This window comes from Mucilaginibacter sp. P4_D1, assembly GCF_056401935.1.
The window spans coordinates 1-57671 of the sequence record NZ_JBFUIJ010000026.1; the positions used below are offsets into that span (position 1 = coordinate 1).

57 protein-coding genes and 1 riboswitch (1 of these 58 running past the window's edge) are annotated in these 57671 nt (G+C 43.5%); of the genes, 24 read left to right on the top strand and 33 right to left on the bottom strand.

Annotated elements, in window-relative coordinates:
• Positions 1-299: 299 nt before the first annotated feature.
• On the bottom strand, positions 300-1130 hold the full coding sequence (locus tag AC1DV1_RS19755; RefSeq protein ID WP_477362378.1) for a mechanosensitive ion channel family protein: 831 nt from the start codon (positions 1128-1130) through the stop codon (positions 300-302).
• Positions 1131-1614: 484 nt separating this feature from the next.
• On the opposite strand from AC1DV1_RS19755, the gene AC1DV1_RS19760 reads away from it, so the two are divergent.
• Positions 1615-3516, top strand: a complete 1902-nt coding sequence (locus tag AC1DV1_RS19760) for a beta-N-acetylhexosaminidase (RefSeq protein WP_477362380.1) — start codon at positions 1615-1617, stop codon at positions 3514-3516.
• A gap of 92 nt (positions 3517-3608) precedes the next feature.
• Here AC1DV1_RS19760 and AC1DV1_RS19765 read toward each other — a convergent pair whose 3' ends face one another.
• Positions 3609-4886: a 3-deoxy-D-manno-octulosonic acid transferase gene (locus AC1DV1_RS19765; protein WP_477362382.1), complete on the bottom strand. Its 1278-nt coding sequence runs from the start codon at positions 4884-4886 to the stop codon at positions 3609-3611.
• Between the two features lie 146 nt (positions 4887-5032).
• On the opposite strand from AC1DV1_RS19765, the gene AC1DV1_RS19770 reads away from it, so the two are divergent.
• The 5 genes from AC1DV1_RS19770 (at position 5033) to AC1DV1_RS19790 (ending at position 10300) form a co-directional block, all read left to right on the top strand.
• Positions 5033-6346 carry a UDP-glucose dehydrogenase family protein gene (locus AC1DV1_RS19770; protein WP_477362384.1) on the top strand — a complete coding sequence of 438 codons (1314 nt, stop codon included), beginning with the start codon at positions 5033-5035 and terminating at the stop codon, positions 6344-6346.
• Positions 6346-7329, top strand: a complete 984-nt coding sequence (locus AC1DV1_RS19775) for a UDP-glucuronic acid decarboxylase family protein (protein ID WP_477362386.1) — start codon at positions 6346-6348, stop codon at positions 7327-7329. Before AC1DV1_RS19770 ends, AC1DV1_RS19775 begins: the two co-directional genes overlap by 1 nt.
• Before the next feature lie 136 nt (positions 7330-7465).
• Positions 7466-8488, top strand: a complete 1023-nt coding sequence (gene galE / locus AC1DV1_RS19780) for a UDP-glucose 4-epimerase GalE (protein WP_477362388.1) — start codon at positions 7466-7468, stop codon at positions 8486-8488.
• A 16-nt stretch (positions 8489-8504) separates the two neighbouring features.
• On the top strand, positions 8505-9557 hold the full coding sequence (rfbB, locus tag AC1DV1_RS19785; protein ID WP_477362390.1) for a dTDP-glucose 4,6-dehydratase: 1053 nt from the start codon (positions 8505-8507) through the stop codon (positions 9555-9557).
• Between the two features lie 2 nt (positions 9558-9559).
• The gene (locus tag AC1DV1_RS19790; RefSeq protein WP_477362392.1) at positions 9560-10300 is read left to right on the top strand and encodes a tyrosine-protein phosphatase; all 741 of its coding nucleotides are present in this window, start codon (positions 9560-9562) and stop codon (positions 10298-10300) included.
• A gap of 213 nt (positions 10301-10513) precedes the next feature.
• Here AC1DV1_RS19790 and AC1DV1_RS19795 read toward each other — a convergent pair whose 3' ends face one another.
• The gene (locus tag AC1DV1_RS19795) at positions 10514-11899 is read right to left on the bottom strand and encodes a voltage-gated chloride channel family protein (RefSeq protein WP_477362394.1); all 1386 of its coding nucleotides are present in this window, start codon (positions 11897-11899) and stop codon (positions 10514-10516) included.
• Between the two features lie 217 nt (positions 11900-12116).
• A riboswitch (Fluoride riboswitch) is annotated at positions 12117-12181 on the bottom strand.
• Positions 12182-12317: 136 nt separating this feature from the next.
• Here AC1DV1_RS19795 and AC1DV1_RS19800 point away from each other — a divergent pair.
• Positions 12318-12797 carry a hypothetical protein gene (locus AC1DV1_RS19800; protein ID WP_477362396.1) on the top strand — a complete coding sequence of 160 codons (480 nt, stop codon included), beginning with the start codon at positions 12318-12320 and terminating at the stop codon, positions 12795-12797.
• A gap of 4 nt (positions 12798-12801) precedes the next feature.
• On the opposite strand, the gene AC1DV1_RS19805 is transcribed toward AC1DV1_RS19800, so the two are convergent.
• The 5 genes from AC1DV1_RS19805 to AC1DV1_RS19825 are packed head-to-tail and all read right to left on the bottom strand — an operon-like array spanning position 12802 to position 16291.
• Positions 12802-13470 carry a 4'-phosphopantetheinyl transferase family protein gene (locus AC1DV1_RS19805; protein ID WP_477362398.1) on the bottom strand — a complete coding sequence of 223 codons (669 nt, stop codon included), beginning with the start codon at positions 13468-13470 and terminating at the stop codon, positions 12802-12804.
• Complete coding sequence (locus AC1DV1_RS19810) at positions 13467-13724, bottom strand: acyl carrier protein (RefSeq protein WP_477362400.1); 258 nt, start codon at positions 13722-13724, stop codon at positions 13467-13469. Before AC1DV1_RS19810 ends, AC1DV1_RS19805 begins: the two co-directional genes overlap by 4 nt.
• Positions 13699-15000, bottom strand: a complete 1302-nt coding sequence (locus AC1DV1_RS19815) for a beta-ketoacyl-[acyl-carrier-protein] synthase family protein (RefSeq protein WP_477362402.1) — start codon at positions 14998-15000, stop codon at positions 13699-13701. Before AC1DV1_RS19815 ends, AC1DV1_RS19810 begins: the two co-directional genes overlap by 26 nt.
• Positions 14997-15455, bottom strand: a complete 459-nt coding sequence (locus AC1DV1_RS19820; RefSeq protein WP_477362404.1) for a 3-hydroxyacyl-ACP dehydratase FabZ family protein — start codon at positions 15453-15455, stop codon at positions 14997-14999. Before AC1DV1_RS19820 ends, AC1DV1_RS19815 begins: the two co-directional genes overlap by 4 nt.
• 20 nt (positions 15456-15475) lie before the next feature.
• The gene (locus AC1DV1_RS19825; RefSeq protein WP_477362406.1) at positions 15476-16291 is read right to left on the bottom strand and encodes an SDR family oxidoreductase; all 816 of its coding nucleotides are present in this window, start codon (positions 16289-16291) and stop codon (positions 15476-15478) included.
• A 311-nt stretch (positions 16292-16602) separates the two neighbouring features.
• On the opposite strand from AC1DV1_RS19825, the gene AC1DV1_RS19830 reads away from it, so the two are divergent.
• From AC1DV1_RS19830 to AC1DV1_RS19880, 11 genes are all read left to right on the top strand, one after another.
• On the top strand, positions 16603-17115 hold the full coding sequence (locus AC1DV1_RS19830) for a hypothetical protein (protein ID WP_477362408.1): 513 nt from the start codon (positions 16603-16605) through the stop codon (positions 17113-17115).
• Positions 17115-18017, top strand: coding sequence for a hypothetical protein (locus AC1DV1_RS19835; RefSeq protein ID WP_477362410.1), 903 nt, complete (start codon positions 17115-17117; stop codon positions 18015-18017). Before AC1DV1_RS19830 ends, AC1DV1_RS19835 begins: the two co-directional genes overlap by 1 nt.
• Positions 18018-18024: 7 nt before the next feature.
• Positions 18025-19173: a dialkylresorcinol biosynthesis protein DarB gene (darB, locus tag AC1DV1_RS19840; protein ID WP_477362412.1), complete on the top strand. Its 1149-nt coding sequence runs from the start codon at positions 18025-18027 to the stop codon at positions 19171-19173.
• 19 nt (positions 19174-19192) lie between these two features.
• Entirely contained in the window at positions 19193-19600 is a 408-nt protein-coding gene (gene DarG, locus AC1DV1_RS19845) for a flexirubin biosynthesis protein DarG (protein WP_477362414.1), read from the top strand.
• Entirely contained in the window at positions 19590-20600 is a 1011-nt protein-coding gene (darH, locus tag AC1DV1_RS19850; protein WP_090637999.1) for a BtrH-related acyltransferase DarH, read from the top strand. The genes DarG and darH overlap by 11 nt, the downstream gene beginning before the upstream one ends.
• Entirely contained in the window at positions 20594-21349 is a 756-nt protein-coding gene (locus tag AC1DV1_RS19855; protein ID WP_477362416.1) for an ABC transporter ATP-binding protein, read from the top strand. Before darH ends, AC1DV1_RS19855 begins: the two co-directional genes overlap by 7 nt.
• The gene (locus AC1DV1_RS19860; protein WP_477362418.1) at positions 21349-22632 is read left to right on the top strand and encodes an ABC transporter permease; all 1284 of its coding nucleotides are present in this window, start codon (positions 21349-21351) and stop codon (positions 22630-22632) included. Before AC1DV1_RS19855 ends, AC1DV1_RS19860 begins: the two co-directional genes overlap by 1 nt.
• Positions 22633-22639: 7 nt before the next feature.
• A complete protein-coding gene (locus AC1DV1_RS19865; RefSeq protein ID WP_477362420.1) occupies positions 22640-22897 on the top strand; it encodes a phosphopantetheine-binding protein in 258 nt (85 codons plus the stop codon).
• A gap of 20 nt (positions 22898-22917) precedes the next feature.
• Positions 22918-24108: a beta-ketoacyl-[acyl-carrier-protein] synthase family protein gene (locus AC1DV1_RS19870; protein WP_477362422.1), complete on the top strand. Its 1191-nt coding sequence runs from the start codon at positions 22918-22920 to the stop codon at positions 24106-24108.
• On the top strand, positions 24108-25166 hold the full coding sequence (locus AC1DV1_RS19875; protein WP_477362424.1) for a hypothetical protein: 1059 nt from the start codon (positions 24108-24110) through the stop codon (positions 25164-25166). Before AC1DV1_RS19870 ends, AC1DV1_RS19875 begins: the two co-directional genes overlap by 1 nt.
• 250 nt (positions 25167-25416) lie before the next feature.
• Entirely contained in the window at positions 25417-26457 is a 1041-nt protein-coding gene (locus tag AC1DV1_RS19880) for a serine hydrolase domain-containing protein (RefSeq protein WP_477362426.1), read from the top strand.
• Between the two features lie 23 nt (positions 26458-26480).
• On the opposite strand, the gene AC1DV1_RS19885 is transcribed toward AC1DV1_RS19880, so the two are convergent.
• The 11 genes from AC1DV1_RS19885 to AC1DV1_RS19935 all read right to left on the bottom strand — a co-directional run bounded on the left by AC1DV1_RS19885 (position 26481) and on the right by AC1DV1_RS19935 (position 38992).
• Positions 26481-27254, bottom strand: coding sequence for a polysaccharide deacetylase family protein (locus AC1DV1_RS19885; RefSeq protein ID WP_477362428.1), 774 nt, complete (start codon positions 27252-27254; stop codon positions 26481-26483).
• Positions 27248-28291, bottom strand: coding sequence for a beta-ketoacyl synthase N-terminal-like domain-containing protein (locus AC1DV1_RS19890; RefSeq protein WP_477362430.1), 1044 nt, complete (start codon positions 28289-28291; stop codon positions 27248-27250). The genes AC1DV1_RS19885 and AC1DV1_RS19890 overlap by 7 nt, the downstream gene beginning before the upstream one ends.
• Position 28292: 1 nt before the next feature.
• Positions 28293-29498 carry a beta-ketoacyl-[acyl-carrier-protein] synthase family protein gene (locus tag AC1DV1_RS19895; RefSeq protein ID WP_477362432.1) on the bottom strand — a complete coding sequence of 402 codons (1206 nt, stop codon included), beginning with the start codon at positions 29496-29498 and terminating at the stop codon, positions 28293-28295.
• Between the two features lie 18 nt (positions 29499-29516).
• Entirely contained in the window at positions 29517-30140 is a 624-nt protein-coding gene (locus AC1DV1_RS19900) for a beta-ketoacyl synthase N-terminal-like domain-containing protein (protein ID WP_477362434.1), read from the bottom strand.
• A 42-nt stretch (positions 30141-30182) separates the two neighbouring features.
• Positions 30183-31313, bottom strand: coding sequence for a beta-ketoacyl synthase N-terminal-like domain-containing protein (locus AC1DV1_RS19905; RefSeq protein WP_477362436.1), 1131 nt, complete (start codon positions 31311-31313; stop codon positions 30183-30185).
• A 32-nt stretch (positions 31314-31345) separates the two neighbouring features.
• Positions 31346-32224: an LpxL/LpxP family acyltransferase gene (locus AC1DV1_RS19910; protein ID WP_477362438.1), complete on the bottom strand. Its 879-nt coding sequence runs from the start codon at positions 32222-32224 to the stop codon at positions 31346-31348.
• Positions 32225-32482 (bottom strand): acyl carrier protein, encoded by a 258-nt coding sequence (locus tag AC1DV1_RS19915; RefSeq protein ID WP_147053885.1) that lies wholly within the window; start codon positions 32480-32482, stop codon positions 32225-32227.
• A 488-nt stretch (positions 32483-32970) separates the two neighbouring features.
• Positions 32971-33990: a metallophosphoesterase gene (locus AC1DV1_RS19920; protein WP_477362440.1), complete on the bottom strand. Its 1020-nt coding sequence runs from the start codon at positions 33988-33990 to the stop codon at positions 32971-32973.
• Between the two features lie 6 nt (positions 33991-33996).
• Entirely contained in the window at positions 33997-35004 is a 1008-nt protein-coding gene (locus tag AC1DV1_RS19925; RefSeq protein WP_477362442.1) for a YncE family protein, read from the bottom strand.
• Between the two features lie 62 nt (positions 35005-35066).
• Positions 35067-36251, bottom strand: coding sequence for a right-handed parallel beta-helix repeat-containing protein (locus AC1DV1_RS19930; protein ID WP_477362444.1), 1185 nt, complete (start codon positions 36249-36251; stop codon positions 35067-35069).
• Between the two features lie 17 nt (positions 36252-36268).
• Positions 36269-38992 carry a TonB-dependent receptor gene (locus AC1DV1_RS19935; RefSeq protein ID WP_477362447.1) on the bottom strand — a complete coding sequence of 908 codons (2724 nt, stop codon included), beginning with the start codon at positions 38990-38992 and terminating at the stop codon, positions 36269-36271.
• 336 nt (positions 38993-39328) lie between these two features.
• Between AC1DV1_RS19935 and acpS the strand changes: the two genes are divergently transcribed.
• Complete coding sequence (acpS, locus tag AC1DV1_RS19940) at positions 39329-39703, top strand: holo-ACP synthase (protein ID WP_477362449.1); 375 nt, start codon at positions 39329-39331, stop codon at positions 39701-39703.
• Complete coding sequence (gene flxY, locus AC1DV1_RS19945) at positions 39700-40989, top strand: flexirubin biosynthesis putative acyl-CoA ligase FlxY (RefSeq protein ID WP_477362451.1); 1290 nt, start codon at positions 39700-39702, stop codon at positions 40987-40989. Before acpS ends, flxY begins: the two co-directional genes overlap by 4 nt.
• On the opposite strand, the gene AC1DV1_RS19950 is transcribed toward flxY, so the two are convergent.
• The 13 genes from AC1DV1_RS19950 to flxA all read right to left on the bottom strand — a co-directional run bounded on the left by AC1DV1_RS19950 (position 40970) and on the right by flxA (position 51690).
• A complete protein-coding gene (locus AC1DV1_RS19950) occupies positions 40970-42430 on the bottom strand; it encodes a cation:proton antiporter domain-containing protein (RefSeq protein ID WP_477362453.1) in 1461 nt (486 codons plus the stop codon). The two genes, flxY and AC1DV1_RS19950, sit on opposite strands and share 20 nt — an antisense overlap.
• Complete coding sequence (locus tag AC1DV1_RS19955) at positions 42427-42792, bottom strand: ApeI family dehydratase (protein WP_477362455.1); 366 nt, start codon at positions 42790-42792, stop codon at positions 42427-42429. The genes AC1DV1_RS19950 and AC1DV1_RS19955 overlap by 4 nt, the downstream gene beginning before the upstream one ends.
• A 131-nt stretch (positions 42793-42923) precedes the next feature.
• Complete coding sequence (lolB2, locus tag AC1DV1_RS19960; RefSeq protein WP_477362457.1) at positions 42924-43556, bottom strand: flexirubin biosynthesis protein LolB2; 633 nt, start codon at positions 43554-43556, stop codon at positions 42924-42926.
• A complete protein-coding gene (gene lolA2 / locus AC1DV1_RS19965; protein ID WP_477362459.1) occupies positions 43519-44160 on the bottom strand; it encodes a flexirubin biosynthesis/transport protein LolA2 in 642 nt (213 codons plus the stop codon). The genes lolB2 and lolA2 overlap by 38 nt, the downstream gene beginning before the upstream one ends.
• A gap of 268 nt (positions 44161-44428) precedes the next feature.
• A complete protein-coding gene (locus tag AC1DV1_RS19970; protein WP_090638092.1) occupies positions 44429-44686 on the bottom strand; it encodes a phosphopantetheine-binding protein in 258 nt (85 codons plus the stop codon).
• Positions 44687-44693: 7 nt separating this feature from the next.
• Positions 44694-45944, bottom strand: coding sequence for an NAD(P)/FAD-dependent oxidoreductase (locus AC1DV1_RS19975; protein ID WP_477362461.1), 1251 nt, complete (start codon positions 45942-45944; stop codon positions 44694-44696).
• 102 nt (positions 45945-46046) lie between these two features.
• A complete protein-coding gene (locus AC1DV1_RS19980; protein WP_477362463.1) occupies positions 46047-46469 on the bottom strand; it encodes an acyl-CoA thioesterase in 423 nt (140 codons plus the stop codon).
• A gap of 101 nt (positions 46470-46570) precedes the next feature.
• Positions 46571-47233: a hypothetical protein gene (locus tag AC1DV1_RS19985; RefSeq protein WP_477362465.1), complete on the bottom strand. Its 663-nt coding sequence runs from the start codon at positions 47231-47233 to the stop codon at positions 46571-46573.
• Positions 47234-47251: 18 nt separating this feature from the next.
• Positions 47252-47674 carry a hotdog family protein gene (locus tag AC1DV1_RS19990; RefSeq protein ID WP_477362467.1) on the bottom strand — a complete coding sequence of 141 codons (423 nt, stop codon included), beginning with the start codon at positions 47672-47674 and terminating at the stop codon, positions 47252-47254.
• Positions 47675-47760: 86 nt separating this feature from the next.
• Complete coding sequence (locus AC1DV1_RS19995) at positions 47761-48018, bottom strand: phosphopantetheine-binding protein (RefSeq protein ID WP_477362469.1); 258 nt, start codon at positions 48016-48018, stop codon at positions 47761-47763.
• Between the two features lie 13 nt (positions 48019-48031).
• Entirely contained in the window at positions 48032-49249 is a 1218-nt protein-coding gene (locus AC1DV1_RS20000; RefSeq protein WP_477362471.1) for a beta-ketoacyl-[acyl-carrier-protein] synthase family protein, read from the bottom strand.
• 103 nt (positions 49250-49352) lie between these two features.
• On the bottom strand, positions 49353-50081 hold the full coding sequence (flxB, locus tag AC1DV1_RS20005; protein ID WP_477362473.1) for a flexirubin biosynthesis SDR family reductase FlxB: 729 nt from the start codon (positions 50079-50081) through the stop codon (positions 49353-49355).
• A gap of 40 nt (positions 50082-50121) precedes the next feature.
• A complete protein-coding gene (gene flxA / locus AC1DV1_RS20010; protein ID WP_477362475.1) occupies positions 50122-51690 on the bottom strand; it encodes a flexirubin biosynthesis tyrosine ammonia-lyase FlxA in 1569 nt (522 codons plus the stop codon).
• A 444-nt stretch (positions 51691-52134) separates the two neighbouring features.
• On the opposite strand from flxA, the gene AC1DV1_RS20015 reads away from it, so the two are divergent.
• Both AC1DV1_RS20015 and AC1DV1_RS20020 read left to right on the top strand, forming a co-directional pair.
• Positions 52135-53433 (top strand): BamA/TamA family outer membrane protein, encoded by a 1299-nt coding sequence (locus tag AC1DV1_RS20015; protein WP_477362477.1) that lies wholly within the window; start codon positions 52135-52137, stop codon positions 53431-53433.
• A 329-nt stretch (positions 53434-53762) separates the two neighbouring features.
• Positions 53763-54314, top strand: coding sequence for a VOC family protein (locus AC1DV1_RS20020; RefSeq protein WP_477362479.1), 552 nt, complete (start codon positions 53763-53765; stop codon positions 54312-54314).
• Between the two features lie 61 nt (positions 54315-54375).
• On the opposite strand, the gene AC1DV1_RS20025 is transcribed toward AC1DV1_RS20020, so the two are convergent.
• Positions 54376-55512 carry an acyltransferase family protein gene (locus tag AC1DV1_RS20025; RefSeq protein ID WP_477362481.1) on the bottom strand — a complete coding sequence of 379 codons (1137 nt, stop codon included), beginning with the start codon at positions 55510-55512 and terminating at the stop codon, positions 54376-54378.
• Between the two features lie 366 nt (positions 55513-55878).
• Here AC1DV1_RS20025 and AC1DV1_RS20030 point away from each other — a divergent pair, with 366 nt between their 5' ends.
• The gene (locus AC1DV1_RS20030) at positions 55879-56901 is read left to right on the top strand and encodes an SDR family NAD(P)-dependent oxidoreductase (protein ID WP_477362483.1); all 1023 of its coding nucleotides are present in this window, start codon (positions 55879-55881) and stop codon (positions 56899-56901) included.
• A 230-nt stretch (positions 56902-57131) separates the two neighbouring features.
• A protein-coding gene (locus AC1DV1_RS20035) for an LLM class flavin-dependent oxidoreductase (RefSeq protein WP_477362485.1) crosses the window boundary here: on the top strand, positions 57132-57671 show its 5' portion. The gene runs 468 nt beyond the window's last position; 540 of the gene's 1008 nt are visible here — the first part of the coding sequence; it begins with the start codon at positions 57132-57134; its stop codon lies off the right edge, out of view.

Sequence of the window (57671 nt, forward strand, 5' to 3'; positions counted from 1 at the left end):
ATTGACAACTCTAACCGGATGGGATTGCGGGATTAGCTCCTCCAGGGTTGGCGGAATAGCTAATATTTGCTGCTGATCATAGTGTTTGAAAACAGGTTGTCTGATTGCCATATCTCATATATCTATACTTTAAATATATGAAAATCAGATTGTTAAAACAAATAAAACCATAGATAACTAATTGATTTTATAGCAATAAACCATTAATAATAAAAAAGAGGCTGATCATGATTTATGATACAGCCTCTTGTTATGTAATACCTGATATAGCTGCTTAAACTTTAGTATTATAAATTAATTTACGCTTTAGTTGTAGCGCCCGGCACCTGGGTGATAAATAAATGTGGAGAGTGAATGCCTATTTTATGTTCATCAAAAGCCTTTTTGATAAGTTCCTGGGCGCCAAAAAGCACCGACCAATAATCCTGTGCTTTGGTAAAAGGGCAAACGCCAAGCCCGATTTTGCCTTCATTTATTTTGGATACATTTATAACCGGCGCTGGTTCTGATAAAACAAGCGGATGGCTCAGGCATGCTTCGGTGGCTATTTTACGCACAAAGTCCATATCATTTTGTGGGTCTATTTCAAGCGATATATCTACCCTAATGCTGCCGTGCCTGCTGTAATTAACAATCGTGTTGTTTGATACTGCCCCGTTTGCCAGTATAACCGTTTTGTTATCGGGGGTAAGCAATATGGTGTTGAAAATCTGGATTTCGATAACCGCGCCGTTTTGCCCCTGCGAATCAATAATGTCGCCTATTTTAAATGGTTTAAAAATCAGGATAAGCACACCTCCGGCAAAGTTGGCCAATGAGCCTTGTAGTGCCAGGCCTACAGCCAAACCTAAGGCGCCAATAATGGCTACAAACGATGTGGTTTGAATGCCCAGCATCCCGGCAACTGTTATCAACAGCAAAACCCTTAGGCCGGCCGTCATTACGCTGCGTAAAAACGATTGGAGCGATACATCAATTTTTCCTTTGGCCATTGATACCGTGAGTAATCGGCCTATCCAACTAATAATATAAAGGCCAATAATCAATACAAGCACGGCGCTCAATAAATTAATGCCAAAGGTGGTTAGCCACGCAAAAATTGCTGTGGAATAAAAAGAAACATTTTGCATAAAAAAGATTGTTTGGGGTGATTAATTTGGGTTGATGATTTTTATAGGGTTACCTGCAAGGTTATTTTACCTTGTTAAAGTACATAATAAAAATAAAAAATATGGAGTAAGCTAAAGATTAACAGAGACTTAATTTTAATTAAAAACGCTGAGGGAATTACGAGGAAGTTTTTTTACTTAATTATAAAATAGTTTTTTTATGATTTAAATTGATCGTTTTTTTTGGCGATGATCTTCGAGACACATGCTTGGGCAGAACGGAACATTGGTATCAGTTATACAGAATTAAAGTATGCCTTTTTGCTTTTCTCATCTGCAATGGCTTAAACGTTCTGTGGTAATCGTTCAATCATTTTTTTAATGTTGCAGATTTAATGCACCAAATACAAATTTTACACGCGCAACACTTTTTAATATTATTTAAAAAGTATAATTTGCGTAACGTTTCCAATTATAAACGCATTCAAAAAACTAAGTTTTCTTTATGAAAAAATTAATCATGTTACTCGGTTGCTGTGGCCTGCACGCCTTGTCGTTTGGCCAGGCGCCTAACAATGCCCTGTCAATTATCCCCGAGCCCGTTAAGGTTACCCAAAAGGCAGGTAAATTTGTATTGCCCAAAATTGTTGTGTTGGAAACAGGTAACCAGGCCGGGCTGGCACCGGTTATAGCGTATATGAAAAAGAAACTTGGCACTGCGGCCGGTACTGCAGTAGCGGTAAAAAACGTTGCACCAACGGCATCCATAAAATTTGTTATCAATAAAAAAAATGACCCGCTTATTGGTGCCGAAGGTTATAACCTATCGGTAACTGCAAAAAAAGTGGTGATTAAAGCAAATGCCCCCGCAGGCTTATTTTATGGTGTACAAACCTTTATGCAGTTATTACCAAAAGAAATTGAAAGTAAGGAGTTTGTTAAAGGAGTTAAATGGACAGCCCCCGCGGTTGATATTACCGACTACCCAAGGTTTGAATGGCGGGGCCTGATGTTTGATGTTGCCCGCCACTTTTTTACCAAAGCCGAGGTGGAGCAGTATATTGATAACATGGTGAAATACAAGCTTAACCTGCTGCACCTGCATTTAACCGACGATGAAGGCTGGCGGGTAGAAATTAAAAGCCTGCCCAGGCTAACTACGGTTGGCGCTTATAACGTAAAAAAAGTTGGGCAGTTTGGCACATTTACCCCGCCGACTGCTGATGAGCCACGCACTTATGGTGGTTTTTATACCCAGGAAGATATAAAGGAACTTGTACAGTACGCCAAGGACCGTTTTGTTAATATTTTGCCCGAGGTTGATGTTCCGGGCCATAGCCTTGCCGCAGTAGTGGCTTATCCCGAACTTTCATGTACTCCAGGTGCCGATAAATATGTAGTAAACTCCGGCGAGCCCTTTATGAACTGGAACGGGCCGCATAATACCGCCATTGTAGATAATACCCTTTGCCCGGCTAATGAGAGCGTATACGTTTTTTTGGATAAGGTGATGACCGAAATTGCCCAGCTTTTCCCCTTTGGCTATATTCACGTAGGTGGCGATGAGTGCGCTAAAAACTTTTGGGAACAAAGTGAGGCTATTAAGGCGCTGATGGTAAAAGAAAACTTGAAAACGCAGCAGGAGGTACAAAGCTATTTTGAAAAACGCCTTGAAAAAATAGTAGAATCAAAAGGGAAAAAATTTATGGGATGGGACGAGATACTGGAAGGCGGCCTTGGGCCCAACGCAGCTGTAATGAGCTGGCGGGGTGTTAAAGGCGGTATTGAAGCAGCTAAAATGGGTCACGATGTGGTGATGAGCCCAACAACATTTGCCTACCTGGATTATATGCAAAGCGACGTAAACGAAACCAAAGTTTATGCTAAACTACGCCTGAACAAAACCTACGAATATGAGCCTGTACCCGATAGCGTAGATGCCAAGCTGATAAAAGGCGCACAGGCCAACCTGTGGACAGAACAGGTATTCAACATACGCCAGGCAGAGTACATGACCTGGCCCCGTGGTATGGCCATTGCCGAACTGGTATGGTCGCCCAAAGAGAAAAAAAGCTGGCCATACTTTTTTGGCAAGGTTGAAAAACATTTTGAACGCTTTGACGAGGCCGAGACCAAATACGCGCCAAGTGTTTACGATCCTTCGTTCAGTGCTACCAAAAATCCGGATAATACACTTAAAATAACCCTTACCAGCGAAGCCCCTGGCCTGGATATTTATTACAGCTTTGATAACTCATTCCCTGATAATTTTTATCCAAAATACACGGCCCCTGTTGATGCACCCAAAGATGCAACGCAACTAAGGGTGATAACCTATCGCGGTAAAAAAGTAATTGGCCGCATGACAACTATGCCATTGGCTGATTTAGCTAAGAAAGCAAAGTGATTTTTTGAGCACCCGGAGTAAAAAAGAGACCTGACTTTGAAAAGAGCCGGGTCTCTTTTTTTGCGATGTGGCTGATAAAATGGCTTATCTTATCAGGCGAATGGCAGCGTGATAATATGGTCTAATATCATCTGGGTTGCCCCGATATGTTCCTTTACGTAATCGCCCGCTTTTTTTCCAGTAATGTTGTAAAAAGCTTCGTCATTAACCAACGTATCAACAATACCTTTGAGCTGGCTGCCATCACTGATGCTAAACCCGGCTTTTAAAGCGATAAGCTCCCTTGCCTCATTGAATTTTTGATAATTAGGGCCAAAGATGACGGGCAAGCCAAATGCGGCCGCCTCCAGCGTGTTATGTATCCCCACGCCAAACCCTCCCCCAATATAGGCAATGTTGCCATACTCATATAAAGACGAAAGCATGCCGATATTGTCAATTACCAGGACTGACGGTTTTGAGTTTTGAGTTTTGAGTGGTGAGTAGCGAGTTGTCGGCTCCTGATTTTGAATTTTGAATTTTGAATTTTGAATTAATTCGGAGTATTTAATTGCCGATCCTGCTGGTAATAAATTAATAAGGTTATTTATCCTGGTTTCGCCAATTTCATGGGGGGCAAAAATAAATTTCCAGCCTGGGTATAGCTCAGGCAGGGTGGCCAGCAATGCTTCATCCGGTGGCCAGGTGCTGCCGGCGATGAAAACTTTTTGACCGTTTATAAATTCGGCAATGCCGGGAATTTCTTTGGAATATTGGGCATTGGCCCATACCCTGTCAAAACGGGTATCGCCGCTAACTGTAGCGTTAGTTATACCAATAGATTGCAATAGTCGCTTTGATGCCTCGTCCTGTAAAAAAAAGTGGCTTACAAAGCTTAATATTTTGCGGTGCAGGCCGCCGTACCATTTAAAAAATACCTGTTTGGGCCTAAAAATTCCCGATATGATGTACAGGGGAACTTGTCTGGTATGCGCCTCTTTAAAAAAATGGTACCAATATTCATACTTGGTAAATATTGCCATGGCAGGCTGTATGGCATCAATAAATTGTGTGGCATTTTTTGCCGTGTCCAATGGTAAATAATACACAAAATCGGCAAGTGGCGTGCTTTTCCTGATCTCGTAACCCGACGGCGAAAAAAAGGAAATTACAATCTTTTCCTGCGGATATAAGGCCCTTATCGCCTCTAATATGGGCCTGCCCTGCTCAAATTCGCCTAATGATGCAAAATGAAACCAAATACTGCTGTCTATACGTATAAGTTTCTGGTTCTTCCGGCCGTTTATCCATTGGCTTGCTTTTTGATTAAACAGCGAGGCTATGTAAATGGTTATAAAATAGAGCCGTAATCCAATAGTATATAATATCATTTTAGCGCATGAATTGTATATTAGCAAAGGTTAAAATTAACAACAAAAACCTTATACTGTAATAAATAATAAGTCCGTGCCGTTAAGGGCTGCTTGTTTGCTATACCATAAACAAAATACTAAACACTAAAAAACAAAAATAAACTATGAAAATTGCTGTAATCGGAACTGGCTATGTTGGATTGGTAACCGGAACCTGCCTGGCCGAAACCGGAAACGAAGTTATATGTGTTGACATTGTAGAAGAAAAAGTGAACAAGATGCGGGCGGGTGAAATGCCGATTTATGAGCCTGGACTTGATTTGTTATTTAACAGGAACATAAAACAGGAAAGGTTAACCTTTACCACCAACCTTGCCGAAGCGATTGCTCCTGCAAAAGTTATATTTTTGGCCTTGCCTACTCCTCCGGGCGCCGATGGATCTGCCGATTTGAGCTATGTGCTTGGCGCCGCAAAAGATATTGCAAAGCTTATTACCGAGTATAAGGTTATCGTAACTAAATCAACTGTACCGGTAGGTACTGCCGATAAAGTAACCGCGGTGCTAAAAGCCAATACCGATGTGCCTTTCGCGGTGGTATCAAACCCCGAGTTTTTACGCGAAGGAGTGGCCGTTGAAGATTTTATGAAACCAGATAGGGTAGTTATAGGTACCATGGACGAGAAAGCCCGCCAGATTATGGGCGATTTATACGCGCCATACGTACGCCAGGGTAACCCTATTCTTTATATGGATGAACGCTCGTCTGAACTTACAAAATATGCGGCAAATTCATTCCTGGCCACCAAAATAACCTTCATGAACGAGATTGCCAACATGTGCGAACTGGTTGGCGCCGATGTGGATATGGTGCGTAAAGGCGTAGGTGCCGATGCCCGTATAGGCAAGCGCTTCTTGTTTCCTGGTGTTGGTTATGGCGGCAGCTGTTTCCCTAAAGATGTGCAGGCCCTTTCAAAAGCAGCCGAGGAAAATAAATATGAGTTCAAGATACTGAACTCGGTAATGGAAGTTAACGAAACACAAAAAAGACGCCTGGTAGTTAAGCTGCGCGAGCATTATGGAGCTGATGGGCTGAAAGGCAAACACTTTGCCCTTTGGGGATTGGCTTTTAAACCCGAGACCGATGATATCCGCGAAGCGCCGGCTTTATACATCATTGATGATCTTATTGCTGCGGGTGCTACGGTAACCGCATATGACCCTGAAGGAATGCCAAACGTTAAAAAATTACTTGGTGATAAAATCACCTATGCCAAAGACAGGTACTCGGCACTTGAAAACGCCGATGCTTTATTGATTGTTACCGAATGGCCGGTTTTTCGTACCCCGGATTTTGATTTCATGAAAGAAAAGTTAAACGCGCCTGTTATATTTGACGGACGTAATTTATATGACCTGGACAGGATGAAAGATTATGGTTTTTATTACAGCAGCATCGGACGTAAAGTAGTTAGTTAATGACAGAACGTAAAAGAATTTTAATTACCGGGGCGGCGGGCTTTTTAGGCTCGCACCTTTGCGACAGGTTTATTAAAGAAGATTACCATGTAATAGGCATGGATAATTTAATTACCGGCGATTTACGCAATATACAGCACCTGTTCAAACTCGAAAATTTTGAGTTTTACAACCATGATGTATCCAAGTTTGTATTTGTTCCGGGCGAATTGCATTATATCCTGCACTTTGCCTCACCCGCAAGCCCGATAGATTACCTGAAGATCCCAATACAAACTTTAAAGGTTGGCTCATTGGGTACACATAACCTGCTTGGTTTGGCAAGGTCAAAAGGTGCCAGGATGCTCATAGCATCTACATCTGAGGTGTATGGGGATCCGAACGTGAACCCGCAGCCCGAGGAATACTGGGGCAATGTAAACCCTGTTGGCCCAAGGGGCGTTTATGACGAAGCCAAGCGTTTCCAGGAAGCCATTACCATGGCCTACCATACCTTTCATGGTTTAGAAACACGTATAGTACGTATTTTTAATACATACGGCCCAAGGATGCGGTTAAACGACGGCCGGGTATTGCCCGCCTTTATTGGGCAGGCGCTCAGGGGCGAATCATTAACCATGTTTGGCGATGGGTCGCAAACCCGTTCATTTTGTTATGTGGATGACCTGGTTGAAGGCATCTACCGCCTGTTGCACAGCGATTACGCGCAGCCCATGAATATTGGTAACCCCGACGAGATCACGATAAAACAATTTGGCGAAGAGATTATCAAATTAACCGGCACCGACCAGGAATTGATTAGTCTGCCACTGCCTACTGATGATCCGAAACAGCGTCGCCCGGATATTACCAAGGCAAAAGCTATTTTAGGCTGGGAGCCAAAGGTATCAAGGAGCGAAGGTTTAAAGATCACGTTGGATTACTTTAAATCGTTGCCCGAAACCGAAATAAACCATAAGGATTTTACTTACTATAATAAATAGTAAAACATGTCCTTTCTATAAATAATACCTGGATAACCACCTTTTAGTAAAGTAAAAGGTGGTTGTTTAGCAAAAGGAGGTATGTAAATTCATCCATTTGCTTACCTTTATGGCTTACTATATACCCTACTTAAAAATGAAGATATTAGTGACCGGTGGCCTCGGATTTATTGGCTCCCATACCGTTGTCGAACTGGTAAACGCAGGCTACGAACCTGTTATTGTTGACGACCTATCAAACTCAGACCCTAAAATTTTAGATCAGCTGGCCAAAATCATCGGCTACAAACCGGTTTTTCATAAGCTTGACCTGTGCGACGAAGCCGGCGTAAAAGCGCTGGCCGTTGCCGAGCCCGATGTTGCCGGTATCGTTCACTTTGCTGCTTTTAAAGCAGTAGGCGAGTCGGTTCAAAAACCGTTAAAGTATTACCGTAACAATTTCTATTCGCTTATCAATTTACTGGATGCTTATTATAGTAAACCATTGAATTTTGTGTTCTCATCAAGCTGTACTGTTTACGGCCAGCCCGAGCAATTGCCGGTAACCGAAGAAGCGCCGGTACAGCCCGCGCAATCGCCTTATGGCAATACCAAGCAAATAGCCGAAGAGATTTTGAAAGATATGATAGCTTCTGGTACCAGCAGCTATAAAGTAGTATCGTTAAGATATTTTAACCCGGTTGGTGCGCACGAAACCGCGCTTATAGGCGAATTGCCAATTGGCGTACCGCAAAACCTGGTTCCATTTATTACCCAGACAGCCATTGGCAAACGCGAAAAAATAACTGTTTTCGGCAATGATTATGACACCCCGGATGGTAGCTGCGTGCGCGATTATATCCACGTGGTTGATTTGGCAAAAGCACATGTTGCGGCGCTGAAATTGGCCGAGAGCGACGATTACCAGGGATACGATGTGTTTAACCTGGGCACCGGCCAGGGGAGTACTGTATTAGAAGTGATCCACGCGTTTGAAAAAGCAACAGAGGTAAAGGTAAATTACCAGATTGGTCCGCGCCGCGCCGGTGATGTGGAAAAGGTTTGGGGCGATGTAACCAAATCGACCAATAAGCTTGGCTGGAAAACAGAATTGGGTTTAGAAACCATGATGTCATCAGCCTGGGAATGGGAAAAATATATAGCTCAAAATCCGCTATAAACTTAAATTTCAGCAAATGCAAAAAATAATTATTACGGGTGGCGCAGGTTTCATAGGGTCGCACGTGGTGCGCCGCTTTGTGAAAACGTATCCAAATTATAATATCATCAATTTAGATAAGCTGACCTACGCTGGTAACCTCGAAAATTTAAGAGATATCGAAAACGAGCCGAATTACAGCTTTGTTAAAGGTGATATTGTTGACCTTGAGTTTATAAATAATCTTTTTAATACCGAGAAGCCGGATGCCGTAATCCACCTTGCAGCTGAATCACATGTTGACCGTTCGATTACCAATCCTTTGGAGTTTGTGATGACCAATGTGGTAGGTACTGTAAATTTGCTGAACGCCGCCCGCGAAAGCTGGAAAGGACGTTATGATCAAACCCGTTTTTACCACGTATCAACCGATGAAGTGTACGGTACTTTGGGCGAGGATGGAATGTTTACCGAAGAAACAGCGTATGATCCGCATTCGCCATATTCGGCATCTAAAGCCAGTTCAGATCATTTTGTACGCGCTTACCAGGATACTTATGGCATGAATGCCGTGATATCCAACTGCTCAAATAACTATGGCTCATTCCACTTCCCGGAGAAGCTGATACCGCTGGCTATCAACAATATTAAACAAAGTAAACCTGTACCTGTTTATGGCAAAGGCGAGAATATTCGCGACTGGCTTTGGGTAGAGGATCATGCAAGGGCCATTGATGTAATATTCCACAATGCCAAAGCCGGCCAAACCTATAATATTGGTGGCCATAATGAATGGAAAAACATCGACCTGATTAATTTGCTTTGTACTATACTGGATAAAAAACTGGGTAGGGCCGAAGGTGAATCGGCGAAATTGATCACCTACGTAACAGACAGGGCAGGCCATGATTTGCGTTATGCCATAGACGCCACGAAGCTGAAAACCGAGCTTGGCTGGGTACCAAGCATTACTTTTGAAGAAGGATTGGAAAAAACCGTAGATTGGTACCTTGCAAACGAGGAATGGCTTAACCACGTTACTTCGGGTAGTTACCAGCAATATTACAAGGGGCAGTACAATAACCGTTAACTATGTTTGGTTTTTTTAAAAAGAAAAAGGTAAAAAAAGAAATAACCTTCAACTATGAATCTATCATGGTTGATATGCATTCGCATGTTTTGCCGGGAATTGACGATGGTGCGCAAACACCGCAGGATTCGGTGATCCTGATCAGGAAGATGATGGACCTGGGGATAAAAAAAATTATTGCCACACCACACGTTATGATTGATTTTTATCGGAACACACCCGAAACAATTGCTGCATCGCTGGAGTTATTGAAGGCCGAACTGGTAAAAGAAAATATAGATATACCTGTAGAAACTGCTGCCGAACATTATTTTGATGAGACCTTTGAGGCGCGTGTAAATGAAGGGAAGTTGATGACCATGGGCGATAATTATGTACTGTTTGAGTTTTCGTTTATCAACCAGCCACCAAACATGATTCCTGTTTTGCAAAAATTAAACGATTTGGGATATAAGCCTATTTTAGCGCACCCCGAAAGGTACCCATATTTGGAGATTGAACAATACAAAAACATCCAGAGCTGGGGTTGTAGTATGCAACTAAACACTATATCCTTAACAGGATACTACGGTAGTGAGGTAAAGAAAAAAGCGGAATTGCTGATAGATAATCAATTGATAGATTTCATATCAAGTGATATGCACCACGAAAGGCATGCTATGGCCCTCAAGGATGCCTTACGTACCACTTATTTGGAGAAACTTATGTTTGATACCCCGTTGAAAAACAAGCTGCTTTTTTAGAGAAAACCAATAAATGAAACAGCAGTATATGCCTTCAGGTATATAAGCAAAAATGAAACAAAAAGAGACACTCTAAACGGGTGTCTTTTTTGCATTTCGGGGCTTTCGCTCCGGTACAACAAAATGTTCCTGTCTTCATCCAAATTCGTTGCCACTTTTTACGGCGACGGAAAGGAGATGCTTTGGTAATTGTTGCCCGGCTTCTATCATCAATTACTCCTGTTTGCCTTTAATTTTATACTTAGCCAGTTTCTGCCGCATGTATCCCCGCCTGCGCTTATCTGCCTCGGCCAGTGTTGCGGCATCGGCATAGCGGCCTGGCGTTTTGGCAATACCAATGCGTTGCGAACCGTAAATGCCCGAGTGTCCGCTAAAAAAATAGGCTGTAAAACAAGCCACCGCAAAAAACAAGGCATACTGGCTGCCAAAAAGCTCAATCCCCATAAAAGTACAAGCCAACGGGGTATTGGTTGCGCCCGCAAATACCGCAATAAAACCAAGTGCGGCAAAAAGGCCTGCCGGGGCATCCATTAAAACGGATAACGTGTTGCCCAGGGTTGCCCCGATGTAGAACAATGGTGTTACCTCGCCGCCTTTAAAGCCACTTGAAAGGGTAACGGTTGTATAAATGGTTTTCCAAAGCCAGCTCCAGGTATCGGCCCCGCCGGCATTAAATGCCGATGGTATAGTAATTGCCCCGGCATGCCCGGCATCGATACCAAGGCCCAGGTAATCGGGCTTGCCCAAAAGAGCGGTAAGGCCAATGATGATTAAGCCGCCAAGTACCGGGGTAAGCCAGGGTTTTGGAACAATGGCTGCAAAAAAAGATTTTAGCCCATATACCAGGTACGCAAACAGGTAACTGGCCAGCCCGAAGGCCACCGAAGCCAAAACTATTTTGCCAAGCAGTAAAAAATCAAAGGCCGTATAAGTTGCATACCAATGCGGCACACTTGCAAACACATCAATATGATAGGCTGTGTGGTGAATGCCCCAGGCGGCAACGGTAACATCGCCAATTATGCTGGCCATCAGGCAGGGCAATAAGGCATTGTATTGTATGCGCCCAATGGTTAAAACTTCCATTGCAAATATAGCCCCGGTAACAGGGGTGCCAAATACAGCGCCAAAGCCCGCGGCTATGCCGGCAATAAGTATGGTGCGGGTATCGGCAGGGTTTAGTTTAAACCATTTGCCAAAGGCCTGCGCTATGCTGCCGCCAATTTGTACCGCTGTACCCTCACGCCCGGCCGATCCGCCAAATAAATGGGTAATCACCGTGGTAAGCAATACCACCGGCGCCATACGTTTGGGTACACCGCAATCGGGCTTGTGGATCTCGTCGATAATCAGGTTGTTTCCCTTTTCTGACGGTTTGCCCGCGAGTTTGTATATAAAATGGATAGCTACCCCAGCAAGGGGCAGTAAATATAAAAGGTAAGTATGGGCAAATCTGAAATGCGTGGCCCAGCTCAGCAGCCATAAAAACAAAGCTACCATGCTGCCTATAGCTACGGCAATAGGGATGATGAGCAGTGTCCACCTAAGCAGGTTTTTCACTGTCGAAAAAAAATCGGACGTAAAAATGTTATCGTTCATTTTTTATGGCGACGCTAATTTAGTTTTAAAATTGGTGGATTGTAAACGATGCAGCAAAACAACAACATAAAAGCATTGATGCTTACCGATTGATACGCTGATAAGTGACAGAAGGGGGATACTGGCCGTGCCGGGCGGTGGTATGTTTTTGAAACGGGTTTGATCGGAATTTTTTTCACCTACAAAAAATTAGCGCAGAATATTACTCCACGGGTTAATTAATGCAGGCGCCATCAGCTTTTTAGGGCGGTTGAGTAGGAAGACACCATTTCCTTTGCAACAAATATAATCACAAAGCATTTAAAAAGGATGTAGCTTTTAAATTAATTTGAGTAACTTTGTATATCAAAGTACTTTTGTTTTCTCGATTAATCACTTGGCGATTTTCATTTCATTTAAAATAAATTGAACACCCATTATGCAAACCGAACCTCACCTCCGCAAAAAAGTAAAAACCTGGATCATTGTATTTATTATAGGGCTGGTATTAAGCGGCGTAACTGCTTTCCCCATTGAAACCGAGCTGGCTTTCCTGGCCAATGTAACCATATTCCCGCCGTTTATGCATCATTGGATAGCACAGGTTTACCAGGCTGTAAAAACAACCAATGAAAACTACCCCTATCTGAGTTATGGAACCGATTGGCTGGCATTTGGGCACCTGGTTATAGCCACTACTTTTATTGGCCCCCTGCGTGACCCTGTAAAAAATATCTGGATAATTCAGTTTGGGATGATAGCCTGTGTTATGGTTTTCCCGCTGGCCTTTATTGCCGGCCCTATACGTGGTATCCCCATTTATTGGCGCTGCATTGATTGTTGTTTTGGCATTTTCGGTTTTATCCCATTATACATCTGCTACCGCGATATCAAAAAGATAGAAGCATTAGCTAATTAGTATCCTATACGTTGGCTAAGTGGAATGCATAGGCCACGTAATGCCCATGATGTGCCAATGAAACAGGTATACTTGTTTCGGTCAATCCATCATGTAAAATGGGGCAGCCGGACGGCATTTTGACGATATTTAGCTGGTTGAATTCAAAAAAAGTACCGAGTTTTTTTAAGATAAACTCCCGTACTTGTATTGATTGATATGCGGGACTGCTATCTTCAATAGGCTTAACCCCCCAGTACATATTTTCGAAATTATCACTGTTGTTAACTACTGTTACAATAAAACCGCTGGTAATTATCGACCGGGAGTAAAACTTATTTTGGTTAAAAGCGATGATGCTGTTGTAACAAGGCTGCTCATCAAACCCCTGGCCTTCAATTGGCCCGGTGGTAGCACAGGCCATACTCAAAGCGGGGGTAATATGCTCGACAACAATTTTTGAGGGAGAAAAAACAAGCCCGGGATTATGCCGCTGTTCAAATTTGTAAACCGACTCCTTAACCGACCATAAAAGCCAGGCAAAATACTCAGTGGGCATAGCCGCCAGTTGGGGCAGGCTTGGTAATTGAGTTTCGGGGCCGGTAATGAATTTGGAGTAAAACCTTGGTTCTCTTGTTCGCTCAGTGTCGATAGCCTGGAGGTCTACAATATCATTACCGGCACTTATGATCATGTTTGCTGGTTAGTCTTTTCTTCAATTACATCAATACAGCCGCCCACGTTCACCATTTTATCCGCAGCATCGTAGTCTATCTCGATATTGTATTTGGTTTCCGCATCAATAATGATATCAACAAGATTGGCCGAATTGATTTTCAAGTCCTTAATAAGGTCGGTATTTTCGTCTATGCTGGCCAGGGCTTCTTTATCAAGGGTATATGGCGATAAAACTTTTTTTAGTTCAATTAAAATCTCTTGTCGTGTCATTAGGGTTAAATTTAGAAAATATTAAGCAGGAATTAACGTCGCCGAAGCCAAAATTAGCTTTAGCAACAATATTAATGTCTTTTTTGACTATAGAAACAGGCAAACGGTTTAAATTGATGTGGTTGCCTATTTCGGGATTAGGATCATCCAGGTTTATATTTGGATGAACAAACCCGTGTTCCATTTGCAATATTGATGCCACAGCTTCGATCGATCCTGCCGCACTCAAGCAATGGCCAATCATTGATTTAAGTGAATTCATCAGTGGAAAATCGTCGCCGCCCCGGCCAAGCGCCTTGCACCAGTTTTGAATTTCCTGCATATCGGCATTGGTAGCAGTAAGGTGGCCGCTAATGAGGTCAATATCGTTAGCGCTTATTTTTGAATTAGTTATTGAATCTTCAATGCATTTGATAACACCCTGCGGGTTAGCCGCCGTCATGGAGCCGCCCATCCGCTGGCCGCCGCTATTGGTTGAACCGCCTAAAACCTCGGCGTAAATTTTTGCGCCCCTGGCCAAAGCAAATTCCAGGTCTTCCAAAACCAGTGCTGCCGAACCAGAGCCCGGCACAAAGCCACCGGCAGTTATACTCATCGGCCTTGATGCCTTTTCGGGCTTATCGTTATATTTACGGGATAGCACGCGCATGGAATCAAAGGAACCGAATACATAGGTATCAACATATTCGCTGCTGCCAACCAGCATTCGTTTGGCGTAACCATCTTTAATGGTTTCGAAGCCCATTAAAATAGCCTGTGTACCTGTAGCACAAGCCGCCGAGTTGGTGATTACTTTGTTACCCAATCCTAAACGGCCCGATACATAGGAGGTAACCCCGCTGTTCATGGCCTGCTCCACCACGCGCGAACCTAATTTTTTGGCCTCTTTGTTATCAACCCGGGTAATTACGTTTTTCATGGCCTCGGTGTCAGATACACTGTTGCCAAAAATACAGCCGGTTTCCCAGCGGGTTTCGTCGGTATCATATTCCAGCCCGGCATCAGCCCAGGCGTCAAGCGCGGCCATAAGGCCATAACCAATATTGGTGCCTTTAAGGCCGTGAAAAACCACCTCAGATATGTAGTTTTTGGTTTTAAGATCTTCCAGGACAAAATCGGGCTTGCCCGCAACATGGCAGCTAAATTTCAACTCCTCGTACAAAGGCTGAAATTTGATGCCCGACACGCCGTTTTGTATGGAATCAAGGAACGTGCTGACCCCGATGCCGTTTGGCGATACAACGCCCATACCGGTAACTACTACCCGCCTGCTCATTTTAAGTCAAGATGTTTAATAATGCCGGCAAATGTACCCCTGGCAACAATCTCTTTCTCGCTGTTCAGCATCTCTACGATGCATTTTAACTTGCCGAAACGAAAATATTGTTTTTGTGAAATAACCGTAACCTTTTGGCCGGGTAAAACCATTTTGTAAAAAGAAACATCGGTTGAGGTAAGCACCGGGTACAGCGATGTATCGCTGGTAAAATCATTACCGGGCTCTTTCATAATCAAAAAAATACCCAGCACAACCAAACCAATCTGGGCCATAATTTCGGTAATAATAACGCCTGGCGTAACTGGGTTTCCCTCAAAATGGTCTTCATAAAAAAAAGCATCCTGTTTCAGCGTAAAATCGCCGGTAACCCCGTTTTCATTTAATGATGTAATGTTATCAATAAAGCGGAAGGTAGATTTGTATGGTAAATGATTAAGTATATGGTTATTCATGTTTCTAAAAATCAATATAGTTACAAACAATGTTCGCCACCGTCAACATGAATCAATGCACCATTTATCCAGAAGGCTTCGTCGGTACAAAGCATATATATTACGTTTGCAACATCTGCGGGCTTTGTTAACCGGCCCATAGGATTGTTTGCCGTGGCCAGTTCAATTAATTTATCGCTGCCCGGTATTCTTTTTAATGATGCCGTTTCGGTAACCCCGGCCTGTATCAAATTGGTTTTTATACCAAAGCGGCTGAATTCAACAGCCATATATTTTGCAAGGCTTTCTAATGATGCCTTCGCAATAGATACCGCCGCGTAACTTTCCCAATATTTATGTGCCCCATCGCTGGTAAGGCCTATAATACGGGCATCGGCGTTAAAAAGCCCGGCGTTAAGCAACAGCCTTGTCCAGTCAAGCAAACTATTGGCCATAGCATAGCTTGTGGCCTGTATATCATCAGTTGAAAGAACGGCGGTGCTGTCGGCATTTTCTGATTCAGTAGCCAGTGGTTTTAAATTGCCCCGGGCTATTGAATGCAGTAATAACTTAACACAATGTTTATGTACAGCAACTTCGGTAAATTGTTTTAAAAATAAATCGCGCCCGGTTTGTTCAAGCGCGTTTATGTTAAACGGCAGGATGGTTATACCGTTTGCATCTGCAATCTGGCTAAGTTTTATTTTGAGCGGCTTTTCGGTAATAGAGGTTTCACGGTACAAAACCGCTACGTTCATGCCATGCGCGGCAAGCTTTTGCAAAGCCCCGAATCCGAATCCGCCGGATCCTCCTAAAATTACAGCCCATGAACCAGCAAACTGTTTAGTTTTATCCATGTAAGTTGCTGTTAATTAATTTCATTGTTTATGGTATGGAAGATAGTGTAATTATTTTGCTATTAAATTTCCGAAAAAAATTCAAACCCCAAAGTAAGCGAAAGAAAATCGATTTTTAATGGTGTAACCGCTATTAATTGGGCATAGTTAAACCATTGCCCACAAAAAACATCCTACATCAGGATATGCAGGTTTAAGTTATTGAAAAAAAATAAAACTAAATGAAGCAAAAACGGTTGCGCTTATGCTTATTGGTAAAGCGCAAACGCTGTTTGCAGGGCACATAATATTTATTACATTTGGTAAGCTTTATGAAGAATTATATTGAAAAGCGCGTTGCTTTTGTTTGTTTTGTGCTGATAATTATAGCGTGCAATAATACCGCGCTGTATGCGCAGAAATTAGAAAAAGCTGCTTTTTATAAAGCAATGGCAAGCGATAATATTGACGAAATTAACCAGGAACTGGCCACATTTACTGATGCCGGCACCGAAGCAAAAAGTGGCTATGAGGGTGCTTTGCTAATGAAAAAAGCCAGCCTTGCCGGCAAGCCCAAAGATAAGCTGAGCTTTTTTAAAACAGGTCGCATTAAGCTGGAAACAGCCCTGCTGGCCGAGCCTGATAACACCGATCTGCATTTTTTACGATTGGTTATCCAGGAAAAAGCCCCTAAAATTGTGCATTATCGTACAGATATCGAAAAGGATAAAACTATGGTGATAAAAAACTTTAAAACCTTGCCGCCTGTAGTACAGCGGGCCATAGTTGATTATAGCAAGACCTCCAAAGTTTTGCACACCGAGGACCTTAAACCTGCCGAATAATGAGTAAAAAGATATTAGCTATTTACTATACCCAATCGGGACAGATGCGCGATGTCATCGACTCGTTAACGCAGCCTATTATTGACGCCGGGGCATCGGTTGAAAAGGTAGAGATAAAAATGGTAAACAGCTATAATTTTCCATGGACCGGTTCCAGTTTTTTTGCCGTTATGCCCGATTGTGTTTTAGGTGTGCCCGCCCAAATTGAGCCATTTGTATTAAAGGAAACCAAATACGATATGATTATTGTGGGCTACCAGCCCTGGTTTTTATCGCCCAGCATCCCTTCAAATTCACTGCTTAACCACCCCGACTTTATCAAAGTAGTACAAGATACGCCTGTTGTGACTATCAGTGCAGCCCGCAATATGTGGCTAAACGCCTTTGTGCGGGTGCGCAAATCTATACAGGATGCCGGAGGAAGACTGGTTGGTAATATTGCCCTGGTTGACAGGCACCTTAATCCCATAAGCTTTGTTACCATTTTTTACTGGATGCTTACAGGTAAAAAAGAAAGCTACCTTAATATATTCCCCAAGCCGGGTGTTGATGAGCAGGAGATAAAGGAAACTGCCAAATTTGGCCGGGTTATAGCAGCCAGGCTTAATATGGTTGGCTATTGGGATAGCCTGCAGGATGAACTAATGCACAACGATGCTGTAAACATTAAATACCCGCTGATGTTTATTGAAGGAAAGGCCCGGATCATATTTTCGGTTTGGGCAAAAATTATTTCAAAACGCAAAAATAAATCGGCATGGCTTGCAGCTTTTAAATATTATCTTTTTTTTGCCCTGTTTATTGTTGCGCCCATTGCGCTAACGGTTGATATGATTTTAATAAGGCCGTTTTTTGGCGACAGGATACAGGAGAAAAAGAACTTTTACTTACAACTAAATTAAAATATACATGTCTTTTAATCAGGTTTATATAAACGCCACATCTGCTTTTTTACCCAACCAGCCCGTTGCAAACGACGATATGGAGCAGTATCTGGGTTATATTGATAATAAGCCTTCCAAATCAAAAAAAATTGTACTGCGTAATAATGCAATTACTACCCGGTATTATGCACTTGATAAAAATAAAAAAGCTACCCATACCAATGCCCAGATGACAGCGTTGGCCGTTAAAGAGCTATTTAAAAATACCAATGCTAAAATAGAGGATACCGATATCCTATCATGCGGCACTTCATCTCCAGACCAGATGATGCCCAGCCACGGCGTAATGACACATGGCTGGCTACCCGAGGCTGGCGCAATTGAGGTAGTATCGCCGGCAGGGGTTTGCTGCGCCGGGATGCATGCTTTAAAATATGCTTTTATGGCCATCAAATCGGGCGATGCCAAACAAGCGGTGGCAACCGGGTCTGAAAGGTTTTCGGGCCTGCTGGTGTCTGACGTGTTTGAAGAGGAAGCGCAGAAATTAAAAGAGCTTACCGAAAATCCTTACATCGCTTTCCATAAAGATTTTTTACGCTGGATGTTATCCGATGGTGCTTCGGCGTTTTTGATGACCGATAAGCCTAACGAAACCGGCTTAAGTTTAAGAGTGGAGTGGATTGAAGGGGTATCATACGCCAACCAGATGGACGCCTGTATGTATATGGGCGCCGAAAAACAGGCCGATGGCAGCCTGAAAGGCTTTATGGATTATACACCCGAAGAGGTGATGAACAAATCCATTTTCAGCGTTAAGCAGGATATTGGTTTGCTGAGCGATAATATCGTTCCGTTGGGTGGTGCCAAAATAAAAGAGATTTTTGAACGACGCGGGTTAACCACCTTAGATATCGACCATTTTTTACCCCATATCTCCAGCGACTTTTTCAGGCCGAAAATTTATGATATGGTAGAGATTTATGGCGGCGGCATCCCCTACGAAAAATGGTTTATGAACCTTTATACCGTAGGTAACGTTGGCGCGGCCTCTGTTTACTTAATGATAAACGAGTTGTTTCACAGTGGCAAACTAAAAGTTGGCGAAAAAATATTGCTGCTGGTGCCCGAAAGTTCAAGGTTCTCGTATATGTATGCTATGCTTACTGTTGTTTAACGGGAAAAGCCAGTTTACAATGAAAAAAGAAAACGTACCCCAGGATTTAAGCTCGCTTGGTAAAATTACCAAAGAGGTTTGCTATGCTACCGATAGCGACGGGAAGTATGTAACCCAGCTAAGCGATGGATGGGATGTAAAAATAACCGCGCTTGATGTGGCCTGGCAGGAAATTGATGGCCGCATTGCCAACGCTAAACAAAGGGTTTTGAACGGAGAGGCCAGCCCGCTGCTGTTTTTTATGGAGTGGCGGCTAATGGACTTAAGTATTTTGGCCGATTATACCGGTTTTTGGAAATGGCAGATAAAACGCCACCTGAAACCCGGTGTGTTTAATAAACTATCAGAAAAAGATTTAAAAAAATATGCCGAAGCCTTTAATGTAAAGGTTGATGAGCTAAAAAGTATGGATGTGCATGAAGATTGATTTTGAACACGGACAAGCTGCACATTGCGAATCGGGGGTTACCAGTAATTTATTAAAAAAGATCTCGAACGGCAAAATAACCGAGCCGCTGGCTTTTGGTATTGGTGCCGGGCTGTTTTTTGTATACGTACCGCTAATAAAAATAAATAACGGGCCGGCAATTGCTTTTCGCTCTATGCCGGGCTTTATTTTTAATCGTACCTGCAAATCACTGGGGATCCCGGTGATACAGAAAAAATTCAGCTCGAAAGAAAAGGCCGAGGCCGCTTTGATGGAAAGCCTTGAAGCCGGGCAGCCGGTTGGCGCGCAGGTAGGGGTTTACTATTTATCCTATTTCCCGAAAGAATACCGTTTTCATTTTAATGCACACAACCTTATTGTTTTTGGCAAGGAAGGTGATAATTACCTGATTAGCGACCCTATTATGGAGCACGCCACCACACTAACCAGCTACGAGTTGGAGCGTGTGCGTTTTGCCAAAGGGGCTTTGGCACCAAAAGGACAATTATACTATCCTGCCAATCAAACAGAAATTACCGACGACCAGATCAGGAGTGCGATTAAAAGCGGCATTAAAAAAAATGCATTTAACATGATCTCTATCCCCGGTCCTTTCGCTGGTGTAAACGGTATAAGATATACGGGCAATAAAATAAAAGGCTGGCGCGATAAGCTGGGCCTTAAAACTGCAGGTTTGTACCTGGCACAGTTGGTGCGTATGCAGGAAGAAATAGGCACAGGCGGCGGCGGGTTCAGGTATATTTATGCCGCGTTTTTACAACAGGCTAATGATTACCTGCCCAACCCGGTATTGTTACAGGCATCAGAGATGTTTACGCAAGCGGGTGACATGTGGCGAACAGCCGCTGTACAGGCTGCTGGTATTTACAAAGGCCGCATAGGCAGCCAGGAAGATTTTAATGTAATGGGCAACTATTTGTTAGAAATTGCCGAAATAGAAAAGAAAGCTTTTACACTGCTGAAAAATATTAAATGGTAAGCAAAACATCCCTCGCCGTAAATATCGAAAACCTTTGTTTTCATTATCCGGGTAATTCGGGGGTGACTTACGATGGCCTGAATTTAAAGATTGCCGAAGGCGAGCGCTTCGGGTTGTTTGGTCCGAATGGTGCCGGTAAAACCACGCTCATGAATTTGATGACAGGCTTGCTGGTTGCAGATAAAGGCTCGGTTGAATTATTGGGTCATAAAATTGGCACCAAAAGCAAGGCTGTAAATAAGCTGTTTGGTTTTGTGCCACAAGATTTTTCCTTTTACCAGGAATTAAGCCCGATAGAAAACCTGGAGTTTTTTGGGGCATGGTACGGCTTAAACCGTAAACAAATTGCGCAGCGGTCGGCAGAATTGCTGGAGATATTAGGCCTTACAGATGTGAGCCATAACGCCGTTGAAAATTTTTCGGGAGGGATGAAACGCAGGGTTAATTTGGCCATAGGGGTTATTCATAATCCGAAGATATTGTTTTTGGATGAACCTACGGTTGGTGTGGATGTACAAACCCGCCACGCCATCATCGATTACTTAAAACAGCTGAATAAAGAAGGTACCACATTAATATATACCTCGCATCAGTTAGCCGAAGCCGAGGGCTTGTGCGAACAGATAGCGCTTGTTGATAAGGGCGAGATTGTTAGGGAAGGAAAACTGGATAGTTTGCTGGAAGAGTACGGCCACCAGGACCTGGAGGAACTGTTTTTAAACTTAACAGGAAAGGATTACCGGAACTAATGTTTAAGCTTTGGGCCTCCATAGTAAAAGATGTAAGGATATTGCTGCGCGACAAAGTGGGCATATCGCTCATGTTCATCATGCCCGTTATTTTGGTTATTGTGGTTACGCTTATCCAGAACAGCACTTTTCAGTTGATGAACAAAAACAAGCTCACCGTAGTGGTTTGTAATCAAGATGCCGGTAAACTAAGCAAACAACTCACAACCACCATCAACAAAATTGGCATGTTTAAAGTGGTGCAGGCAGCATCAAATTTAAACGAACAGCAAATGGGCGATGCCATGCATAACGCCGACGCCATGCTGGCTATTACCATTCCGCCCGATTTTTCGGCAAAGATTGAAGCAAAAGCTAAATCATCATCAAATAAAGCGCTGAAAAGCTTTGGCCTGCAGGCCGATTCGGCTAAGGAAGAAAAACTGACGGCACCTACGCCATTGATCTTACATTACAACCCATCCATCCCCGAATCCATTCGCTTTTCGGTAAACGGAGCCTTAACCAGCGCCTTACAAATTGTAGAAAGCCGGGAAATCCTGCGCACGCTCTACTTCGCCATAAACGAAAAGGAAATGCCCGAAAAGCTGGAACAGGAAATGCTGAACGGCAAGGCCGAAATAAAGCAGGTGCCGGTATCAAAGGGCGGCAGCATTACCGCACCAAATGCTACCCAGCACAACGTACCTGCATGGACTATATTTGCCATGTTTTTTATCATCATGTCGTTAAGCGGCAGCGTGGTGAGAGAAAAAGTGAGCGGCAGTTTTATCAGGTTAAAAACACTGCCCACTAATTTTGCTGTAGGCCTGCTATCCAAACAGATTACCTATTTATGTGTAACACTGTTCCAGGCGCTGGTAATTTTTTCGTTGGGATTATGGTTTTTTCCGTATATTAATTTGCCCGCGTTAAACTTACCGGCAGATATTTTCGGTTTGATATTGGTAACGATAGCCGTTGGTTATTGCGCTGTAAGCTACGCAATTTGTGTGGGCGTGTTTGCCCATACGCAGGAGCAGGCAAACGGTTTTGGAGCGGTATCCATAGTGATACTATCGGCCATCGGCGGCCTTATGGTGCCGTCATTTGCCATGCCGGGAGCATTAAAAACAATTAGTTCATTATCGCCATTACATTGGTGCATTGAGGCCTATTATGGCTTATTTTTAGAGGGCGCGGGATTAAAGGATGTTGTTATCAGCATTATTCCGTTGGTTGGAATTACATTTGTATTCCAGGCGCTAACGTTTATTGGTTTAAAAAGAAAGAATTTAATATAGAAACAAGATGGAAACTACAGAACTAAAGGAGAAGTTAAAAGTTCAGATCATTCAATTCCTGAATTTAACTGATCTTACCCCGGCAGACATTAAAGACGATGAGCCGTTGTTTGGCGATGGCCTGGGGCTTGATTCCATCGATTCACTGGAACTTATTGTACTTTTGAAACGCGAGTACGGCATCAATATTCAAGACCCTAAGGAAGGCCGTAAGGTGCTTGTAGATGTGAACACCATGGCAACTTATATTGAGCAAAACGGGTAAAAATAAACACGGATAAAAAATTGGACAGGATTGTAGTAACCGGGATTGGTGTGATTAGTGCTATTGGCCACTCGGTAGCTGAAAATCACGCGGCATTGGTACAGGGCAAAACCGGTATTATAAAAGGCGGTGGTAATTTCCCTTCAAGGTATTCGGGACTTTTGCCTTTTGGTGAGGTATTGACAGGCACCGAAGAATTGAAAGAGAAACTTGGTGTAACGGAGCCGGGTGTTACCCGCACCAGCCTGCTTGCCTTGCATGCGTTTAACGAAGCTATTGCCGATGCCCGATTAACCCCAAACCAACTAACAGCTACCGATACTGCCCTTGTGGGCGCTACAACCGTAGGCGGCATGTGCCTTACCGACGAGTTATATGCCAATACCCATGGCGACACCGAACACATTGAATATGTAAAATCATACGATTATGCATCGGTAAACCTACATATCCAAACGCGTTATGGTATAACAGGAGTAGTTAACACCCTGAATACAGCATGCTCGTCATCGGCAAATGCCATTATGTACGGTTGCCGGCTGATAAAAAACGGGCTGGCAAATCGTGTCATAGTAGGTGGGGCCGATAGCCTGGCCAAATTTACAGTTAATGGTTTTAACGCCCTGCGTATTCTTTCGGATGAAGCTTGTGCACCCTTCGATCAAAATCGTAAAGGGCTAAATTTAGGCGAAGGCGCAGCGTTTTTAGTGTTAGAGAAGCAGGCAGATGCAGCAGGCAAAAAAATCTATGCCGTGGTGAGCGGTTATGGAAATGCCAACGATGCTTATCATCCTTCATCATTATCACCCGAAGGAGATGGGCCATACCTGGCTATGAAATATGCTTTGGACAATGCTGGCTTAAACCCGGCTGCTATTGATTTTATTAACGCGCACGGCACCGGCACCGAAAATAACGACGACGTAGAAAGCCGAGCCATGCTGCGCCTGTTTGATACCCTGCCCGATTTTGCATCTACCAAAGGCTTTACCGGGCACACCCTTGGCGCAGCCAGCGCTATTGAGGCGGTTTACAGCGTCCTGAATATAGACAGGCAGGAGCTATACCCTAATTTGAATTTTAATGTGCCGATAACTGATATTGGCCTTGAACCGGTACTACTTAACAGGGCCGCTACTATAACACATGTAATGAGTAACTCGTTTGGTTTTGGCGGGAATTGTACATCATTAATTTTTTCAAAAGCTTAATGATGAAGTTGTATATCTACAAAACCACCTGTATTTCTCCCCAGCAAACCTTTGGGGAAAATATTGATATTGAAACGCTTCGCCCTTCGGTTGATAATAAGCTGTATGCTATTGAGCCTGCTTATCCGCAGTTTAAAGGCAATGCTTTGCGCCGGATGAGTAAAAGTACCCGCATCGGTTCGGGAGCCGCCCTGCCACTGCTTGCTGATGGCGTACAGCCTAACGGCATAATCATAGGCACCCAGGTGAGCGGGATGGAGGAGAATGGCAAATTCCTGAACCAGATTATTGAGTATAACGAGGATATGCTTACACCCGGAAGTTTTGTGCAGGGTACCCCCAATACAATCTCATCGCAAATAGCGCTCATCAGCAATAATAAGAACTATAACCTTACCCATGTTCACCGGGGGCTGGCTTTTGAAAACGCGGTTATTGATGCGGCCATGCTGCTGAATGAAAACCCGGATAGCCGCTATTTATTGGGTGGCGTTGATGAAATTTCGTTCAACAACTACACCCTTGATACGCTTGCGAGCTGGTTTAAAAAAGAAGATTGCCTGAACAGCGACATCTACCGTTCTACAACCGATGGAAGCCTATCCGGCGAAGCCGCAGCTATGTTTATGGTTGGTAATGATAAACAAAACGCCATAGCACAACTGAAAGCCATAACCACTATACATAGCGCCGACGTTGATGTAATTAAAGCGCGCATTAAAAGGTTCATTGAAGAAAACCTTGCTGAAGGCGAACAGCCAGACCTGCTGTTAACCGGCGAAAATGGCGACAAACGCTCGCTCCCTTTTTATACCTCCTGCGATAGTTTGTTTGATAAACATACCACCATAGCCCGTTTTAAACACATGTGTGGCGAGTATCCAACGGCATCATCTTTTGCACTTTGGCTGGCCTGCAATTTTGTTAGCGGGGCGTTGACCATGCCGCAGCATATGATCAAAAGAAAAGGCGAAGCAAGCAGCTTTAAAAATATACTGATATACAACACCCATAAAGTTGGGCAACATAGTTGCATGCTGGTGAGTTTACCTAAATAATCCTTTACAAATAAACCTCCCGCGAGGTTAGCATAGCGTAACTCGTGGGTTAAACTGGTTTAAGCCTCCGGCTTAGTTCTGCTGAAAGCTGAAACCCGCAGTAGTCACGGGTTAAAACCCCGCGACTGAAAGAACGAAAGGATAATAACGCTTCCTGCAACGCGCCATTATCCCATGCGTCTTATCTTCTGAATGATTTAATGTTTTATCAGCCATTATCAGCAGGAATATGCCGTCTCCATTAAAATTTTTGACCCTCATTTTCTTCTTTCTATCCAATTGGGCACATGCGCAAACACATGCTTTGTTAGATTCGATGACCCACACCATCGCAAAGCAGGAATACACCGGCATCCACAGCATCTTGATATCTAAAGGCGGCAAGCTGGTTTATGAGCATTATTTTAACGGTTATACTGCCGATTCGCTGCATGATTCCCGGTCGTCATTTAAATCTATAACCAGCCTGCTGATGGGCATTGCCATTGATAAAGACTTTGTGAAAAATGCAGATCAAAAGGTTTATGCGTTTTTTCCTGAGTATAAATCATTTGCCAACAATGATGCACGGAAACAGCTTATCACCATTAAAAACCTGTTAGAGATGCGGTCTGGCTTTGATTGCAATGAATGGGATGATGACGGTAGCGATTGCGAAACCGAAATGGTAGAAACCAAAGACTGGGTGAAGTTTTCGCTGGATTTGCCTATGAAAAACAATCCCGGTACGGTTTGGAACTATACATCATGTAACCCAATGATCATTAGTGGTATTATCAGTAATGCCTCCCATATGCCTGTTATGGCCTTTGCAAAAAAATATTTGTTTGATCCGTTGGGGATTACTAACTACCACTGGACAATTGATCCTGCCGGACACGGCGCCACGGCCGGTTCTTTTTTTCTGCTGCCAAAGGATATGATTAAAATTGGACTGCTGGTAAAAAACAATGGCGTTTGGCTGGGAAAACAGATAGTATCGGCACAATGGCTCAGGGCATCAACCACAGCCACTATTTCAATTCCCGATTTTTCGTTTCTTAAATTGAGCAGGAATAAAATGGCCACTCCGCAACCTGCATATTATGGCTATTACTGGTACAACGAAAAGATAAAAGCCCAGGATTATACAGAAGACGTTGTTTTTGCATCGGGCAACGGCGGACAGTACATTATGATTATTAAAGATATGGATTTGGTGGTGGTATTTACCCAGGGCAATTACAATAACTGGAAGGCCAAACGGGCTTTTGATTTGCTGGCGAAGTATATAATTCCCGGGTGTAAGTAAGTTTCCATATAATAGGATCGTGCTTAATCGTAAGCTGGTAGCCCCAGCATCTTATCAACCCGCACAACCCGATATCCCCTGGCATTAATTTCTTTTAAAAAATCAGGCAGCATAGCCACTGTAACCGGGCACCTGTCGTGAAATAAAAAGATTGCTCCTGGCTCGATTTGCAGGGTTACTTTTTGCAAAAGCGCATCAGGATCGGTAGCCATGGTATCGTACGATCGTACGTTCCAACCGATGGGCAAATAATTTCCTTTAACAATGGCCTTTTTTAAATTAGGATTCATCACCCCATAAGGTGGGCGGAATAGCCTTGTTTTTTTACCAATAACATTATACAAGTCGCTGTCTACCCGCTGCATTTCGGCAAGCATTTTTTTTGATGGAAAAAGATCAAACAAGGCCGCGTGTGTATAACTGTGGTTGCCAATCATATGGCCTTCGGCGTTTAGTTGCCTGATGACGGCTTCATTGCCTGCAATACGTTCGCCAATGCAAAAAAAAGCGGCTTCTACGTTGGCATCTTTCAAAATTTGTAAAACCTGCGGAGTCCCGTCACGTACCGGGCCATCGTCAAAAGTTATCGCTATTACTTTATCGGTTGTTTTAGCCGAGCAGTACATCGGCATAAAAAAGGCGGAGTTTACAAAATAGCAGCCATAGGCAACAATGAGTGAATACGCCAGGATAATTGCCCCATAGGCCAGCCAGCTTACCCCATATGTTTTGTCGGCCCAGGTGGTAAAACCCAGCAAAACGATGAATGCGATATTGGTGTTTTTGAATGTTAGCACGCGGATAGCAATATTAACGAATGACTGGTGTTTTGGTAATGGTTATAAACCAATATTTTTTTAATTGGTGTAATAGGTTCTGACCCTGGAATGGTGTTTGTTTTGACAATTTGTGCAGCATACCATAACGCGAAGGCCGATGATGTGGGGTACTCGCCACACAGGTGTTTATACCTGGTAACATTACAGTAGTTAAATAATGAACCCTCCAGGTAATCGTAAACTGCATCATTCTGGGCATCCCCGTTATTGCCTGCGACCACCAGGCTGATATCATACATACTAAGGTCTTGTGCTGCCAGGAACGATTCAATTTGTTGTTCAATAGCTGCATGGCTGTCCGGTTTATAAAACGTGGCGATTGCATCCAGTTTGGCCAGGTCGTTTCCGGATGCTTCATTGGTTAACAGGAAAAATGCCGAGCCTTCACCTGCAACGGTGCCTTTTGAATTGGCACTATAAAGGTCGGTATTGGAGATAGCACTCCGTTTATACAAGCCAAACCTGCTCAGTATGCTGTGGCTGATATCGGTTATCTCGTCAATACCCCCTACCAGTACGTTTTTGGCCTCACCTTCCTGCAATAGCATCTGCGCGTCAAGCAGGGAACTTTCAAACGATGAGCCACCATTTACAAACGTGTTGTTGTAGTTGTTGCAATGCAGCAGCAAAGCCACCTGTGCGCCAATGGTGTTGTGGGTTGATTGTATGAACGATGTTGGGGTAAGTAACTCTTCGCCGCGTTCAACCATTTTACTTAAAAACACGCCGGTATCTTCCAGGCAACCGTAGGCCGTGCCGGTAATAATGGCATCGGGGTTGGTTACTCCCGCATCCTGCAAACAGGCCATGGCAGATGCTACCCCCATTTTGATAACCCGGCTCATGCGGCGGATGAGTTTTGGATCGATGATCTCTTTGTAATCGGGCGTAACGCAGCTGAGTCTATTGCCGTCATAAACTACTACTTCATCCAGGAACGGGACGTTTCCGAATGTTTTTTGAGGCGATATGTTTGCTGTTGAACGTATATACATATCAGGCCGGTAGTTTTGAAAATATTAATGACGAACAGTTACCGCCAAAACCAAAGGAGTTGGAAAGTACATGGTTTAAATCTGCGTTTTGTGTAAAACTTGTTTCGGGCGCAAAAGGATGATCGGCAATCTGTGTTTCAAACCGAAGGTTGGGGTAAATAAATCCCTGTTGGGCCGAGAGTGCCGAAAATACAGCCTCGATACCTGCGCTTGCGCCCAGCGTATGGCCAGTGAATGATTTGGTAGAGCTCATTTTAGGGAAATGCGGATCGAATAGTCGCTTTATAGCAGTCCCTTCGGAGTTATCGTTGTTTTGGGTACCGGTACCGTGCAGGTTAATGTAGCCTATATCTTCCGGCTTTAACCCGCTCATTTTTAAAGCACCCTCCATAGCCATAAAGGAGCCTGTGCCATCGGGCGATGAAGCGGTTTGATGGTAGGCGTCGTTGGCGTTACAGTAACCGCTCAAAGTACAATAAGGCGCTTTTTGCATCCCTGCCGCAACCCGTTCAGATACCAGGGTAATATACCCGGCGCCCTCGCCAAGGTTTAAGCCACGGCGGTTGGCGTCAAAGGGCTGGCAAAACTGATTGTCCAATATCATGAGCGTATTAAAGCCGTTTAGCGTAAAGCGGGTAAGCGCATCAGTGCCGCCGGCTATAACTACATCAAGTATGTTATTTTTGATGAGCCTTGCGCCATACATAATGGCATTGGCCGATGATGAGCAGGCAGTACTGATGGTGCTTATATAATTTTTTATCCCCAATTCATCCGCTACCAATTCGGTTACCTTGCCGCACTCGTGGTTAACTACATTGCGCAATTTACCTTTTGCTGGGTTGGCCATAAATTGTACAAAAAAATCTTCGGTTTTATCCATGCCGCCCACGGTGTTGGCCGATATAAAACCCGTGCGTAATGAGGCGAAATTTTGGATGCCTGCATCGTTTTTTGCCTCTTTCGCGGCGATGAGGCTTAGCATGGCTGTGCGGCTTATACCGTGCCCGAAGCCTGATAATTGGGCCAATTCATTATTGCTCAATTTAACTTCGGCAACCGGGAAAGTGTCTTGATATATGGTATGCAGGTATTTAATTTTATCAATACCTGCGCGGCTGTTTTCAAGCGCGTCCAGGCATTCGGCAGTATTGTTGCCAATACCCGAAATTACACCTACACCCGCTACAAAAACAGTTTTGCTCATTACTATATTATTTGCCGGCTATTTAGCCAACAGGTAAATGTTATTTAAATTTTCTGCACTAAACGGCGCCGATGTTGGGCTTACGTTCTTTTCTACCAGGTATAAAACGGCTTTGTAATCTTCCTTCAGCACATCAACCCAGCCGCAAATGCAGGCTTGCAATATATTATTATTTAATAAATATGCCACGTACTGCTGTATAAATGCGGCATCAAAAGCCTCAAAAACAAAAAAAGCGTTCTCGCCTTTAAATTTGTTTTTAATGCTGATCTCGCCGATAACGATATTGGGCAAGGTATACACAAACAAGGCGGGGCTGGCAATAGTTTTGGCCTGGTCGTAATATTTAATGTCGGCATCCAGGCTGGAATTGGAGTTTGCTAAAACGATACCAACTTCCTGTTCTTTATATTTTTCACTGATATCGCTATCCTTCAGCAATACTTCCGATGCCAGCAAACCCAATTTGGACAGGTTATCCATTTTATAAAACTTGGGGTACTTAACCTCCAGAAACTGGTAAACCGAAAGCAGGAACGCCCCGGCATCAACACCCTTATTTTCAAAAACAGGAATGCCATTGCCGTAAACAACATTATTGCTAATGACGCAGTGCGATGTAATATGTAGTGCTTCTGTCAATCTTATATCTATTATTTGCTTTAAGCTTTCCGCCTTAGGCTTTCAGCTTTTCCTCAGTACAATTGCCGCGTTACAGCCTCCAAAACCAGATGCTGTTTTTAAGCAAGCGGCCAAAGGTATAGTTTGTATCTCTTTAGCTACATTCAATAATTGGGTAACCCCCAACTCATTAAATCCCCTGGAGGGGATAATGGTGTTGTGCTTTAAGGAATGAGCTGCCACTATCGCCTCTATAAGGCCCGAAGCGCCAAGCGTATGCCCGTAATATCCTTTTAAACTATTAACAGGGATGTTTTGCATTCCGGCCAAATTTATTGCTTTGGCTTCCATCTCATCGTTATAAATAGTGGCCGTGCCGTGCGCAGATATAAAATCGATATTCTCTGCCGCAACTTCCGCGCTTTTTAAAGCAGCCTCAATGGCATAAAAAAGTTCTTCGCCGGTTTTTGACGGCCCCGAAATATGGTTGGCATCGTTACTTACCGAACCGCCTGCCAGTTGAACGTCGTCTGCGCGTTGTTTGTTTGTCGATAGGATAACCGTAGCAGCGCCCTCGCCAAGGTTAATGCCATCCCGGTTTAAATCAAATGGTTTGCAAGGCTGCGAACTAATAGCCTGAAATGATTGGAAACCCGATAGCACAAACCGGGTGATCACATCGCCGCCAACCACGACCGCATTATCATACTGCCCGGCCTGGATCAGGCGCATCCCGGTAATCATAGCCATTAAGCCCGAGATACAGGCATGCGAAACTATCAGCGGCTTATTCACGAACCCAAACCTTTCGGCAACTAATTTGGCTGATGTTGGCAGCGCAATGCGATGGTTTAAATCAGGGTTATCAACGTCTGTTTCCAGCATGCTGATATTGCCTTTGGTGGTGGAGATAATGAGAACTGTTTTTGGATCGGCGCTATCTACCCCGCTATCTTTTAAGGCACCGTTGATGGATGCTATCAGCAATTGTTCAAATTTTGTGTATTCGCCGGCTTTGGTTAACAGCGGATGCTCATCGCTAAACAATGATGCATAAAAAGGGACCGCTGATTTATCGCCCGCCGGATGCTCTTTAATCCCTGAAATATTTTGGGTAAGCTTATCAAAATTTTCGGCAGAGGTACTGCCTATAGGCGATAAGATATTATCAGCAACAATAAAAACGGACTTCATTACTTACAAACAGCTCCTCTCATCACTTGTTTTTATTGCCAAAAATTATAGTAATTATACCATTGCCCGGGATACTTTTTCACGTATTTTTCCATCTCGCCCACAAAATCATTGGTCATTTGCTCCATCCCGGCTTCTTTGCCCAAATGTAAATATTCCTTAATTGTGCTGGCATAAAAATGATAGTGAAACTTAGTTTCCTTCATGGCAAAAACGTAGGCTACCGGGACTTTAAATTTTTGGGCCAGGATAAATGGTCCTAATGGAAATTTGGCGTCCTCGCCCAAAAAGTTTTTGGTGATGGTTTTATTGCCCTCCAGGTACCGGTCGGCATGCATGCATACCAGCTCGTTATTCTGAAAAGCTTCGTTGATTTTGAAGATGTGCGAGATATCATCTTTAATAACTATGATATTAACGCTTAGTTTGCCGGTAACCCGTTCCATAAAAGCTTTTATCTGCTGGTTCTCTCCATCAAACATCACAATGTTAATGCGGGTGTTAATATGCTTCAGCAAATCGCCGGCAATTTCCCAGCTGCCAATGTGGGCGCTTAAAAGCAGGCCACCTTTGCCCAAAGCGGCAATGCTATCCAGGTTAGGCCTGCCATCAAACTCAAAAGTAAACTTGTTGCGGATGCCCGACATGACCACTACCTTATCAATAATGCTTTGGCCAAAAACATAATAGTTTTGGTAAACCATCCAAAGCGATTTAATGCGGTTGTAGCCCAGCCGGCTATTAAAATAGTAGTAAATGCTTTTTGACGATTGGTAAGAGAAAACTACATAGTAGAATGATACAAACCTTAGCAAAAAATAAGCGGGACTAACCCCGCCATATTTTAAAATAGCCAGAAATACCGAATACCCCCAGGGTTTCCCTTTTGATTTCCCTTTCCAGGACGACATTTAAACAAGCTCCTTCGGCTGTACTTTAGTTGCTACGTAATCGTAAAAATCCTGGAAGGTAACAATGCCGGTAAAATCTTCGGGCTGCACCTTAAACGCAAAATTAGTTTCAATAACCACCACCAGGTCTATATAATCCAGGCTATCTAAACCAAGTGTATCTTTTAAAACAGCATCGGGTGTAATGGTATCAACATCTACCTCAAATTCTTCAGACAGGAAGGAATTAATTTTTGCAATGATCTCTTCAGTTTGCATAATGGTTTAAATTAATTAGCTAACATTTTGGATGAATCAGGGCGACATCCAAGTGTTATGTAATAGGTTGTAAAAATTTTTAAATATGTTATTTATTTAGTGTTTGCGGATATACCGGTTACCGGATATTTTAAAGGTGACTCACTTAATGGTTTTTATAAAGAACGATTTAGGTTGTTACATGAACAGCTGCTTTGGCTTAACCAACGGCCTTAAAACTTATTTCTGCACCATAATCCATACTCACTTTAATTAATCCCTACATTAAGGAAAAAATAATAACAGTTAATTAATAAAATTAATTAAGCGATTTTACAAAAATACAAAATAATAAAAACATTTATTCATTTTTTGGGTATGGCATATAAAATATTTACAGGTATAATTGGAACCTTTGCTATGGCATGCCACAGTGGTGGGGCGATATTTCTATGATATCAAAAAAGCCCCGGATAAATCCAGGGCTTCGAACTGACTAGAGATTTTTTTCAAAMTTTCTTGAGTTCGGTTTCATATAATACCTTTCCTTMATAATTTACCGCTTTTACGTTTAAGCGGTTGCTGTCGATCGAAAAATACATAAAACCATGCTCAGACGCCTGGAAACGACTGTATGGCTGTCCTTCGGTAACTTTGGTAAGCTCCGACCCGGCACCTGAAATAAACTGGTGGGTTATGCCATCTAATTTTAAATGTTGCAGGGAGTGCTCATGACCAGATAGGTATATATCTACTTTATGATCGTTTAGAGTTTGATACAACGCCTTTTTTATGGTGATGGTATCAATATTATTAATGCGCGGGCCAACGGTACAAAAGGGGTGGTGGCCTACCACAATCTTCCATTTTACATCCGGCGAAGCTTTATCAAGCGTTTCGTTTAACCACTTCATCTGCGTTTCCACATAATCAGTTTTGTCTTCATGTAAAAACGGATCTGTATCTATCATTACAAACAGCACTTTGTCCTTGGTTTTTTCTTTTGAGGCAGTCCTAATCTCTTTGTCTTTATCTTTCCCCAGTCCTATTTCTTTTGAATAATAGCGGGCTGGCATGTTCCACCGGCGGCTTATTTTGCTATACCTGATCTGTGCATCAACGTCTGAATGATAATCATGATTGCCAAATACCGGGTACCAATCGCATTGCAGGGAGTGGGCTGTATAGATGTTTTCAAACGAGTAATGCCACAACGGATCGTTTTCGCTTACTACGCCTTTGGGATAAAAGTTATCGCCAACTGAAATAACAAAGTTATTAGGATGTTCTGCGCCCCATTGCCCCATTTGTTTAGCTACTTCCAGCTGGTCGTATTCGCCGTTGCGGCCCCAATCGCCAATGGCCATAAAATGGAGCGCGAAGTCGTCTTTAATAGATGCGCTTGGCGATAGGTCATCACTCTCAAAATAAGTAACGTTACCGGTTTCGGCTATACTTGCCAGCGGGCTTATTACTGCGGCCCCAAGCGCCCCGATTGCGGCGTTTCTTACAAAGTCTCTGCGTTTCATGCTGTATTAATTTAACCGGTAAACCAATAATTTAAAGCTATCTGCCAACGGCGTTTTTGTGCCAGGCTGAAAATCAACCACCGGAAAATATAGTTTGTGGGTGGCCAGGTTAATAGCCATTGTTTTGGCCCTGTTTTGGGTAGTTATGGTTTGAACAAGCGTATAAGAATCCGGCGAATCCTGCTTAAAAACGGTGGCTGTTCCATCGCCGTTTGATGCGATAACCAGCTTGTTTACCGCATCATAAACTACAGCGTCTACGCCCGCGCCGATAGGAAGGGTTTGCACAACTTTACCTGTACCGGCATCAATAACACTCATGCCCTTATTTTCGCGGCAAACCGTAAACAAACGATGGTTTTGGTTGTCTAAAGCTAAACCCGTAGGGCCACCGCAAGGATTAAGCGGGTAGTTTTTTATTACTTTTAAGGCTTTGGCATCAATAACATTTAAGGTGCTTTTATCTTCCAGGTTAGCATAAACTAATCCTTTGCCATCGGCAACGGCAAATTCGGGCGCGCCGCCCATGTCTATCGAGGTTACCTGTTTTAACTCTTTAGGATCGACCACAACAACAGCACTGCTATGCCCCTCAAAAGCGAATATTTGTTTGGAGTATCGATCATAAATAATGCCATCGGCACCGTTGCCTGTTACCGGGATCTCTTTAATCACCTTAAGGGTTTTAATATCAAAAGCAATAACAGCGTTGGCTTTGCCATCGCTGATAAAGCCACGGCCAAGTTCGTTTACAATGGCAATGCCGTGTACGCCTTTCATCTCGCCAATGGTACCTATAACTTTTTCGGTTTTTAAATCAACTACGTTTACTGCGGTACCGTGCGACGCGTAAAGCACCTGGTTAACCTGGTCGATATATACATAATCGTAGCCGCCGTTACCCGGCAGGGGGATTGTCTTATCAGCTACATAGCTCAATTTTTGAGCCGATGCGAAGAACGGTGCCGAAATAAATAAAATGAACGAAAGTACCTTATACGCGCTGGTTTTCATGTGTTTATGTTTTAGTGTAAAAAGGGCAGGCAATACGCCCGCCCATATCAAATATTTATAGTTTAGTGCTGGTTGCCATTTCCATCGGTGGTGTAAGCGCCAAGGTCCTGGTTGTATTTGGGGTTACCCCTTCCAAATGCCGGCGAGCCACTTTGCAGTTGAAAATTATTGGTATTTGGAAAGCCATTAGGGGCTAAAACGGTACCGTCAAATTGCACAAATAAGGGATTAAAGTTATTCACGCTTTTAGATATCAGGTCTGTTGATTGCGGTACACCCTTGCCCGATGCCGGATAAAAGCCGTCCCTGATGTTTACACCCTGGTAGCTATCTACCGTACCGTAAAACAAGTTATTTCCATAAGTGGTTTTTACAAGGTCGCCGTCATCAAACAGCTCAAGGCCGTGGAAACAGTTTACAATAATATTGTTATAAATATGCCCTATGGCGTTAACACCAACAGAAACACCGCGGCCTGGCTCTGCCGCGCCCCTTCGCCAGCCATTAGATACAAGCGTATTGTTATAAACGTTAACTTCAGTTTGAGGGAAAGGTATTTTAGAGCTTGTTTCCAACTTTATACCGCTGCCCGCCTGGCTAAATATTACATTGTAGGCAACAACGCCTGTTACCCCCGTTTTTAAATTAATACCCTCGCCATCAGTACTGCCCGAAGAGCTGATGGTGTTTCTTAAAATAGTAACAGTTGCACCGCCACCTATCGCCATCAAGTCGTCCTGGCCGTTTGTAAACCATGAATCTTCAATATCTACATTGATATTCTTTTTCACTTTAAGTGTACCGCGCGCACTGCCGCCATCGTCGGGGCCTCCCGTGTTATCAACATGCGTCCATTTAATGGTAATAGCCTGCGCAGTATCGCATTGAAAACCGCCCCAGGTACCGGGTTGATTGCTATCGGAGTTAAAAGAAACAGGCTGACTTTTAGTGCCCAATAATTGCAGCACACCCTGGATATTAATTTGGGCGTTGTTTTTAACAATCACAATGGCACCTGGCTGCGCCGATAACGTGTCGCCTTTTTTAACGGTCAGATCTGCTGTTACCGTATAAGTTTGGCCGCCAATTAGCGTACCCTTAACAAAGCCACTGATGTCACCTGCTTTTAGAGGGCTTGAGGTGGGTATTTTTATTTTGTCGAAGGTGGTGATCTCGGCTTTTTTACAGGAGATGATAGTGGTAATCATTAACCCTGTTATTATTAAATATATTTTATTTGATTTCATGTTGATGGTGTATTAGGTTAAAGTGAATAACGGAAACCCAAATTGAAACTCACGTTATATAAATCCTTTGACTGTAATAAATTGTTAATTTTTACAGTTGTAGGCGTATTGAGCAGGTTGTTGATTTTTGCCGCCAGCACAAAATGTTTAGCAACCTGTTTCTCGGCCGAGAGGGCTAAAAATGATTGTGGCTGCTGATAATAATCATAACCATAGTTAGGGTACACCAGGGATAACGTTTTGCTGGTATAGGTATATGCTAACTGAATAAATTCCTTTTGCTTGTCGTTTTTGTATAATAATGAGATGTTAAATACATCGCCGGTTTGCCCCTGAAGTGGCCTGCTTTGGTATTTAATTACAGGTTGTCCGTTTACTGAACCAGCTTCTGGTACAACTTTTGGCGATTTTATGTTAGAGTAGGTGTAGGTATAGTTACCGGATACGCCTAAGTTGCCAAAAAACCTGCTATAAACAATTTCGGCCCCGGTTACCTTTGCAGTGCCAAAGTTTTGCGGCTGCGTGTTTAGCTGGCCGCCACTTAAATCTTTTAAAGCAAACTCAATGGGATTGGAAATGTTTTTATAAAAAGCGCCTAAAAAAAACTGCTCTTCCTTGCCGGGATATAGTTCATAGCGTATATCATAATTATCAGCTTCGGTGTGCTTAACATTAGGGTTACCGGTAACATCTGTGCTTTCGCCCAGGGTTGGGGTTGGTACCAGCTCATACAATGACGGTCGTGCTATTGATTTAAAATAGGATGCCCTTAAGTTCGACTGGTCGTTCAGCTTGTATTTTAACTGTATGCTTGGTAAAACATCTGTATATGTTTTTTTGGCGTTACTTAACGAGTCTAATACCACGGGGTGCGTATCATATCCCTGTTTGGTACCTTCAACGCGCACACCTGCAACAATGTCTAGGTTACCAACGGTCAGCTTAGCTTCGCCATAACCTGCGGTAATATCTTCATATGCGGTGTAGTTGGTTTTGTCGGCCTTGTCAGTACCGGTAGGGTTATACACAACAAATCCTGACGAATATATGTCGGTGAATATACTTTTATCGCCGTTTGCGGTAGGTGTCGCTTTTAATATGTATTCGTTTTGATGGTTAAAGCGGGTACTATGCCTATATAAACCACCCGCCTTCAGCTCAATGGAGCTTTTTTGCCCTAAGCCGGTTTTATAACCCAGGTTAGCCATGCCACTAAGGTCCTTGTTACCGCTTTTTTGCCAAATCCTGGTTATGTTATTGAAATAATCGGGCGTACTTGTAAAGTCGGGATTAATTAAGTGGTTTATAGATAAATCGGCACGGTCTGGCGCATCCTGGGTAGCATTACTGTAAACGCCGGCCCAGTCAAAAAGCCAATGGCTGGCAATTACATGCTTGCCGCTTACTTTAAGGTTTTCTACATACTGGTTTTGAATATTGGAGCGGTTATCATTAAAAACCGTTCCGGTACCGGGGCCTATTCTGCCGCCGTTCCCGCCCAATATTGACGTATCAATACTCAGCCTTGTTTGGGCCAGGCGAGTGTAAAGGAATACGTTATCAATACCTATTTTGTTGTTATCATCGAATTTATAATCAATATGGGCAGACAAGCCATTGTTTAATTGCTGGGTAGAGTAAGTCCGGTTAGCTACATCGGATATAACGGGCTGGAAGTTTTTACCGGCCCTGGTATCGGGCTGTGCAATATTAAACTGCGAGTTTGTGCCGTAATATTGATTTTGGTAACTATCGGCAATAATGAAGCCCAGTTTGTTTTTTAAAAACCGCCTGCCGTAAGTAAACCCCAATAGCGATGTAACCGGGGCATTCTTTTTGGTAAAATCAAGATTGGCGCGCGAAAAATAACCGGCAGGCGCTACATAGCCGGCCCCAAACCTTTCGGTAGGGCTTTTACTTTGCACCGCGCCATGATTAAAATCATCAAACTTGCGGTTAAAAAATAATGCGCTGTACCCCACGGCCGCATTTGCCTTAAAATATTCGTATTCGGGGGCATCTTTAAATACCAGGTTAACGGTTCCGCCTATCGCGTCGCCCTCCATTTCTGGTGTTAATGATTTGCTTACTTCAATCCTATCTAAAAGATCAGATGGTACTATGCTTAAAGATACAAACCGGGAAACAGGATCGGGGCTGGTTACTTTAACACCGTTCATAAGGGTGTTATTATAACGCGGCTCCAACCCGCGGATGATGGCGTATGCTTCATCCGAGCCGCTGTTGCGCTGAATGGTTACCGCCGATACGCGCTGCAGCGCATTAGCCGCGTTAATATCTGGCGAGCGCTGCATGGCTTGCGCGGATATTACGTTGATGATATTACCGGCATTCTTTTCTGATTTCCTCGACGACGCTTCTGATTCGGCATTTGCTTTAGCATATACCCTCACTTGCTCAAGCGACAAAGACTTTTCTGAAAGCTTAATTTCAAGGTTTAAAACCTGGTTTTCGGTAAAATCAATCCGTTGTTCATATTCAATATAACCGATATATTTAACCTTCAGTTTGTATTGGCCGGCTTTAATATTATTGATGGCATAGTGACCGAAAGCATCAGAAATGGCACCCCCTTTTTGGCCATCAAAGTGGATATATGCGCCGGTTAAGGGCTCATGTGTTTTATCGTCGACGACTTGTCCTTTTAAAACTGCCTGCTGGGCGTAGGCAAGCGAAGAAGCGAAAATGAAGACTGCAATCAGGTAAAATTTATTCATCATGGTTACTTTTTTTGCAAAGCACACGCCCAATCCTGTGCAAATTCTGAATAATGGACAAGTGGAAGGTAACTTAATCAATTGGTAATCAATTGTTAATAATGGTAAAACGTGGTAGGCTATCCCTCTCATTTCAGGCATGGTGTGTTAACCTTGGCTTAATATTCACGGCGTTAGTTTCCGCATTAAAGCAACAATGTTGAATGAAGCAATGAAAAACTTAAAGGTTGCTCCTATACACTTAATAACAAACCAAATATTATTTTTGTAAATGACGGGATAGCCTGCGTTGCAGGACAAATCGTTTTAAAACGAACTTAAACTCATAAAAACTGATTGATGGTTGCCGGTGTTGGGATAGATATGATAGAGATTGACCGAGTGGCTGTCAAAATTGAAAAAGGCAGCGGCTTTCGAGAACTTGTGTTTTCGGAAAAAGAAATAGCTTATTGCGAGCTTAAGGCAGATAAGTACCAGCACTATGCAGCACGTTTTGCCGCTAAAGAGGCCTTTTTTAAAGCATTGGGTACCGGCTGGTTAAACGGTACCGCTTTTAACGAAGTGGAGATTAGTAACAATGCCGATGGCAAACCCGAACTTACACTTATTGGCCAAACCGGCGAATTATTGAGGGAGCAGGGCCCAATGAAAATTTCCGTATCATTAACCCATCTTAAGGCCATCGCATCGGCCGTTGTAATTATCGAAAAGTGACAGATCAACCTACATTTATTTCGCAGGAACAAACAGTGACTATGCAGGAACAAAAACTGCAGGAATTGCTGGCCTATCTTAACATTCATTCGCCTTTTTATAAGGAGCTGTTTGATGCAAACAATATCAACATTGATGATATTAAAACGCTCGACGATCTGAAACTAATCCCTACAACGGTAAAGGAAGATTTGCAAAAGCGTAATGACGATTTTATGTGCGTTAGCCGCGACCAGATCATTGAATACAGCTCAACATCGGGCACTTTGGGTAGCCCCGTTACCGTCGCCCTTACCGAGAATGACCTTTTACGACTTACCTATAACGAATATAGCTCCTTTACCTGTGCCGATGGCAAGCCCGACGACGTATACCAGCTGATGCTGACACTCGACAGGCAGTTTATGGCCGGGTTGGCATACTACTCGGGTATTCGCAAAATAGGGGCAGGCATTATTCGCCTGGGGCCTGGTGTGCCATCGTTACAATGGGATACCATTTTGCGGCTTAAGCCTACGGCTATTGTTGCCGTGCCATCGTTTATATACAAGCTTATACAATATGCGCAGGAGCATGGTATCGATATCAATTCAAGTTCGGTAAAAAAGGCGGTTTGTATTGGCGAGAATATCCGGAACACCGATTTTTCGCTCAATATTCTTGGTAAAAAAATTACCGATGCCTGGGATATCAAGTTATATTCCACTTATGCATCAACCGAAATGCAAACGGCATTCACCGAATGCGGGTATGGTAAAGGCGGTCATCATCAGCCTGAATTATTGATTGTGGAACTGCTTGATGAAAACAATCAGCAGGTTGCTCCCGGCGAACCCGGAGAAGTAACCATTACCACGCTGGGCGTTGAAGGCATGCCTTTGCTGCGCTATAAAACCGGCGATATTTGCCTGTATGATGATAAGCCGTGTGAATGTGGGCGAACCACCTTACGTTTATCGCCAATTATTGGCCGTAAAAAGCAGATGATTAAATTCAAGGGCACCACGCTTTATCCGCCGTCGCTTTTTGATTTGCTGAATGGGATGGAAGAAATATTGGATTTTGTAGCCGAGGTTTACTCCAACGAAATTGGTATGGACGAAGTGCTGCTGCATATCCTGCCGGTAAACTATACCGATGAGTGCGACCGGAAGATCCGTGCCAATTTACAGGCAAGGTTAAGGGTAAGCCCGCATGTTACCTATGTGCAATATGATGAGATCCAGAAGATGCAGTACAAGGAATCGGGCCGCAAACCGTTTAAATTTATCGATCGCCGGAAATAAAAACATCCTCGGGCAATTCATCCGGCAGTTCTTCTTCCGATGGCGATTTACCGAAAATCTTATCCAGCAGGTTTAATATCGGCACGGTCATGAAGGTGGTTACCAGCGCCATAATCACCAATATGGCAAATACTTCTTTGTTTAGTACGCCCAGGTCGTAACCAATATTCAGTACAATAAGCTCAACCAGGCCGCGGGTATTCATTAACGCACCTATAGATAGGCTATCCTTCCAGCTTTGGCCCACAAATTTGGCTGCCGATGCGCTGCCCGCAAATTTGCCGGTAACAGCAACTAATATAGTTAAACCACAAATGGCCCATAGGTATGGAGTATCCAATAACCCGATCTGCGTACGTAAGCCTGTAAAAACAAAAAACAAGGGCAGCAATAAAAACAAAGCCACATCCTTAATGCGCTCCACAAACACCCCGCGAAAGGTAATGTTATCGGGCATTACAATGCCGGCCATAAAAGCGCCAAACAGCGCGTGAATGCCAATACTTTCTGTGGCGTATGATGAAATAATAAGCGTCAAAAAAAACATAGCCACCGGCATACCCACATAACCCGGCCTAATGTTGCGGCTGTAGATGCGCTTTAAAAGCGGTTTTACGCCCTTCAACATAATCAACACATAGGCAATGGCCATTAGGGCTGTATAAACAAAACTCATTACCGAGCCCGCCTTAACCACTGCTATTACAACCGTAAGCAGGCACCATGCGGTAATATCATCGGCAGCGGCGCAGGTAATTACCAAAGCGCCAAGGCGTGTTTTGTTAATGCCCCGCTCCTGGCAAATACGTGCCAAAACCGGGAACGCCGTAATGCTCATGGAGATACCCATAAATAAACCAAACGAGAAGAAAGGCACCCCGGCAGGAGCCAGCGAACGATAGATAAAATAAGCCAGCCCGATGCCCAATGTAAACGGAATGATAATGCTGGCGTGGCTAATGACAATGGCGTCCTTGCTTTTGCTTTTAATAGCCCGCAAATCAAGCTCCATGCCTATAACAAACATGAATATGATTAAGCCAATCTGGCTCAAAAACTGCAACGATCCTAACGACTGGGCCGGAAAAACAACATGAGACAATGTCGGAAAAAACCGGCCTACCAGCGATGGACCTAAAGATATTCCTGCAAATATTTCGCCTATAACGCGGGGCTGCCCCATTTTTTTACACACCCATCCTGCCATGTTACCCGCTATTATTATAATGGCTATTTGCGCCAGTAAGGTAGCCAGGGGCCCGGTAAGGTTTTTTATCAATCCATCGGTAAACTGGTGAACAGCGCTTTTGCTGCTTGCCGCCAGCTTAACTATGTTACGGCCTTTTTCAAGCTCGCTGCCTGCTGTTAATGCCAGGTATATTAAAAAGGAAAAGCCACCGGTAAGGACGATGTAAAAAAATATATTCCTGAATTTCTTCATTTTTTAAATATGCCTTTAAATTTAAAAAAAGTGGAGGCCTCATGCTGAATAACGGCGTCTACCTTTAACGTACCATCATCGTTAGTGGTATACGTTACCTGCATATCGGCGGTGCTGTTTACCTGGGGGTTTAGTATGGCCAAAAACTTCATATCGCCCGCTTTAAGCAGTTTTGTTTTGGTGCCGACGATGTTTTCCAGCATTTCTTTCACCATCTGCATCATACAAACCCCGGGCACAACCGGCTGGCCAGGAAAATGGCCTTCAAAAATCTGGTGGTCAGCGTTTAGCGTGATGGTTGTTTTTGAGGTATTACCATCTGTTTGTGGTGCGGTAAACTGAAAAAAGGATTCCTGGAGCATATATTTTTAGCTTTAAGCTGAAGGCCTAAAGCATAAAGCCTTTTGCTTTAAACCTTTGGCTTTATTCTTTTATATTATCAATGTTTTAACTAAAGCATTCTGCTTTCTGCCTTATGCTTTGAGCCTTCAGCTTATCGTTCTATTTTTTTTAAACCGATGGTAAATTTAAAGTTTTTATGGTCGATACCTATAGTATCGGGCACGCCATTTTTATAGCCGGCCATGGTAGCAACGGCAACGGGTTTTCTTTTAGATGATTTTTCCATTCGTAAAAGGGTATCGCCGGCCATATTGGTAATATAATAGTTGGCTCCCTTTTCCTGCGGAAGCACATAATATAGATGGGTACTATCTTTAAGTATGTAATGCTCATGGCTGCCTTCCTGGCGCATTAGTATCAAATCAAAATCTTTTCTTAATGTTTTAATAACAGGGCCTTTATTCATCTGCGGAATGATGGAGTATACTTTAAAGCCACCATCTTTCAGGAATGCGAAATCAAAGAATTTTACGCCCATCTCGCTGGAGAACACAATGCGGGTGCTGCTATCCGGCATTACCTTCATCAGCAGCAGGCCGCTTAAATGATGGCTGGTTACATTGATTTCGGCATTGTATAATACCACTGAAAATTGGGGACGAAATTGGTAGATATGATCAAAATTACCTGCAGCTGGCTTCAGGTTTTTGTAAACCGAAGTGCAGCCCGCCAGGGCAACCAGGCAACTACTTAGCAGCAAAAAGCGCGTCAGGCAGGTTTGCATTGATCTCTTTATTTATAAAGTGAATGGTAGTATTATCGCCGGATGGCTCCTGCATATCAATATTACTTACCGAGTTATCTTTTTTATCAACAGAGATATTAATTGATTTAAAAAAATCTTTGATCCCTTTTGATACTGGTGCCAGTTCAACCAGGTAAGTCCCCTTGTTTTCAAACACCTTTACTTTAAAATCGGGGTTGCTCAGGATTGATCCCTGCACGCAGTCGATAATGATCTTGTTGATTTGCTGGAAGAGTTTGTTGGATTTGGTATTGATTTTATTTTCCTTCTGCTCATCCTTTACCAAAATATTGTCTTTGTTGATGATCATCAGGTATTTGGATGGCTGGGTATATTCCATCCGCACCATGTTATCCTTTTTAAACCAGAATTTTCCTTTAGATGTGATCTTTTCTGATAGCATGCTCAGGTTTTTCTCCTGCACAAAATCACTTTTAATGCTGGTTGTTTTTTGAGCGGTTGCCGTAAATTGGGCTTTAAATGCCGAGAGATCGGTAAGCTGGGTATAACCGGTATGCTGCGCATTGGCGGTAACTGCGGCGGTGATTATGGCTACAGTAAGGAACAGTTTGTTTATTTTCACTACTAAAGGCAATTATTATTTAGATAGACACCGGGGTTGTAAAATGGTTTGATTAACGGTAAGCCTTTATGTCATTGCGAGGGACGAAGCAATCGCGAACTATGTGGTGTGCTATGCATCCGACGAGATTGCCACGCTATCGCTCGCAATGACATAGAGTAGATTCGAGACCTACGAAATTTTAAAAACTTCGTAGGTCTCGTCGAATTTATATTAGTTAACTACTTCTTTGTCTCAATTCCTGACTCTAACCTCTTGATTCTATTCCCTACGCTGCCTGGTTAGCTGTAATATACTCGGCCATGGTACGTACTGATTGAAACACTTTGGGGCCATCTTCGGCTTTTGAAAGTTTAATTTTATAAATGGTTTGCATCAAAACTATCAGCTCCAAAACATCTATCGAATCCAATCCTAATCCATCGGCAAACAACGATTCATCATCGCCGATATCGCCGGGCTTAAGATCTTGCAGGTTTAACTGGTCTATGATCTGTTCTTTCAGATCATTCATTAATTTGTCCATTTTATAATTATACAGGCGAGTTAATTTGCTCGCCTAACTTAATAATTCGTGCTAATTTTTTTATTGCCGTATCATGATGCTTAACATACGGGTTCTCCTTGTCCCACACATACCCTGCCAAAACAGAACAGATCTGGTTTTTGATCTCGGGAACAAAAGTACCCGAAAAAAATATGGTGTCAAGCGTTCCTTCGTACCAGGCATTTACGTACGACCGGAAAACATCCACCCCTTGCATTACCTTTTCGGTGTATTCGGTTTCCCAGTTTATATCTTCGCCGTTTAGCTTGCGGATAACCAATTTAGCTGCATTTTGGCTGGATACGGTTGCCAGCGTAACGCCCGATGAAAAGATAGGATCTAAAAACTCGGTTACATTGCCTGTAAGCACAAAGCCCTCGCCGTGAAAAGTATTGGTGGTGCTGCTCCAGGCTTGTAATATCCTTGGTTCAAAAACAAATTCAACATCCTTAAAGCGCTCGCTCAGGTAGGGCTCTGCTGCAATTAAGCTGCGTAGCTTAGCCTCGTCATCCGCGCCTTCATAACCGGCAAAAAAATCCGGATCGCCTACAAACCCCAATGAAGTTACTCCGCTGGAGAATGGAATGATCCAAATCCAAACGCCGGGTTTATGCACCACGATGGTGATGCGGTTGGGCTCTTCAAACAGGTTGCGCTTTACATCTACAGTATGTGTAAATAAAGCTTTGCGCTGCGGTAGTCCCGATGGTTTATCAAGGTTAAATAACTTGGGTATAACCCGACCATAGCCACTGCCATCAATAATAAACCGGGCCTCAATTTGGGTTTGGTTTCCGTCAAGATCTTCAACAGTTGTTACCGAATCAGATCCGTTAAATTTGATATCGGTAACCGTAGTTTCATAATGTACCGGGATACCCATGATTTCGCAGGTATCAGCCAGGGTTTTATCAAATTCAGAGCGGGGCACCTGCCATGTCCAGTTCCAGCCATCAGTAAACTGATCTGAAAAGAAGTAATCGCAGATAACGCCGTTTTTTACAAACTTGGCTCCGAATTTTTTCTGAAATCCTTTTGCTTCCACTGCTTCAACAAAGCCGGCATCGGTTAATGCTTCCATGCAACGGGGCAGCAGGCTTTCGCCGATTACAAAACGCGGAAATTTTTGCTTCTCGACAATTTTAACTTTAAACCCTGCTTTATTCACAATAGAAGCAGCCACCGTACCCGCCGGGCCGGCACCAATTACCAACACATCAACTTTTTCTGTATTCATCAATTTTACTCTTTTGTGTTCATTATTCTGAGGCCTGATTTCTGTGGTCGGAGGTCTGAGATCTATTTATTGTTTCCGACCTCCGACCACGGGCCCCAGATCTCAGAACCCATATTTCTTCTTCCACTCTTCAAAAAACGCTGGATTGGTTAATTGAAGCATAAAATTATCGCGCTGTAAAAAAACCTGCACGGTTGAACCTGTAACCACTACCTCGCCTGTTGCGGCGTTTAACAGGCGATAGTTAAAATTTAACCGGGCTGCTTCGCTTGGTACATATTCGGTTTCAATAATTACGTTGTCGCCGTACCGCAAAACCTGTTTATATTTACAATCTATACTTACAATAGGGGTTACGTATTGGTTATTGTAAACTGTAAGGTAGTCAATACCGTATGCCTTCCCAAAAGCCTCCCTGCCATCTTCAAAGTAGCGTACATAATGCCCGTGCCACACAATGCCCAGCGAATCAACCTCGCTAAACTTCACACTTATCTCGGTGGCATTTATCAGTGTTTTTTGCAATTCTTCGTTCTGTTTACCGCCAATACATTTATGCCGGCGTCAATTTTGTAAAGAATGAATCTGTTCCTTTACCGGCACAGATCCACCCCTTTTAGTATTTTTTATTTCCAGCTGTTATAATCAGATTTTACATCTTTCATCACGTTTAAAAACGCTTTTGCCCAGTAGTTTTTAAGGCCAAAACCGCCTGGTTTTCCTTCGTAATATTTGGTAAGCAACACCGTTTTTGTTTTCATATCAACAAAGGTTATCCAAACACCGGCTTTATCAATGCCTTTGTTCATGCCGCTCACAAAAAATATGTAGCCAATACCTTCCTTGTTCTGGAAATCATACCCTTTTACAATAGCTGTGATTTTTGCCTCATCCAATAATTTAAAGTCGCTCGGGTTGTCGGTGTAAAGTTTATCAAACTTTGCCTTGGCGTTTGAAGCCTTAGCTACATCAAGCGCATAATCAACAGAACTGTGGTGGATTGATTCGGCCACATCATATTTCTTTTGCTCGGTAACAAAAAGGCGGTTCCATCCTACGGTATAATCGTCTCTGAATTCTTCTGGCTTTATATCGTCTTTTCTGCCGATGCCCATTACCTTGGCTTCAGCCGTACCTATAAATTTTGTTTGTGTAAAATCAAGTCCTAACCAGGTGATTTTGGCACTGCCCGAAAAAATATCGGCTTTGGTACTTTGGGCTACAGCAGGTAAGCTGCTTACAACTGTTAGTAAAAAGGCTATCAGCCATGTGTTTTTTGTAGGTTTCATTTTGTAGATTTAATTTATTTATTGTTGAATTATAAATACTTTCATCTGGCACTGTGCCAATGTTTCTTCCCCACGCTTTACTTTTCCCGATATCAGTGTTACATCAAATATTTGATTATCAATGATAATTTCCGTTTCTAAGATATCATTTATTTTAGGCAAAGAAAATACTTCGAGGTTTTTAATAGCACCAATATAACCTATGGCATCGGCTTTTTCACTGTTTTGGGCCAGGTACCCGGCGCGGGCGGCGGCGGTTTGCGCTATGTTTTCTACCAGCCCTCCTACGCTAAATTCGCCATCTTCAACCAGTACGTTATCTGCTTTTATACAAAACTGGGTGCGGCTGCTTTTCTCATCCGTCCAGGTCAAATGATCTATCATCACAAAAGGAAATTTTTGCGGGATAAGGTCGGGTGTATTGGCAGGTGGTACAAACATATCAGCAGGTTTAATAGGTTTTAACAGTGGTTAAGGTAAAATTAGTAAAAGGTTCGCAGATCAGCATCTGCCGTATTGCCCAATTATTATACCAGTTCCCCGGCGTTCACCTTGGTGTTAACATATTCATAAAAATCCTGGAAAGTGACTATGCCAACAAAATCTTCGGGCTGCACCTTAAAATTGAAATTGCTTTCAATTACAACAACCAAGTCAATATAATCCAGGCTGTCAAGTTCAAGGGTATCTTTCAGGATGGCTTCCGGCGATATTTTCGCCACATCAATTTCAAATTCTTCTGCTAAAAAAGCATTGGTTTTTTCTATAATTTCTAAAAACTGCATAAGGGTAGGTTAATCAATATTTTTTAATAATCAGCGACGAATTTGTTCCGCCAAAGCCAAAAGAGTTCGACAAAAATACGTCGAAATTGCGTTCGATGGTGGTAGTAGCGATATTTAACTTAGCCGAATCCTCGTCGGGGGTTTCGAAGTTAATATTTGGCGCGATGAACGAGTTTTGCATCATCAGCATAGAGTATACAATCTCGCTTGCGCCGGCCATCCAGCACTCGTGGCCTGTCATGGATTTGGTTGAGCTTACCAGCGGCTTGCTGGATCCAAAAACCTCGTGAATAGCTTTAGCCTCGCTGGCATCACCCGCTGGGGTTGATGTGGCATGGGCGTTTATGTAATCAATATCGGCCGCAGTCATACCCGCGTCCTTCAGGGCCATGGCCAGTGAGCGTACCGGGCCGCCAACGGTAGGGTTGGATATGTGGCCGCCGTTTGATGAAAATCCGTAGCCGATAACCTCGCCCAAAATAGTTGCGCCGCGGCGTTGTGCCGATTCCAGGCTTTCTAAAATCACGGTAGCCGCGCCACCGCTTGGCACCAGGCCATCCCGGCTTTTATCAAAGGGGCGCGATGCCTTGGTCGGCGTACTTTCCAATGTCGAGAAAGCCGAAAGTGCATCAAAGCTACCCATCGAAAAATGGTTAAGCTCCTGGGCACCGCCGCAGATAATGCCTTTCTGCAGGCCGCTTTTAATGAGATGATAGCCCAGGCCGATGGCGTGTGAGCCGCTGGCACAAGCTGCGCTAACGGTAAGGTTGATGCCTTTTAATTTGAATATGGTGGCCAGGTTCATGCTCACGGTGGAGTTCATGGTTTGGAAAACCGCTCCTGAGCCTACCAGCATAGTGTCTTTTTTTACGCGGATGATATCGGTACAATCAATAACCGGTTTGGCCGAACTATCGTTACCGTAAAGGATGCCTATTTCGTTTTGATCAAGGTAATCCATATCGATGCCGGCCTGGGCCAGGGCCTCAATGGTGGCCATATAGGCATACTCGCCCTGTTCGGGCAACATAATGCGCGAACGCCTGTCGAGCTTTTCTTTTAAGTTGGGCCTGTCAACAAAGCCGGTTAAGCCAGACCTGTAACCAAACTCCTTGCGCATAGAATCAAGCAGGATTCCCGATTTGCCGTGGAAAAGCGAGTCTCTCACCTCGTCCTGGGTTTTCCCAATGCACGAGTAAATCCCCATCCCTGTAATCACAACTCTATTCATAACGCTAATACCGGCTTAATCAATTAACAAATACCTTTAAAACTAAATAAAATTATTTAATCCCGAAATATTAATGTGCATGTTTATATGAACAAATGATTAATTATGAATACAAACCGCCATTAACAGAAATCACCTCGGCTGTGATGTAGGAAGCTTCGGGCGATGCTAAAAAGCCCACCACGCTGGCCACTTCTTCGGGGGTGCCAAAGCGTTTAATAGGTATCATGGATTTAAGCTCTTTTTCATCCAAACCTTCGGTCATATCTGTTTTAATAAAGCCAGGGGCAACGGCATTAACGGTAACACCGCGGCGGGCAATTTCCTGCGCCAGTGCCTTGGTTGCGCCAATTACACCAGCCTTGGCGGCCGAGTAATTAACCTGGCCGGGCAAGCCTTTTAAGCCCGATAAAGATACCACATTGATAATGCGGCCATATTTTTTAACCAGCATACCGTTTAAAACAGCCTGGGTTACATAAAAAAAGCCCCCTAAACTGGTGTTTAATACGCTGTCCCACTGTTCATCTTTCATCCACATCATCAGGGTATCATCCTTAATGCCGGCATTATTTACCAGCACTTCAATATATTTTTCGGTATTGGTTTCAACCCAGCCGCCCAATACGGCGCGGATATCTTCCTTGCTGGCTACGTCGAATTTCATAACCTCGCCATCACCGCCGTTTTCTTTAATTGCAGCTAAAGTATTGTTGGCTTCTGCCTGGTTGCTTTTATAATTAATAAGCACGTAGTACCCCATATTGGCCAGTTTATAGCAGACGGCGCGGCCTATTCCTCTTGATCCGCCTGTTACTAATGCGCATTTCATATTCTGATCTGTTAATTGTTGCCTGAGTATCTGCTTGTAATTATAAAATATGGGAATTTCTCTTTTTAATCAGGTGCACATGTTCCGCTTTTTCAAAGTATTGCTTCACGTTCACGATATCCTTATACTTTGGCTTATCCTCAATAAATTTAGGGAATATAGCCCGCAGATCGGTATAAACGGTATGGGTTGTCGGTGATAGCTTTTCGCTGCAATCCAGGTGATCGATAGCTTGTAAAATAGCCATCATTTGTATGGCCAGCACTTCAAAAGTATTATCTATAACGCGCTTGGTCATTAATGCCGCGTTGCAGCCCATGCTTACAATATCCTGGTTGTCATTATTGTTAGGAATACTGTGCAGGTACATTGGGTACGATAGGGTCTGGTTCTCGGCGGTGGTTGATGTAGCCGTAAACTGCATACCCTGCATCCCAAAGTTAAAACCCAGCACGCCCAGGTTAACAAAAGGCGGAAATTTATGGTTTAGCTTCTCGTTAAGCAGATAGTTTAATTGCCTTTCGGAAAGCATACACAATTTGGTAATAGCTATTTTCAGTTTATCCATAGCCAGGGAAACATAATCGCCATGGAAATTACCGCCATGGAAAATGTTTTTGGCTTCATGATCAATAACCGGGTTGTCATTTACCGAGTTCAATTCATCAGTAACAACGCGCTCCACTTCAAAAATGGTATCGTAAACGGGCCCCAAAACCTGGGTTACGCAGCGTAGGGAATAGTATTCCTGCACCTTGTCCAAAAACACTTCCTGGTTAAGGTTATCGGGGTTATATAAGTGTTCGGACCGGTCGCGGATCATTTTGCTGCCGGTAAGTACATCGCGCATAATGGCGGCTACTTCGTTTTGGCCGCGGTGGTGTTTTACCACATTTAGCTCGTAAGAGTAATGGTCATCAAAAGCCTGCACCACTTCGTTTATCATAGACGATAGTACGATTGACCATTCCAGCAGTTTTTTGGCCTGGATAATGTTTACCATACCAATACCCGTCATGGCCGATGTGCCATTGATAATGGCAAGGCCTTCGCGGATTTTTATAGATAGCGGCTCGATGCCCAGTTCTTTAAACAATTCGGCAGTGTCGTGCTGCTCGCCTTTGTAACTTGATTCGCCTTCGCCAATTAAAACCAGCGCCAGATGGGCCAGTTGCACTAAATCGCCGGATGCGCCTACACCGCCATGTTCAAATACATTGGGTGCAACATTTTTATTAATTAATTGGGTAAGCAGCTCGGGCAAATCGGTGTGCACGCCCGAACGGGCCTGCATAAAGCTGTTCAGCCTGGCAATCATCAGGGCTTTAACCAGCAGGGGCTGCATTAAATTACCACCACCCGAAGCATGGCTGCGGATAAGGTTGTATTGTAACTGCAGCAAATTTTCTTCGCTCACCTTATACTGGGCCATTGGCCCGAAACCGGTGTTAATGCCGTATATGAGCTTGTTTGAAGAGAAACCCTGCAAAAACTGGTAATTAACCTCAACATTCTTAACAACCGATGCATCCAAGCCAACTTCCTCGCCATCAAACAAAATCTTAGAAAAATCATCGGCAGTAAGGTACCGCGCCCCTATATGTATCATGAACTAAAATTATTATATTAAAAAAGAAACTTCATTAAAAATTCACACAAAAAACGTCCGAAAATAGGATAAATATTTCAGATATGATACTATTTAAGTTCTTTATTGATGCCCCACCAAAAGCAAATACCATATATAAATAACCGCCCCAAGGTTATTAAACCGTTTATGTAAATACGCAGACGATAGAAGTATTCAAAACGTTACAGGGACATTAATCAGGGTACTTTGGGCGAAGTTATTAACCGGATCCACTAGAGCCTACTCCCTGTAAGTGTGTATTGGCGGTTTTAACATCAAACATTTCAATGGTTTTCAGGTTTAAAAATTGGCCCTGTGTTTTAAGGGCCCTGATAAGTAGTTGAAGTTTAATATTTTTCAATCCTGATAGTGCAGCAAAACAATATAAACAACCGGTTTTACTTCGTATTTAAAATTTTATTATTGCCCGCATTGATAGCTGTACAAGGCTATGTTTATGGGCAGGAAGTAGTACCCCACGATACCCTGAAAACAGATTCAATAAAACATCATGCCGATTCGGTGAAGTTTCAGAAAAAAGCCAATGATATTTCAAAACAGTATGATTTTGGCAACCTGGTAACAGATGTTTTACACCCCAAAAAGAAGCCCGATTCTGTTTTCAAAAAGCCTTCGGGCATAACAGTTATTCCCAATATCGCTTCTAACCCCAGTATTGGGTTTCAGCTGGGCATAAAGGCCGTGGCAGGGCGTAAATTAGGAGGCGACCCGAATACGCTATTATCGGTTGCGGCAACTTCAGTATCGTATACTACAAAAGGCATTCTTTATTTTTACATCAATCATAATCTTTATACTCCAGGTAACAAGTGGAATTTTCAGGGTAACATAGTGGCGGCCAAAAGCGTTACGCCCGATTATGGCTTAGGGATAGGCCTGCCCGATCCGGGAGGCAGCGCAGCCGACCAGGCGCTTGTTAATGCCAACCGTAAAGGCCGCGCATATCATTCCATATATTTAAACCTGCGCGAAAAGGTTTACAAGGAAGTAGAGAAAAACCTGTTTGTAGGCGCCGGGGTGTCATTTGACATCCGTACCAAAATTCAGGACAAGGCAGATACCACCAACCATTTAACCCCATATAATATTTATAGTGACGAGCACGGATTTAAGCGGGACAGTTACCGGGCCGATGGTTTGCTTTTTAACGTTCAGTACACCACCCGAGATAATCAGAACCGTGCTTATAAAGGAATTTATGCAGATGCCGGTTTCCGGGTTAACCAAATCTGGATGGGCAGTACCAAAAGCGCGGTACAGTTTACTACCGATTTCAGGAAGTATTTTAGCTTGTCGTCAGAAAACCCGGAGCATGTTATTGCCTTTTGGAATTGGGGTTCGTACCTGATTAGCGGCGATATACCCTATCTTGAATTGCCCGGTACGGCCAAAGATGGCAGTTTCCGCAGCGGCCGGGGCTATACTACCGGTTATTTTAAGGGTACCAGGTTTAACTACAGCGAAGTGGAATACCGCTTCCCTATCCTCAAAAACAAATTTATAAGCGGGGTTGCTTTTTTTAACGAGCAAACCGCCAATGACGAAGCCGGGACCAAACTGTTCCAAAAATTTCAGCCCGGTGGCGGCGGTGGTTTGCGGGTGCTGTTTAACAAAGCTACCAGGACCAATTTATGCCTCGACTATGCCTTTGGCAAGTTTGGCTCAAAAGGCTTCTTTTTGGGTTTGAACGAGGCTTTTTAGGGGTTTTACCACACCATTTCTGTCATCCTGGGCAATGAAGGATCTGCCGGTAATTCATAACCGTATATAGTTTCCAGATATTTAGCGCGATGAAGCAAAAAACGGCGCTGTCATCAGCAGCTTATCGAAGGATAGTACTTAGAGCCCCTTCCCGTTAGGTTTTGACGACCTACTCATCACATGTTGTAAGCCCTTTGCCTACGAAGCTTTAAAAACTTTAGTCTCTCGCCGATTTTCGTTCTTCCCCCATTAAAAATTAATTTCAATCCTACTGACATAGGGCTGTCATTCGCTACCGGTAATTTTGTTAAAAATTAAAACAGAAAATCATGAGAAGCTTCGATTCGCAAAAAATCAAAACGATACCAGATGATTATACATCAATAACGCCATGGATCATATCGCCATCATCCGCCAGTTTAATTGCGTTTTTGGTAGCCGCATTTGATGCCCAAGAAGTTCCAAATAGCAGGATTACCAATAATAAAGGCGTAATTATACATGTGGTAGTGAAAATTGGAGACGCCTTGGTTATGTTATTTGATTCAAGAACCGACTGGGCATCAACGCCGTCGTTTTTGAATTTGTATGTGGACGATGTTGAAAACGCCTATCAAAAAGCTTTACAACTGGGGGCTAAATCGGTTACCGACATAACTACGCTTTATTTTGGAGAAAAGGTTTGCCGGGTTTTAGATCCCTTTGGTAACCTTTGGTGGATTAACCAACGCGTTGAAGAAGTTGATTTTACCAATCCGGTAGAAATTGCCCAAAGAGCATCAACCCCTGAAGCGATAGAGGGGATTGCCTATATTCAAAAATCGTTAGATGGAGCCCTGAAATCCCAGAAAAGGTTTTTTGAAAACAAAGCTGCACACTAAAAACAAAAGCGGGAGACTTACAAATCTCCCGCTTTGTAATCGATGCACTTCATCGATTATATCATTGTGCCTTTTTTACCAAAAAACGTTTCCTGAGCCATTCGCGAACAGGTTCATCATACAATTTAAGGCAGGCATAAGCAATGGCTATGCTGCTAACCAGCACTACCGAGCCAATGCAAAGGCTGTAGCCCATGGGCACTTTATTATCAATAACCCAGGCGGTGTACCAATAAATTAAAGGGTAGTGGGTTATATAAATGGGATAAGAAATATCGCCAAAAAACTTACACACTTTGGTGGCTGTTTTGCCGGTTAGCTCGCCGCCGGCCCCAATGGCAACAATAAGCGGGAACATGATAATAATCACAAACGCTTCGTATAAACCGTTCATCCAAAGCTGTCCTGTGCCGCCAATTCTGGGGATAGCAAGTACAATAAAAACAAGTATGCTACATACCGCAAATGCGCTTTTAATGTGGATAAGCTTTCCTAAGCGAGAAAGCAGCACCCCGGCAAAAAACGGGTAGAGCAATCGTATAAAGCCTATGCTCATTTGCTGTTTATTGATACTCCAGCCACCTATAACATCGCCCTGCGGCCCTGTTACCAGGTAGTTGATAAGCAAGCCGGCAAATAAGGCCACAAATATGGCAAGTACTGTTTTTGAAAAGTGGCGTACAATTACCGCGTACAAAATATTGGCTATGTACTCAAAAAACAGCGACCAGGCAGGCCCATCCAGCGGGTGCATTTCCTGCCATCCGCGAATGTCCATCGATATAGGTATCGGGATTAGTGTACAACCAATCACCATAACCAAAAGCATTTTCCAAACCGGCGTTGCGCTTATTAGCGGGAACACCGTTGGCGATGCCTGCAAATAAAAAAATATGGCACCAATGATACTTCCCATAATAACCATTGGTTGTAAACGTACCAGCCTGCGCTTATAAAACTCCCATTGACTCATTTTGCCCCAACGGTCATCATAAGCATAAGCAACAACGAAGCCCGATAGCAGGAAAAAGAAATCGACAGCCAGGTAGCCGTGATTAATGATCTGGGCAAAGCGACTGCCACCATTGTTGGCCTCCAGAATGTGGAAGGTTACCACTAACAGGGCGGCTACACCGCGCAGTCCGTCTAAAATTTTATAATGGCTTTTTGATTCGAGGTACGCAGGAGTTTGGGTCATTAGTTTAAAAGTGTTAAAGGTTTTGTATGGCTTTGGCTGTGCCAACGCGGCACGAATTATAAATATGCTTTATTTTATTTAAATACAAGAAGAAATGTAATGTTATAACCGGTTTATTGAACAGGGGCAACCCTATGCGTTTTTGTGACGCAATGATAAATAAAACTTTTAAATTGACAATAAGGCTAAACGATGTTGTTTTGCACGCGATGAAAAGAAAGTTGGCTTCAATAAACCAAAGCATAAAAGTTCGTTTGCTTCGGGCCTGTTTTTTTTGACGTTTTAAACAAAGCAGTTTGATGTTTTAAACAAACCTGTTTTTCCCTGACGCCGTTAGTTTTGTCTTGAAAATAAAATCAAAAAACGATGAACTTAAAAGACAATTATAACGGAGCCCTACAGCAACCGCTCCAATCAGGGTTTAATGCAACATCTACTGTTCATGATGTTATAAAAGGGATTGACCTTAATGGCAAAACCGCCATTGTTACCGGCGGTTACGCTGGCATTGGCCTCCAAACAGTAAAAACACTGGCTGCGGCCGGCGCAACGGTAATTGTACCAGCCCGCGATAGCAGTAAAGCCGCTAATAACTTAAAGGGAACGGCCAACATAATAATTGAAGAAATGGACTTACAGCAGCCGGAATCCATCGATGCGTTCGCAGCAAAATTCCTCGCGGTTCATGGTACTCTGCATATCCTTATTAACAATGCCGGCATTATGTGGGTGCCACTGCAACGGGACGGGCGGGGATATGAGTCACAGCTATCTACCAACCATTTGGGTCATTTTCAGTTAACGGCCAGGCTTTGGCCCGCTTTGCGTAAAGCAAATGGCGCGCGGGTGCTTAATGTATCTTCTTTTGGCCACCAAATTGCTCCGTTCAATTTTGACGATCCCAATTTTATCAACCGTGATTATGAAACGTTACAGGGTTACGGCCAATCCAAATCGGCCAATAATCTTTTCGCGGTAGAGCTTGACCACCGGGGCGAGGCTTTTAATGTGCGCGCTTTTTCGGCACATCCCGGTTCGGTAATCGGCACCGACCTGGGCCGCGTAGCCCCTATGGCTTTATTTCAGCAAATGGGCACCCATGACCAGGACGGTAACATTAAGCCAGAAGTGGCAGCCAAACTTAAAAATGTTGATCAGGGTGCTGCTACTTCGGTTTGGTGCGCTACCAGCCCGCAATTAAATGGCATAGGCGGTGTTTATTGTGAAGATGCCGATGTGGCCGAACTTGACGAGGGAAATATTAATCATGACTACAGCGATCCTTCATCCCTGAGGGGTGTAAAACCATACTCGGTAAATGCCGAAAATGCAGGAAAGCTGTGGGCATTGAGCGAAGAAATGACAGGGGTATTATTTAGGGCTGATTGATAGTGGTATCCATTACCAGACCGGCCAAAGGAGAGTGACAGGCAAAAGGCTTAAAGTTGCAAAAACGTAAGTCTGGGATTTTCCAACACAAAAACATTGACCTTGAACGCAGGCTAAGACTTCCCCGTTTTTTACCCCCGCATGACGGTGTCGGGAGGCTATTGTTTAGCCAAAGTCATATCTGCCTTAGGGTCTCGCATTGCTGCGGGGTTTAGGTTTAAATTTGTGGTATGAGTTTAAAAACATTGGATAAGCTGGCTTATTCGGTACTGGATTTGGCTACCGTGGTTGAGGGGCACCCTATTGCGGATACCTACAGGTTGAGCCTGCAAAACGCCCGGCGGGCCGAGCAGTTGGGCTATACGCGTTACTGGTTTGCCGAGCATCATAATATGATTGCGGTGGCAAGTTCGGCCACATCGTTACTGATTGGGTATGTGGCGGGCAATACGCAAAGCATCCGCGTGGGTTCGGGCGGTATTATGCTGCCCAATCATTCACCGCTGGTGGTGGCCGAGCAGTTTGGCACCCTGGCCACCCTATACCCCAACCGGATTGACCTTGGCCTTGGCCGCGCCCCAGGCACCGACCAGGTAACCGCCATGGCCATCAGGGGCGAGAACATGAACGCGTCGTTTCACTTCCCCCGGGATGTGGAGGCGCTGCAAAAATATTTTTCGGCAGATAATGCCGATGCCAAAGTTCGCGCCATTCCCGGCGAGGGGCTGGAGGTGCCGATATGGATATTAGGATCGAGCACGGATAGCGCC

Excerpts from the sequence above, each read along its gene's own strand:
- lolB2 (WP_477362457.1), bottom strand. The coding sequence starts at position 43,556 with ATGCAAACCTGCCTGACGCGCTTTTTGCTGCTAAGTAGTTGCCTGGTT.
- AC1DV1_RS19935 (WP_477362447.1), bottom strand. The coding sequence starts at position 38,992 with ATGATGAATAAATTTTACCTGATTGCAGTCTTCATTTTCGCTTCTTCG.
- flxA (WP_477362475.1), bottom strand. The coding sequence starts at position 51,690 with ATGATACATATAGGGGCGCGGTACCTTACTGCCGATGATTTTTCTAAG.
- DarG (WP_477362414.1), top strand. The coding sequence starts at position 19,193 with ATGAAAAAAGAAAACGTACCCCAGGATTTAAGCTCGCTTGGTAAAATT.
- AC1DV1_RS19890 (WP_477362430.1), bottom strand. The coding sequence starts at position 28,291 with ATGTATATACGTTCAACAGCAAACATATCGCCTCAAAAAACATTCGGA.
- AC1DV1_RS19760 (WP_477362380.1), top strand. The coding sequence starts at position 1,615 with ATGAAAAAATTAATCATGTTACTCGGTTGCTGTGGCCTGCACGCCTTG.
- AC1DV1_RS20020 (WP_477362479.1), top strand. The coding sequence starts at position 53,763 with ATGAGAAGCTTCGATTCGCAAAAAATCAAAACGATACCAGATGATTAT.
- AC1DV1_RS20000 (WP_477362471.1), bottom strand. The coding sequence starts at position 49,249 with ATGAATAGAGTTGTGATTACAGGGATGGGGATTTACTCGTGCATTGGG.
- AC1DV1_RS19975 (WP_477362461.1), bottom strand. The coding sequence starts at position 45,944 with ATGAATACAGAAAAAGTTGATGTGTTGGTAATTGGTGCCGGCCCGGCG.
- AC1DV1_RS19905 (WP_477362436.1), bottom strand. The coding sequence starts at position 31,313 with ATGAAGTCCGTTTTTATTGTTGCTGATAATATCTTATCGCCTATAGGC.
- AC1DV1_RS19815 (WP_477362402.1), bottom strand. The coding sequence starts at position 15,000 with ATGAGCAGGCGGGTAGTAGTTACCGGTATGGGCGTTGTATCGCCAAAC.
- AC1DV1_RS19795 (WP_477362394.1), bottom strand. The coding sequence starts at position 11,899 with ATGAACGATAACATTTTTACGTCCGATTTTTTTTCGACAGTGAAAAAC.
- AC1DV1_RS19865 (WP_477362420.1), top strand. The coding sequence starts at position 22,640 with ATGGAAACTACAGAACTAAAGGAGAAGTTAAAAGTTCAGATCATTCAA.
- darB (WP_477362412.1), top strand. The coding sequence starts at position 18,025 with ATGTCTTTTAATCAGGTTTATATAAACGCCACATCTGCTTTTTTACCC.
- AC1DV1_RS19995 (WP_477362469.1), bottom strand. The coding sequence starts at position 48,018 with ATGCAGTTTTTAGAAATTATAGAAAAAACCAATGCTTTTTTAGCAGAA.
- galE (WP_477362388.1), top strand. The coding sequence starts at position 7,466 with ATGAAGATATTAGTGACCGGTGGCCTCGGATTTATTGGCTCCCATACC.
- AC1DV1_RS19790 (WP_477362392.1), top strand. The coding sequence starts at position 9,560 with ATGTTTGGTTTTTTTAAAAAGAAAAAGGTAAAAAAAGAAATAACCTTC.
- AC1DV1_RS19930 (WP_477362444.1), bottom strand. The coding sequence starts at position 36,251 with ATGAAATCAAATAAAATATATTTAATAATAACAGGGTTAATGATTACC.
- AC1DV1_RS19830 (WP_477362408.1), top strand. The coding sequence starts at position 16,603 with ATGAAGAATTATATTGAAAAGCGCGTTGCTTTTGTTTGTTTTGTGCTG.
- AC1DV1_RS19770 (WP_477362384.1), top strand. The coding sequence starts at position 5,033 with ATGAAAATTGCTGTAATCGGAACTGGCTATGTTGGATTGGTAACCGGA.
- AC1DV1_RS19985 (WP_477362465.1), bottom strand. The coding sequence starts at position 47,233 with ATGAAACCTACAAAAAACACATGGCTGATAGCCTTTTTACTAACAGTT.
- AC1DV1_RS19860 (WP_477362418.1), top strand. The coding sequence starts at position 21,349 with ATGTTTAAGCTTTGGGCCTCCATAGTAAAAGATGTAAGGATATTGCTG.
- AC1DV1_RS19970 (WP_090638092.1), bottom strand. The coding sequence starts at position 44,686 with ATGGACAAATTAATGAATGATCTGAAAGAACAGATCATAGACCAGTTA.
- flxB (WP_477362473.1), bottom strand. The coding sequence starts at position 50,081 with ATGAAATGCGCATTAGTAACAGGCGGATCAAGAGGAATAGGCCGCGCC.
- AC1DV1_RS19955 (WP_477362455.1), bottom strand. The coding sequence starts at position 42,792 with ATGCTCCAGGAATCCTTTTTTCAGTTTACCGCACCACAAACAGATGGT.
- AC1DV1_RS19775 (WP_477362386.1), top strand. The coding sequence starts at position 6,346 with ATGACAGAACGTAAAAGAATTTTAATTACCGGGGCGGCGGGCTTTTTA.
- AC1DV1_RS19925 (WP_477362442.1), bottom strand. The coding sequence starts at position 35,004 with ATGAAAACCAGCGCGTATAAGGTACTTTCGTTCATTTTATTTATTTCG.
- acpS (WP_477362449.1), top strand. The coding sequence starts at position 39,329 with ATGGTTGCCGGTGTTGGGATAGATATGATAGAGATTGACCGAGTGGCT.
- AC1DV1_RS19755 (WP_477362378.1), bottom strand. The coding sequence starts at position 1,130 with ATGCAAAATGTTTCTTTTTATTCCACAGCAATTTTTGCGTGGCTAACC.
- AC1DV1_RS19835 (WP_477362410.1), top strand. The coding sequence starts at position 17,115 with ATGAGTAAAAAGATATTAGCTATTTACTATACCCAATCGGGACAGATG.
- AC1DV1_RS19805 (WP_477362398.1), bottom strand. The coding sequence starts at position 13,470 with ATGATCATAAGTGCCGGTAATGATATTGTAGACCTCCAGGCTATCGAC.
- AC1DV1_RS19875 (WP_477362424.1), top strand. The coding sequence starts at position 24,108 with ATGATGAAGTTGTATATCTACAAAACCACCTGTATTTCTCCCCAGCAA.
- AC1DV1_RS19950 (WP_477362453.1), bottom strand. The coding sequence starts at position 42,430 with ATGAAGAAATTCAGGAATATATTTTTTTACATCGTCCTTACCGGTGGC.
- AC1DV1_RS19895 (WP_477362432.1), bottom strand. The coding sequence starts at position 29,498 with ATGAGCAAAACTGTTTTTGTAGCGGGTGTAGGTGTAATTTCGGGTATT.
- AC1DV1_RS19910 (WP_477362438.1), bottom strand. The coding sequence starts at position 32,224 with ATGTCGTCCTGGAAAGGGAAATCAAAAGGGAAACCCTGGGGGTATTCG.
- rfbB (WP_477362390.1), top strand. The coding sequence starts at position 8,505 with ATGCAAAAAATAATTATTACGGGTGGCGCAGGTTTCATAGGGTCGCAC.
- AC1DV1_RS19855 (WP_477362416.1), top strand. The coding sequence starts at position 20,594 with ATGGTAAGCAAAACATCCCTCGCCGTAAATATCGAAAACCTTTGTTTT.
- AC1DV1_RS19825 (WP_477362406.1), bottom strand. The coding sequence starts at position 16,291 with ATGGATAAAACTAAACAGTTTGCTGGTTCATGGGCTGTAATTTTAGGA.
- AC1DV1_RS19820 (WP_477362404.1), bottom strand. The coding sequence starts at position 15,455 with ATGAATAACCATATACTTAATCATTTACCATACAAATCTACCTTCCGC.
- AC1DV1_RS19990 (WP_477362467.1), bottom strand. The coding sequence starts at position 47,674 with ATGTTTGTACCACCTGCCAATACACCCGACCTTATCCCGCAAAAATTT.
- AC1DV1_RS20030 (WP_477362483.1), top strand. The coding sequence starts at position 55,879 with ATGAACTTAAAAGACAATTATAACGGAGCCCTACAGCAACCGCTCCAA.
- AC1DV1_RS20025 (WP_477362481.1), bottom strand. The coding sequence starts at position 55,512 with ATGACCCAAACTCCTGCGTACCTCGAATCAAAAAGCCATTATAAAATT.
- AC1DV1_RS19765 (WP_477362382.1), bottom strand. The coding sequence starts at position 4,886 with ATGATATTATATACTATTGGATTACGGCTCTATTTTATAACCATTTAC.
- AC1DV1_RS19915 (WP_147053885.1), bottom strand. The coding sequence starts at position 32,482 with ATGCAAACTGAAGAGATCATTGCAAAAATTAATTCCTTCCTGTCTGAA.
- AC1DV1_RS19800 (WP_477362396.1), top strand. The coding sequence starts at position 12,318 with ATGCAAACCGAACCTCACCTCCGCAAAAAAGTAAAAACCTGGATCATT.
- AC1DV1_RS19810 (WP_477362400.1), bottom strand. The coding sequence starts at position 13,724 with ATGACACGACAAGAGATTTTAATTGAACTAAAAAAAGTTTTATCGCCA.
- darH (WP_090637999.1), top strand. The coding sequence starts at position 19,590 with ATGAAGATTGATTTTGAACACGGACAAGCTGCACATTGCGAATCGGGG.